Origin of the sequence: Halalkalibacillus halophilus DSM 18494 (genome assembly GCF_000423105.1) — a bacterium.
Lineage (GTDB): Bacteria > Bacillota > Bacilli > Bacillales > Alkalibacillaceae > Halalkalibacillus > Halalkalibacillus halophilus.
Window position 1 is genome coordinate 495,060 of the sequence record NZ_KE383978.1, and the last position, 57,671, is coordinate 552,730.

A 57,671-nucleotide genomic window follows, 5' to 3' on the forward strand; every position below is an offset into this window, starting at 1 on the left:
CAACTGGCACAACAATAAGGCAAGCTGCTATCGTGTTAAAAAAATCTGGAGCAAAATCTGTGTATTCTTTTACCCTTATTCGAAGTTAATTTTATTACTGCTCTTTGTTTTCTATCCTTGTAGCCGATATAATATAAGAATAGAAGGACGAGGAGGAATACAATGGGTGATTTAGCGAATTGTCCAAGTTGTGGCCAATTGTTTGTGAAGAGTACGCAACCGATTTGCCGCGAGTGTTATCAAAAAGAAGAAGAACAATTTGAATCCGTTTACGAATTCGTTCGCCGCAAGAAAAATAGAGCCTCCACAATGGGGGAAGTGTCAGAAGCTACTGGAGTGGATAAACCATTGATTCAAAAGTGGCTACGAGAAAAAAGGTTGCATGCGGCGTCATTTCCGAATTTGACATATGATTGCGAACGTTGTGGCGAGCAGATTTATGAGGGGAAGCTGTGTTCCACATGTGCCACATCGCTTCAAAAAGATCTTAGTGAAGCCCCAGAAAAGGATAGAACTTTTGCTGAAAAACAGGAAGAAGAACGAAAAGCTAAAGTTTATTTTAATGTGGACCAAGAAAATAAATGGAGAAACTAAACTTCTAAATAGAAGTTCCGATATAATAACTAGAATAGGTTCTTTTAAAGGGGTGAAAACCATGAAAATTAATCCTACAAATGGAGCGCATTTAAATCCGTATCAAAAACAAGTGCAGAACCAACAAAACGTGCAGAAGCAAGCGGGAGTTTCCGACAAAATAGAAATTTCAAGTAAAGCAAAAGAAATGCAGCAAGGAAATGGGATTGAACAAGCACGCCAAGAGAAGGTAAGTGCCTTGAAACAACAAGTCCAACATGGTGATTATGACATGGACTTGAAACAGACAGCTGAAAAGATGGTAGACTTTTGGTCTAACCGTCGCGGCTAAGAGGAGGACATTCATTGTCTACCGAAAAAATTATTGCAAGGCTTGATAAGCTTCATCAATTGAACATCAGCTTATTAAACCTGTCCAAAGAGAAGACAGAGCGGTTAAAAGAAAATGATATCGATGCGTTTAATGAGATCTTGATGAAAGAGAGAAAGCATATTCAAGCGATTGAGCAAGTGGAAATCAAGCGAATTGAGGCGACGGAAGCTTGGTTTGAAGATCATGCTCCAAAGGCAGAAGATAAGACTATTTCTCGAGTGATTGAACTGGTTGAGGATAAGGAACAAAACGCCCAATTAGAAAAGCTATATGATAGCTTAATCTATACACTTGCTGATTTGAAATCACAAGAGAAGTTGAATAGAGATTTAATCGAGCAATCATTACAAATGGTGGAATTATCACTTGATCTAATGCAACCAAACCACCAGAAAGATTTAAACTACCAAAAGCCAAAACGAAAAGAACAACAATCATCAAGCACTTCGGTGTTTGATTCGAAAGCGTAAGGCTTTTCAGGGGGAAACATAGATGACGTCTACATTTCATGGATTAGAAGTAGCACGCCGAGCATTGTTTACACAACAATCGGCGTTACATACAACAGGTCATAATATATCAAATGCAAATACGGAAGGGTATTCCAGACAGCGAGTGAATTTTGAACAAACTAGCCCATTTCCATCGCCTGCAAGAAACCGCCCAGAAATGGCTGGACAAATGGGGACTGGAGTTAAGGCTGGTGAAATTCAACGCGTACGTGATTCATTCTTAGATTTTCAGTACCGTGCGGAAAATAATAAAGCGGGATACTGGGATTCGAAAGCAGACGCACTTAGTCGGATGGAAGATATCATGAATGAGCCGAGTGATTCAGGACTTGGCCGCGCAATGGATCAATTCTGGGAATCGGTACAAGACGTAGCAACAAATCCAGAAGATGGTGGGGCGCGTCGTGTCATGCAACAACGAGCGACAGCAGTAACTGAGACGTTTGGCCACTTAAACGAGAAACTAACTGACGTTCAAGGTGAACTGAAAAATCAGATGGAAACGAACGCTGATCAAGTTAATACTTTACTCACTCAAATCCAAGATCTTAACGATCAAATCGGCCGTATCGAACCAAATGGTTATTTACCGAATGATTTATATGATCAACGAGATGTATTAGTAGATGAATTATCTCAATTTGTGAATATTAGTGTGGATTATGAAGCAAGTGGTGGTAATGCAAAAGCCAATGCAGAAGGAAAAATAGTGATTGACCTTGCGAATGATAATGGACAACCTATTGATAATGCCCAACTTGTTAACGCCGATAACGACATACAAGGGCTGGAATTCCAATTTGATGACGCCAATCCTGCGCTTGTTTCAGGAATTAGTGTAGGCGAAATGGATCCAGAAACAGGGGATGTGGCGGCAGCAAATACGATATCAGCCGCCGATTTTAATTCTCCAGGATCATTGCTTGGCACGATGCAATCAAATGGTTACATAAATGGTGACGGAGAAGCGGAAGGCGAATATGTAGGCATGTTAAATGATTTAGATTCTCTAGCCTATGCCTTTACGCAAGAATTTAACGACCAGCACCAAGAAGGATATGATTTAGAAGGGAATGAAGGTGGCAACTTCTTCACAGACATTGGGGAAGAAAACGCAGCAGCTAACATTTCCGTTTCAGAGAATATATTAAATAATGAAAATCTAATTGCATTAGCAAGCAACCCCAATGCACCAGGTAATGGACAAAATGGACTTGCACTAGCTGAGGTAAGAAACCAAGACAATACAATCGGGGACCAATCGATTCAGAAATTTTATGAAGGTGTAATCGGCGGACTTGGAGTGGTCGCGGAAGAAGCGAACCGTATGGCGAAAAACACTTCTGATTTGAGACATTCGGTGAATCAAAACCGAGAGTCAATTAGCGGCGTATCGCTCGATGAAGAGATGTCGAATATGATTAAATTCCAGCACGCGTATAATGCAGCAGCAAGGAATATGACCGTAGTAGATGAAATGTTAGATCGTATCATAAACCAAATGGGGATCGTTGGAAGGTAGGTGATCGGTTATGAGAATTACACAAAACATGATAAGTAATAACGTGATGAATAGTTTGAGAAACAATTATGCTCAAATGGACAAGTACATGGAACAGCTATCAACTGGTAAGAAGATTAACCGTCCATCCGATGACCCGGTTGTTGCGATGCGAGGAGTGAATTACCGCTCGGAGCTATCTAAAGTAAATCAATTTGAACGCAACATGTCTGAACTTCGTAACTGGATGGATTCATCTGATGAAGCATTGAATGAAGCAGGGCAAGCGATGCACCGTGTGCGTGAGTTGGTTACACAAGCAAGTAATGATACATACGAAGAAAATCAACGAGATAATATGGCAAGTGAAATCAGAGAAATTCGTAACCATATTGTGGAACTAGCTAATACAAAAGTTAATAATAAACACATTTTCAACGGGACGAATACTTTGGAAAAACGTTTTGAAACTAGTGAAGATGGTGAATTACAAGTTCAAAATGCGGACGGAAATTGGGTAGCGGCGGATGACCCCACTGCTCCGGAGTTAAATAATGAAGACGTTTTGATTGAAGTTTCTGATGGGGTAAAACTAGCTGCGAATTCTAATGCGGACAATGCCTTCCCAGTTGAGCTAATTCAAGAATTGGATCAGATCGTTGCATCATTAATAGAAGATGACCCTCCCAATAATGGACAAGATTTTAGTCCCTTCATAGATTCTTTGGATGGTTTTCAACAAGAAATGGTAAATGAACGTGCCGACTTAGGTGCTCGCATGAACCGAGCAGAGCTAATCGAAACACGTTTATCTCAACAAGAAGTGACGACTTCTAAGTTGATGTCTGATAATGAAGATGCACATATGGAAGAAGTGATCATGAATTTGCGGATGCAAGAAAATGTACACCGAGCTGCACTAGGAGCAGGTGCGCGTATTATTCAACCATCTCTCATGGATTTCTTAAGATAATGGTCCGATTAAATCTAGCTATCTGTCACAAGCAGATAGCTTTTTCTACATAAAAGAGGTGATTTCCATGCAGTTACCACAAATTAGAATTCAGTCACAAAACGCTCAAATCGGCATGCAAACACAGAACGCACAGTTAGATATTCAGTCTCAACCAGCTGATCTACAAATCTCACAACCACAAGCAGAAGTAAATATTCAAACGACACCTCCAAGATTATCGATTGATCAGTCAAAAGCTTTTGAAGATATGGGGATTTATGGACCATTAAAGGCGTCTAAAATTTCTGCACAAGAAGCCGAGCAGACCTGGTCTCAAGGTGTCGCTCGAACTGCGCGTGAAGGCGATGAAATGATGAGGATCGAAAACGGAGATGGGGCGATTGCACGGATTGCAGAGCGCAATATACCAAATCCTCACCGCGATTTTCAAATGGGTTGGATCCCTTCTTATTTCTCTGTGGATATAAATTATGATCCAGGTGATGTGCAAATCCGAAATCAGAAAAATGATCCCATCATTGAAGCAACAGCAAGAAAACCTGAGACGCATTACCAACCGGGTGGCGTAGATGTCTATATGGAGCAAGAATCTTTATTAGACATAGATTTTATTAATCTACCAAATCATGTGAATCGTGAAATTTAAACTAGGATGTGTTGCATTATGAAAATAAACACCATTTATTTTGGAGAAGTGGAAATAGAAGAAGAACAAATAATTACATTTGAAAGTGGACTTCCAGGCTTTCAAGCAGAAAAACAATTCGTCTTATTAGATTTAGAAAATAACCCTGCTTTTAAAGTGTTGCAGTCGACTCAGACAACGGAACTAGCATTTGTTGTAACCAATCCATTTCTCATTTATTCAGATTATGAGTTTAAGTTGGATGAAGCTACTGTTGAACAATTGAATGTAGAAAAGCCTGAACATATTCTTGCTTGGACAATTGTAACACTAAAAGAACCATTTGAAAGTTCTACATTAAACCTGCAAGCACCAGTTGTTATAAATTTAAATAATAACCATGGTAAACAGATTCTATTAAACAATGAAAAATATCATACAAAACATTCAATTAAAGGAGGGGAGCAACATGTTAGTACTGACTAGAAAAGTTGGTGAATCCATTCAAATTGGTGATGATATTGAACTGAAAGTCGTTGCTGTTGACGGTGATCAAGTAAAGCTTGGAATCGACGCTCCCCGACATATAGACATCCACCGCAGTGAAATCTATCAACAAATCATCTCTGAAAACAAAGAGGCAAGCCTTTTGACAGAAAATACAATAAATCTATTAAAAAATACACCAAAAGACTAAACCATTCGAATCATCAACCGATATGATACATGTAAGGTTATCAGTCAAAAGTCGGCCGGCGAAATGACTGTTACTAAAAATCCTGCCACAAGGACGTGGCAAACAAAATTCAAGGAGGAATTTTATTATGATTATCAACAACAATATCCCTGCGATGAATACATATCGCCAAATGGGACAAAACCAGAACGACATGCAGTCTTCTATGGAGAAACTATCTTCGGGCCTACGTATTAACCGTGCAGGAGACGATGCTGCAGGACTAGCAATCTCTGAAAAAATGCGTGCGCAGATCAATGGTCTTGACCAAGCAAGCCGTAACGCTCAAGACGGAATTTCACTAATTCAAACTGCTGAGGGTGCTTTAGACGAGTCACACTCAATCCTTCAACGTATGCGTGAGTTAGCTGTTCAATCTTCTAACGATACAAACGTAGAAGTTGATCGCCAAGAGTTACAAAAAGAAATGGATCAATTATCTGGCGAACTTTCCCGTATTGCTGATAATACTCAATTTAATACGCAAGACCTTCTAAATGGGGAGTTTGATGCGACGTTCCATATCGGTGCTAATGAAGGTCAGAATATTGATATTTCAATTGAAGACATGGGCGCTCAGGCACTTGGAGTTGCTCTTGAAGCTAATGATAGTAACGAATTAGTTGATTCTGCTGGAAATACAGTTGCAACTTTTGTTACTGAAGAAACTGATGTTGATGGGAATGTGACTAAAGAGGCAGGTTACTATGTAGGTGATGGTACTGGTGATGATCTATTTTTAGCTGCTGATGAAGCTTTAGAAGAGGGAAATAGCACTGGTATTTCAATTTCTTCACAAGAAACTGCCGACTCTGCAATTTCTACAATAAATGATGCAATTGAAACAGTTTCTTCTCAACGTTCAGAACTTGGTGCTGTCCAAAACCGTTTAGAGCATACAATCTCTAACTTAGACAACGCCTCTGAAAACCTTTCAGCTGCAGAATCTCGTATTCGTGATGCTGATATGGCTTCAGAAATGATGGAAATGACACGTGCAAACATTCTATCACAAGCTTCTCAGTCTATGCTTGCTCAAGCAAATCAACAACCACAATCCGTACTACAGTTATTAGGATAATTAATTTATAACCTCAGAGATTTCTGAGGTTATGTAAAATATTCTGCCACAAGGACGTGGCAAACAAAATTCAAGGAGGAATTTTATTATGATTATCAACAACAATATCCCCGCGATGAATACATATCGCCAAATGGGACAAAACCAGAACGACATGCAGTCTTCTATGGAGAAATTATCTTCGGGCCTACGTATTAACCGTGCAGGAGATGATGCTGCAGGACTAGCAATCTCTGAAAAAATGCGTGCACAGATCAATGGTCTTGATCAAGCAAGCCGAAACGCACAAGATGGTATATCACTAATTCAGACTGCTGAAGGTGCTTTAGACGAGTCTCACTCAATCCTTCAACGTATGCGTGAGTTAGCTGTTCAATCTTCTAACGATACAAACGTAGAAGTTGATCGTCAAGAGTTACAAAAAGAAATGGATCAATTATCTGGTGAACTATCCCGTATTGCTGATAATACTGAGTTTAATACACAGAACCTTTTAGATGGAGACTTTGATGCGACGTTCCATATCGGTGCTAATGAAGGTCAAAATATTTCAATTTCAATAGATGATATGAGAGCAGATGCTCTATCTGTAGGTACTGCTTATACAGCAGATACAACTGATGTTGACGATGGAACTCTTGTCGGTGAAGATGGAAGCACGGTTGTGGGCACATGGCAGGCGGCAGACACTTCTGATGCTGATCCGGCCAACCATACTGTGGCAGGTTACTTTGATGGTGGTGAATTAGTTTTAGCTTCTGAAACTACACTTGCAGATGAAACTACGGGATCTATTGGAATAGATGTTTCTTCACAAGAAGCTGCGGATGGAGCAATCACAACAATTAACGATGCAATTGAAACAGTTTCATCTCAACGTTCTGAACTAGGTGCAGTCCAAAATCGCCTAGAGCACACAATTTCTAACCTAGACAACGCTTCTGAAAATCTTTCAGCTGCTGAGTCTCGTATCCGTGATGCTGACATGGCTGCGGAAATGATGGAAATGACTCGTGCGAACATTCTTTCTCAGGCTTCACAATCAATGCTTGCACAAGCAAACCAACAGCCACAATCAGTACTTCAGTTACTAGGTTAATAATTACTTTTATGGGGGTCCGGGTATTCTCGGGCCTCTTTTTCATTTATAATAGTTATTACAATACATACAAGGATGTGTTCATATGAACAAAGAACAAACTGAAGTCATTTCACAATCTGTAGATCTAGCTAACACGACAATAGAGGCTGTCGAACACATAGAAAAATTGCTCTCCGAAGAAAACATCAAAAAAACGTTACCTCTATACGAAGACATTGTACGAGCTTATTTAATGGTAGAGAAGTCGTTAGATTCAGTTAAAAGTAAGGTAGACATTTCTAATGTCAATGAAGCATCCGCAGACCTTGAAAAAGCACTGGAATCAACAGTAGTTGCCTATGAAACAGAGGAGCTCCACACCATTCAATCGACTATTACTCAAACCTTACGTCCAAGCTTAGAAAACTGGCGAGATGAAATTAAAAGTATTTACGATGCACATACAAAACATTAATACCTTGTTTTAGATAATCACTTTTCAGGAATACTACCTGGAAAGTGAGTTTTTTATGAGGAGGTTTTCTATGGATTCTAAGAATGTCATGCCTAAAGAAGGTGGGATCGACCATAGTTTGAAACTGTTAAGTGAAGGTTATCAGTTTATTACGAATCGTCGTTATCGCTTCCAAGAGAATGTTTTCGAGACTCGTTTATTAGGTGGAAAAGCATATTGTTTAACTGGTAGTGAGGCGGCGGAATTATTTTATAATGAATCGAAGTTTAAACGAGAGGGAGCCGCGCCAAAGCCGGTCGAAAAGACGTTATTTGGGGAAGGTGGTGTGCAAGCGCTTGATGATGCTGAGCATAAACATCGCAAAGCCCTATTTATGGAAGTCATGTCTCGTGAGGACCTCAAGACCATAAGGAATTTAATGAATCAATACCTAAAACAAGCTGCTACTGAATGGAGTCAGTATGAAGAAGTAGTTTTATATGATGAGACCAAAAAGGTGATTACTCAAGTTGCTTGTGATTGGGTTGGTATCCCTTTAGATGCTAATGATTTGGATCATAAAACGGAAATGATTAGTGATTTATTTGAGAAACCAGCTGAAATTGGCCTAACGCACTTTAGAGGGTGGAGATCTCGTTCTAAGTTAGAAGAATGGGTGATAGAATATGTAAAAGCTATTCGCAAAGGTGAATTTGAAGTTGATTCTAATAAACCTTTGTATAAATTCACTTGGCACCGAGATTCAAATAATGAGTTATTAGATGAAGATGTAGTAGCTGTTGAAGTGTTAAATCTTATTCGCCCAACGGTAGCGGTGTCTATCTGGACACAATTTGTTATGCTCGGATTACACGAACATCCGGAAGAAGCCGAAAAGCTTAAGTCAAGAGACGAGAGTAACCTAAGGTCTTTTATACAAGAAGTAAGAAGATATTATCCGTTCTTTCCTTTTACTGCTGCGGTAACGAGACAAACATTTACATGGAAAGGATATACGTTTGAAGAAGGGACGCTGACGTTACTTGACCTCTATGGGACGAATCATCACCCAGACGATTGGGAAAATCCAGACCGGTTCAGCCCTACCAGATTTGAAAACTGGAAGGAGAGTCCGTTTAGTTTCATTCCACAAGGTGGTGGCGATTACTACAAAGGTCATCGCTGTGCAGGTGAATGGATCACCATTGAGATACTAAAAGAATTTACTGATTTCATGGTTAGTGAAATAGACTACACACTTCCTGAACAAGATTTATCGTTTAAATTGAATGAGATCCCAACATTACCGGAAAGTCGAGTAAAAATTACTAATGTAAAGATAAAATAAGTGATTAGAGGTCTGAATATAGGCCTCTTTTTTGTATGAACAATCTTTTATTTTTGTTTTACTAAACGAATATGCGAGTTTTCCGATATAATAGATAGAACTGAATAGAAGGAGTTGTTTTAATTGATGAATATAACTAGTGTATTATCAAACTCTCAACTCCTGCAGCGGTCGGAATCATCTGAAGTAACTACATCGAAGCAAGACGAGACGAAACCGAAATTGCAGGCGGTGCAAGACGAGACAGGACAAATAAACCAATCAAATGAACTATCAAAAGAACAAGCGATGAATTTGGTGGAAGAGATAAATGTAGTACTCGAACCAGCCAATACATCGGTGAAATTTGAATTTCATGAAAAACTGGAAAGATATTATATTTCTGTTATCGATCGTGATTCAGAGGAGATTGTCAAAGAGATTCCTCCAGAAAAATTATTAGATGTTCATGCAGCAATGGCTGAATACATGGGTTTTATAGTAGATGAAAAGATTTAAACACGAAGGTGGTGTAGGAATATGATTTCTAACCAAATGAGAATGACTGGTTTTGCTTCCGGAATGGAGATTGACCAGATTGTAAAAGATTTAATGAGAGCAGAGCGTCAACCATTAGAGAAAATGGAACAAGATCAGCGGTTTACGGAATTAAAGCGTGATGCTTACCGTGAAGCAAATACAAAGATGTCAGAACTAGACAATATGTTTTTAGATATGCGTATGTCTACTTCTTATCAATCAAGTTCTGTCGATTCAACGAATCCTGGTGCTGTATCTGCTAGTGCGCCAAGTAATGCGGAAGAATCATATTACTCAGTAGGTGTGGAGCAACTTGCGAACAAAGCTGTAAATGCTAGTGATGGCAGAGCTTTTGATGCGGAGTTTAATGCTGATGAAGCTTCAGCAGAATTAGAAGGACAGACTGTGGAATTTTCCTATTTCAATGAAAATGGCGAGCAACAAGATGTTTCATTTGAAGTGGCCAGTGGGGAATCATTAAATGATGTCTTTGACCGTATTTCGGAGGAATCCAATGGCGCGGTTAGTGGATTTTACGATGCGAACTCCGGACGAGTATTTATTGAACGTACGGAGTCAGGTAGCTTCAATGAAAACGGACCTGAGATTATGTTTGCTGATGACTCCATTTTTGCGAATCAATTCCAACTAAATCAAGATAATGAGGTTGGCGGAGATAATGCCTTATTTACATACAACGGAATTCAAATGGAATCTCGTTCTAATGAGTATGAAATCGACGGTGTGAACTTCCAATTTAATAATACGACTGGTGATTCTCCAGCTGTTGTTTCCGTCCAACATGATGTGGATGATTCTGTTGATAAAATTATGGAATTCGTAGAGAAGTACAATGAAGTAATTGAACATTTAAACGATAAAACGAACGAAGAACGCTTTCGTGATTATCCTCCATTAACTCAGGAGCAACGTAATGCGATGTCTGATAATGAAATTGAGCTTTGGGAAGAACGGTCGCAAAGTGGTCTGCTACGTCGTGATGGGATCATTAATAATGGGTTATCATCAATGCGTAGTTCTTGGTATCAACAAGTAGATAATACTGCTGGTGACTTCCGTTCGGTCATTGATGTAGGAATCACAACTTCTTCTAACTGGCGTGATGGCGGAAAATTAGAAGTGGATGAAGATAAGTTACGAACGGCACTTCAGGACGATTCTGAAGGAGTATTTCGAATATTTTCTAATAATGTGGAAGGCGAATCACGTGGTGTCATTAACCGCGTAGAAGATGCTTTAAGTAACACGATGGATCGAATTACAGATCGTGCAGGTAATGAGCTTCGTACGGAGCATCAATATACGATGGGGCGAGAGTTAATTAGCATGTCTGATCGAATGGAAAACTTTGAACGTCGTATGCAACAAGTAGAAAGTCGTTATTGGGATCAATTTAATCGAATGGAACGTGCGATTCAGGAAATGAATAATCAATCGATGCAAATGCAACAACAGCTCGGTCAAATGGGTTAGATCTATAAGCTTTAAAGGAGTGTTTTAGAAATGGCATATGGACAAGCATATCAAGCGTATCAAGAGAATTCGATTTCTACTGCTTCACCAGAGCAGTTAACATTACAGCTTTATAATGGTTGCATTAAATTCATTAAATTGAGTAAACGTGCAATCGAAAATGAAAGTATAGAAGAGAAAAACATAAATATTCAAAAGGCACAAAACATTATTTCAGAGTTAAGAGCAACACTGAATATGGATTATGATATTTCGCATCAATTAATGCCTTTGTATGAGTATATTAATCATCGTTTAACTCAAGCAAATTTCAAAAGTGATGTAAGTATGTTAAATGAAGCTCAACAAATGGTCGAACAATTTCGTGATACATGGAAAGAAGTCATGAAGGCAAATCGAGTGCAGTCGCAAAAAGCTGGAGTGCAGTAGCATGTCTGAAGTTAAGGCGCTATTTACGCTGACGAAACAAATGCGTAATCGTTTCTCTAATACGGAAAATGAGGAGCGAGAAACGTTAATTGCTGACTTTGAAGATTTTGTTAGTAAACGAGAGAAATTATTAAAGCAAATCGAAGGTCCACTTTCAGATGATGAAAAAGAACTCACTGAAGAGGTTATAGCGATTGATGCTCAATTACAAAAACAAGTCGATCAATATTTAAATGGATTCCAACAAGACTTTCAATCATTTAAAAAGAAACAAACATCAAATAAAAAGTATATTAATCCATACCAAAATTTACATGGACGAGATGGTAGCTTTATTGATAAACGAAATTAAACGTAGCTTTTGGCTGCGTTTTTTATTTTGTGGTTAAAATAGTATACTCTGTGCAAACTAAACTTTCATGCACTTGCATAGGCTTATATAGAACCTTAAAAAAGATGGATTATTCTCCATACTAGGAAAATACTTCATCCCTTGGGCCACTTGTTTCGAGCTGCGAATGATTTCGACAAAATATTCTAACTTTTTTATTGGTTTAGGCAGGAATAGAGAAGGGTAATGTTGAATATAGGTTGCATAAGCTGAAAGGAGGAATTGCATATGATTTACAACATTAGAGGAGAAAACATCGAGGTCACTGATCCAATTCGTGAATATGTAGAGAAGAAAATAGGGAAGTTGGAGCGTTATTTTGATACTCCCCCTTCTTCCGAGGTACATGTCAACTTAAGTGTCCACAATGCGGAACAAAAAATTGAAGTGACCATTCCTATGACCAACTTATTACTCCGCGCTGAAGAGAGTCACAGCGATCTATATGCAGCGACAGATTTGGTTCTTAATAAATTAGAGCGACAAATCCGCAAGCATAAAACAAAAGTTAACCGCAAATTCCGTCAACAAGGAGCTCCAAAGTATGTTTTTGCTGAAATGGAAAAGGAAGCTGCTAACGGAAAACAGTTAGAAGATGAAGGTATCGACATTGTTAAGAAAAAACGTTTCGATTTGAAGCCAATGGATGAAGAAGAAGCAGTTCTACAAATGGATATGCTAGGTCACGAGTTCTATGTATTTGAGAATTCAGAATCTGGTGACACCAATGTCGTTTATAAACGTAAAGATGGAAAATATGGACTTATTGAACCAAATGCATAAATGAACGAAACCTCCGCTACATGTAGTGGAGGTTTTTTATGTAAAAATAAAAAATTTTATAGTAGTTTATTACGATTTAAAATATCTAATTTGATTGATTGGAACAAAAAAAGTAAAGTACATAGAGTAACAGAAAAGTCATTGTTTTTAAGGGGGATTCCCATGGTTTAAAAGCTATGCTATAACTAATATAACCAAGTCATGAAGGGGGAATACGAGATGATTGAATCAAAAGAAATATGCCTCAGTTGTAATCGTTTAGAAACGGAAATCAAACGACAAAGCGAAGTGATTTCTCAGTTAATGCGAATTGTTGCTTCTACAAATGAGCGGGTTACCTTAGTGGAACAACAACTTTCTCATCGAACCCACGACTTTTCCTTATCCTATCCCATGACTTCCTCAAGTCGAGTTAATGATTAACTCCCTTGATGATCTTGGCTTTTGGCCAGTTGCTTTTCCATAGAGAGGCGACTGGTTCTTTTTTTAACATGTTCGACAATCTTTGTACTTTTCGTATAGTTGTCATCCTTTAATTGGTAGTGTTATGATTATAAATGGACGATTGTAATGATAAAGATATGAGGTGCAAATTCATGAGTAAGTTGTTAACAAAAATTTTCGGAGACGGAAATGAAAAACAATTAAAGAAACTACGCAAAATTGCAGACCAAATAGAAGAAAAAGAGTCTGAGATCCAGTTGCTTTCTGATTATGATCTTCAGGCGAAAACAGAACAATTTAAAAAACGTTATCAAGATGGCGAAAAACTTGATGACATGTTAGTAGAAGCATATGCAGTCGTACGTGAATCAGCGAAGCGTGTGTTGGGCATGCGTCCGTTCTACGTACAGCTGATAGGTGCAATCGCTTTACATAATGGCGATATTGCAGAGATGAAAACAGGTGAAGGTAAAACGTTAGCTTCAACGATGCCTGCTTATTTAAATGCATTATCTGGTAAAGGTGTACACATTATTACGGTAAACGATTATCTTGCAAAACGTGACTCCGATGAGATGGGTGAATTGTATGATTGGCTTGGTTTAACGGTTGGCCTTAATACAAACGACCTTACGAAAGAAGAGAAGCGAGAAGCATATGCGTGTGATATTACTTATGGTACCAATAACGAGTTTGGTTTTGATTATTTACGCGATAATATGGTGCTTTATAAAGAGAAAATGGTTCAACGTCCATTACCTTTTGCGATTGTCGATGAGGTCGACTCGATTCTTATTGATGAAGCGCGTACACCATTAATTATCTCCGGGTCTCAAAAAAGATCACAGTCTAATTATGTACAAGCGAATGGCTTCGTAGAAGGTCTTCAACTAGAAGAAGATTATACGTACGATGAAAAAACTCGTAATGTCCAGCTTACAGAACAGGGTATTACAAAAGCAGAGAACTATTTTAATATTGAAAACTTATACGACTTAGGTAATGTTTCGTTAACGCACCATGTGAATCAGGCTTTAAAAGCACATGTTGTGATGCAACGTGATATGGATTACGTAGTGGAAGAAGATGGTGTCGTTATTGTAGACCAATTTACTGGTCGTTTGATGAAAGGCCGTCGCTATAGTGATGGGCTTCATCAGGCAATTGAGGCAAAAGAAGGATTACAGATTCAAAAAGAAAGCATGACATTAGCTACTATTACATTCCAGAACTTCTTCCGTATGTACGATAAGTTATCTGGTATGACTGGTACAGCGAAAACAGAAGAAGAAGAATTCCGTAATATCTATAATATGAATGTTGTTTCCATTCCTACGAACCAAGATGTCATTCGAGAAGACCGTGCGGATTTAATTTATAAGTCTGTAGAGGGTAAATTCAAATCTATGGTTCAAGATATAAAAGATAGAAATGAAAAAGGGCAGCCTATTTTAGTCGGTACCGTTGCCGTAGAAACGTCAGAAATTATTTCACAGTTACTTAAGAAAGCTGGCGTCAAGCACAATGTACTAAACGCAAAGAATCACTTCAGTGAAGCAGAGATCATTCTGAACGCTGGTCAAAAAGGTGCTGTTACGATTGCGACGAATATGGCAGGTCGTGGTACAGATATCAAACTTGGCGATGGTGTCAAAGAAGTTGGCGGTCTTGCAGTAATTGGTACAGAGCGTCACGAGTCTCGTCGTATTGATAATCAGTTACGTGGTCGTGCTGGTCGTCAAGGTGACCCTGGTGTGTCGCAATTTTACCTTTCCATGGAAGATGAGTTAATGCGCCGCTTCGGTTCAGACAATATGCGTAATATGATGGATCGTTTTGGTCTTGATGATGATCAACCAATTGAAAGTAAAATGGTTTCACGTGCCGTAGAATCTGCACAGAAACGAGTAGAAGGAAACAACTTTGATGCTCGTAAACAAATTCTTTCTTACGATGATGTACTTCGTCAGCAGCGTGATATTATATATGCTCAGCGTTATCAAGTACTTGATTCCGATCACTTACGAGAAATCATCGAGGGCATGATTCAATCAACTGTTCAAAGGCAAGTAGAAGCGTATACACAGGAAGAGGAAGAAGAGAAGTGGGATCTAGAACCTCTCGTCCAATTCCTGCATGCCAATATTTTAGAACAAGATGAAATTTCTCATGGTGATTTAGAAGGTAAAGAACCAGATGAAATGGTCGATTATATTATGGCTATTGTGAAGCGTAAGTACGACGAACGGGAACAAGAGCTTACAGAAGAACAAATGCGTGAGTTCGAAAAAGTAATCTTATTACGTACCGTTGACTCTAAGTGGATGGATCATATTGACCAAATGGATCAGCTACGCCAAGGAATTCATTTAAGAGCTTACGGTCAAACAGATCCACTGCAAGAGTATCAAATGGAAGGTTTCACGATGTTTGAAGAAATGATTGCGAACGTCGAGCAAGAAGTTGCGAAGTACGCAATGAAAGCTCAAATTCGAGAAAACCTTCAGCGTGTCGAAGTAGCAACTGGTACGAAAGCTGTTGCTGGTGGTCAGTCGCAAAAAGAAGAGAAGAAAAAGAATCAACCATATGTAAAGAAAAAAGAAGTAGGAAGAAATGAACCTTGTCCGTGTGGTAGTGGGAAGAAATACAAGAATTGCCACGGGAGTGCTGAATAAAAAAATCACAAGAGCTCCTGGCTGATCGACTTCAGTCGGGAGTTTTATTTTCACGTTTACACCATTTTGTCTCACAAAACTTTCATTAATAAATAAGATTATCCGTTTTTAATTGTTTGAACAGTGGTACAATATGGGTAAAGATAATTATAGCTGAGGTGAGTATATTGGATTTATCAGATATCAGAAACGAGCTCGATCAGTTACAGGAGCGACTCAATAGCTTTAGGGGGTCTCTTTGACATCACTGGTTATAAACGCCGGATTGGTGAGCTTGAAGTAGAAATGACAGAGCCAGAATTTTGGAACAATCCAGAAGCTGCTCAAAAGGTAATCAACGAGGCTAATGGGTTAAAACAGCTAGTCAATCACTTTGAGAATAATGAAGAAGAATTAGGTAACTTAGAGGTTTCCTATGAATTAGTAAAAGAAGAAAATGATTCAGAGTTACTCGAAGATTTGAAGGAACAATTATTAACAGTAAAAAAAGCGATTAATGATTTTGAATTAAATATTTTACTTAGTGAACCCTATGATAAGAACAATGCAATTATTGAAATTCACCCTGGTGCAGGTGGTACAGAATCCCAAGATTGGGCGGAAATGCTGCTTAGAATGTATCAACGTTATGCAGATAAAAAAGGTTTCAAAGTAGAAACGCTTGATTATTTACCTGGTGATGATGCTGGAGTGAAGAGTGTCACCTTACTGATTCAAGGTTATAACGCTTATGGGTATTTAAAAGCTGAGAAGGGAGTACATCGATTAGTAAGAATTTCTCCATTTGATTCTTCTGGCAGAAGACACACTTCTTTTGCTTCCTTAGACGTTATGCCCGAATTTACAGATGATGTAGAAATCGATGTAAAAACAGAAGACTTAAAAATTGATACGTATCGTGCCAGTGGAGCAGGTGGACAGCATGTTAATACAACTGATTCAGCTGTTAGAATCACACATACCCCAACGAATACAATTGTTACCTGTCAATCTGAGCGATCGCAGATTAAAAACCGCGAGCAAGCAATGAAAATGTTGAAATCGAAGTTGTATCAGAGGGAAATTGAAAGAAAACAGCAAGAGTTAGACGAGATCCGTGGTGAACAAAGTGAAATTGGTTGGGGTAGTCAAATTCGGTCTTACGTTTTCCATCCATATAACATGGTAAAAGATCATCGTACTAATGTAGAAAACGGGAACACACAGGCTGTCATGGATGGAAGCTTAGATTTATTCATTAATGCCTATTTACGATCCAAAGTGGATGGATAAATTTTGGACGTTTAGGAAAAAACATAAATATAAAATATGTCAGGAGGCAAGTATATGAATAAAAAATTATTACTAGCTATTATTGGATTAATCCTTATCGTTGCATTAGCTGCATGTGGTGGGGATGATGAAGGTTCTGGTGATGGTGATTCAGGCGAGACTGCGCAAGGTGAAGAGCTGTTTCAACAAAACTGTGCACAATGTCATGGTGGTGACCTTGAAGGCGCTGCTGGACCATCGTTAGAAAATGTAGGTGCAACATATGAGCAAGATGGGATCGTACAAATCATTCAAGAAGGAACCGGCGCAATGGCTCCAATTGATGATGTAAATGAGGAAGAAGCAAATGAAATAGCAGAATGGGTACTTACTCAGGAATAAAGTATATTCTTCAAAGCTCAGCAGAATTGCTGAGCTTTTTTGTTGAAAAAAAGGTCTACCATAGAATACGGTTCTATGGAATTTTTTGGGCTCAAAAGATTTCTGGATATAAAATAACTTTTGTGGATAAGCCATGGCTTTTCTGGATAACGAACTACCTACTCTTTTGTTTGGGAAAATTTAGGTGGCAACATGCATATTCGACTAAAGTCGACATCTTAAAGGAAGGTAAATCTATATTTTAGTTACATAGTTGTAGGGATATAGGTAAGAGGGGTTGCAATTTGAAAAGAAAATGTAATATAAATTTGGAAGAAATATATGTTGAAGGATGTTATAATATGCTTATCGCAATTTATCAAAAAACTTTTAAAGCAGACAAAATACTAGTAGATATGATAATATATTAAAATAAATAGAAAATTCTAAAAATAAAACGAACATTTGGGGGAACGGGTGTAGCATATGATCGAGATGAAAAATGTACATAAAGTTTACAAGAACGGTGTGACCGCTCTGAACGGAGTCGATACATTTATAGATGCAGGAGAGTTCGTTTATGTGGTCGGGCCAAGTGGGGCTGGTAAGACATCATTTATAAAAATGATGTACCGCGAAGAATCACCAACTAAGGGAAATGTATACATAAATAGCGTGGATGTAGCGAGTATTAAAGAAAGAAAAGTACCTCTATTAAGAAGAAGTGTAGGTGTGATCTTTCAGGACTTTAAACTGTTATCAAAGTTAACGGTTTATGAAAATGTAGCTTTTGCTTTAGAGGTTATAGAAGAGAACCCTAAAAAAATCCGCAAACGTGTAATGGAAGTGTTAGATCGCGTTGGATTAAAGCATAAAGCTAGGTTTATACCAGATCAGTTATCAGGTGGAGAACAGCAAAGGGTTGCAATAGCTAGAGCCATTGCAAACAATCCTAAAATTGTTATTGCTGATGAGCCTACAGGTAACTTAGATCCTGAAACTTCTTGGGAGATTATGCGATTATTTGAAGAAATTAGTGCGTCAGGAACAACCCTTGTAATGGCAACGCATAGCCAAGATATCGTTAATAAAATGCGTAAGCGAGTAATCGCTATGGAAAATGGAAAAATTGTGAGAGATGAGCATCGAGGGGAATATGGCTATGAAGTTTAGTACATTTAGAAGGCATATACGAGAAGGTACAAAAAACATCGTTAGGAATAGCTGGATGACAGTAGCTTCAGTAGGTGCAGTTACTACTACTCTAGTATTAGTTGCAGCTTTTCTAATTCTAATCTTAAACTTAAATCAAGTGGTAGATAATATTGAAAATGATGTTGAAGTAAGAGTTTATATTGACTTACAAGCTGAAGAAGAAGAAATAGAAGAGCTTGGAGATCAAATAGCAGGACTGAATAATGTAGAAAGTTTTTATTTCCAATCAAAAGAAGAAGAACTAGAAATGTTAATTGAAGACTTAGGTGAAGACGGCGAGGCCTGGGAGTTATTTGAACAGGACAACCCTTTAAATAATGTTTATGTAGTAAACACGGAGCGAGCTGAAGATTTATCAGGAGTTGCTTCGCGAATTGAGACTTTTGAGAATATTGAGGATGTAAGTTATCGCAGTGATGTGGTCGATCGTCTATTAGATTTCAACCAGTACGCCAGAATCATCGGTGGGGTGTTTGTAGCAGCTTTACTATTTACAGCTATATTCTTAATCTCAAACACTATTAAGATGACGATCACTGCACGTAGTACAGAGATTTCGATTATGAAGTTAGTTGGTGCGAAAAACAACTTCATACGTTGGCCATTCTTTGTAGAAGGAACATTAACGGGTGTATTAGGAACGATTATCCCAATCGGATTAGTATTAGGTGGGTATCATTATCTGTACACCAACTTGAACGACCGAATCGACTTCCCATTCATTGAATTATTACCTTGGGATCCATTTGCGTGGCAACTATCACTTATGCTTCTAGGAATTGGCGCATTTATCGGCATTTGGGGAAGTGTTATGAGTGTACGTAAATTCTTAAAAGTGTAATGGTAACGTTTGTAAGACGGATAGATATAGAATAAGGAGGACAATTAGATATGTTGAAAAAGTTCATACCTGTTTTCCTATTTTTCATTGTAGCGGTTGGAGCTTTTACTCTATCAGGAAATGATAGGGTAGAGGCAAACCAATCAATTGATGAAATTGATGGAGAAATGCAGGAAGTAGAGAAAGAAAAAGAAAGTATTAATTCTGACCTAGGTGAATTAGAAAACAGATTAAATCGTATTAAGTCCCAGCAAAATGATACAAAGGAAGAAATCGACGGTTTAAACTACGAGATTGAAGAAAATGAAATTGAAGTAGAACAAAAGCAACTAGAAATTTCTAAAACGGAAAATGAAATTAGACAACTAGAAACGGAAATTAAACAGTTAGAAGCAGAGATTGTCGAACTAGAAGAAGAAATTAAAGAACTAGAGAATGAGATTGAAAGACTAGAAAATCGCATAGTCGAACTAGAAGAAGAAATAGTAATTACAGAAGATAGAATTGAACAACGTGAAGACTTACTTAGAGAACGTTTAAGAACCCTTCAAAAAAATGGTGGGTCCGTTAAATACTTAGAAGTTATAGTTGGTTCAAAGGATTTCGGTGATTTCATTACAAGAGCTTCAGCGGTTAGCAAAGTTATGGATCAAGACCAAAACATAATTCATGAGCATTTTGCAGATATGCAGTACTTAGAAGAGACGAAAGTGGAAGTCGAAGAAACAAAAGTAGAAGTTGAAGAATCAAAAGTAGCTGTAGAAAATAATAAAGATCAAGTTGCACAAAACAAAACACAAGTAGAATCTAATAAGGTAGAAACAGAAGACAAACGTTCTACTTTAGTTACTCAAAAAGAAGATTTAGAAACAGCGATTGCTAGTTTAGAAGGAACTCGTGAAGAGGAAGAAGTTGCCTTAGCAAGTTTAGAAGGCGATGAAGAAGAAGTTCATGAAATCCAACTTTCACTTGAAGAGGAAGAAGAATTATTAAGTCAACGTGAAGGTGTATTAGAACAAGCGAAACAACAAGCAATCGAAGAAGAGCGTAAGCGTCAAGAAGAATTAGAAAGACAAAGACAAGCTGAGCTTGAAGAACAGCGTCAGCGAGAGCAAGAAGAAAGAGAAAGAAGAGAACGTGAAGAACGAGAAGCGAATAATTCATCAAATAGTGGTTCTTCCAATAGCGGAAACGCTGGTAATTCATCAAATGGAGGATCATCTAATAGCGGAAACTCTGGTAGTTCCTCAAACGGAGGATCATCCAATAGCGGTGGGTCGGAACAAGCATCACCAGCTCCAGCGCCTGCACCACCTAAATTCTTGACACCATCATCTGGTTACATATCTTCACACTTTAATCCAAATCGTATGGATCCTGTGTATGGGGTAGTTAGACCACATAATGGTACAGATATTGCGGCACCTAGAGGAACAAGTGTTAAATCTTCAGCTTCAGGTGTAGTCTATCGAGTCACTTCAAACTGTTCAGAAGGTAATAAATCTTGTGGCGGTGGCTTCGGTAATGTTGTATTCGTAACGCATTTTGTTGATGGCCGTCAGTATGACACGGTATATGCTCACTTACAATCTGTAAATGTAGCACAAGGCCAGTCTGTTTCTCAAGGACAACAAATAGGTACGATTGGTTCGACGGGTGCTTCCAGTGGGCCGCACTTGCACTTTGAACTTCACCCTGGTGGTTATCGTAACCCTGTAAATCCAATGGGTTACATTAGCGCACCTTAAGAGGTATCTGTTTTAGTTTACGATAGGTATAGAATATAGTACGATTAGAGCATTACACATCCATGTGTAATGCTCTTTCACAATAATCGGAATAGAATTAAAAACATAGTGAATAAAGGTTTGGGAGAGACTTTGTTTACATAAGTTAAACAGGAGGAAGCGAACACAAATAAAGAAGGTTTGCTGAGGTGAAGTGGAATGAATTTAAATAAAAATATTTTTATAGCATTGGTGGTAGCTGCATTTATTGTTGGCGGTGTTCTAACTGCTGCAGTGATGAGTTGGGCTTCTGAAGACGAAGTCCAAAATGAACAAGTTGAAGAGGAACAACAGGAAGAAGAAGTTGAGGAAGAAGACGAAGAATCATCGGAAACAGAGGAAGAATCAAATGACTCTGACTCCAATGATGACCAAGACCAATCAGCGCAGTACGAACGTATTGAACGCGCGTTACAGCTGATTGAAGAAAATTATATTTCTGAAGTTTCGGAGGATGAATTACTAGAAGGTGCCATCGAAGGAATGGTCAGCTCATTAGATGATCCATTCAGTGAATACATGGACCCGGAAACAACAGAGCAATTCAATTCTCAGTTAGAATCTTCTTTTGAAGGTATTGGTGCAGAAGTCACGCAAAGAGATGGTCATGTAACAATTATTGCACCACTAAAAGACTCACCTGCAGAGGATTCGGGTGTTCGACCGAATGACCGAATATTAGAAGTAGATGGCGAATCATTGGATGGGTATACCGTCAATGAAGCTGTTGCTCTAATTCGCGGGGAAAAGGGTACCGATGTGACTTTATTAATCGATCGACCAGGTGAAGAGGATCCGTTTGAAGTAGTTATTACTCGTGATACAATTCCTCTAACAACCGTATATGCGGAAGTGGAAATGCAAGGAGATCGCCCTGTTGGTGTGATGGAAATTCGCTCCTTTGGTGAAGGGACTTCTCAAGAATTTGAAGAGGAACTAACACGTTTAGAGGAAGAAGAGAACATTGAAGGCTTAGTCATTGATGTTAGAGGTAATCCAGGTGGGTTATTCACATCTGTAGAGGAGATTTTATCAAACTTTATGGATGGAGATGAGCCTTATGTGCAAACAGCTCGCCATGACATTGAACCAGAGCCATATTATGTTGATGGGGACGGACCAAAAGACTATCCAGTTTCCGTACTAATAAATGAAGGTAGCGCGAGTGCATCAGAGATCTTAGCTGCTGCATTAAAAGAGGTTCGTGGCTATGATATTGTTGGTCAAACAACATTTGGAAAAGGAACAGTTCAACAAACTTTGCCATTAGGTGATGGAATGTTGAAAGTGACTATACTAAATTGGTTGTCTCCAGAAGGTAATCAAATTGATGAGGTCGGTGTTGATCCAACAATTGAAGTACGACAACCAGAATATTATTATTTAACGTTAATTCAATCGGATGAAGAACTTGCCTTCGATATGAATAATAGCGAAGTAGAGAAGCTACAGTTGATGTTAGATGGCTTAGGATATGATACAAATCGTTCAGATGGCTATTTCGATGAAACGACGGAAGCGGCAGTTGAAAGCTTTCAACAAGATGAAGGCTTAGATGTTACAGGAACAGTGAACGAGGAAACAGAAAATCGTCTAGAAGAATTAATCTTGGAATTTATCCAAGACCCAGAAAATGACGAACAACTTCAAGCTGCATTGGATGCTCTATTTGAATAAACAATGATTAAATAGATGACTCGAAGGAGGGTCATCTATTTTTTCCACTCCTTTTGACAGAATATGCAGAAATCGCAGTAGACTATTCAGAAAATAATTTCTTACCTAGATAATATCGGAGGTTAAAAGTATGTGGATCGATTGGCTAATTGAATTAGGATTTGGTGTTTTATGGATGTTTACGCAACCACTACTTTATTTAGCAGTCGCCTTGTCGTTTTGGACGAGTTATAAGCGGGTGAAAGCAGATCGGAGAGAATTTGGACATCGTGTCTATCCATACCATGCTGAATGGCACGGGACATGGAAATGGGGTATGTTGTTCGGACTCCTTCTATCCATAGGTTTAATTATAGTTGGGGTAATGTTCACGCTTGAGTTTTTATTGCTATGGTCACTTGTAACGATTATACTGGCATTTTTCAACCGTTTGTCATTACTATCCCCTGCCTATAGCTTAGGTTTAACCATTGCAATTATATGGATGACAGACTGGTTTAATTGGGTTGTCATCAATCAAGCAATTACAGATTCTCTGCTAGAGGTTTCTTTGTTAGCTGCTAGTTACCTATTAGTAGGATTATTGGTAGCTGAAATTACTTTAGTATATACAACTAAACGTAATCAAACCTTTCCTGCTTTGCATAAAGGGGACCGTGGGAAATTCATTGGCCTGCATTATGCGAAGCGTTTAATGTTTATTCCTATCTTTATTCCTATTTCAGGTGGTGCGGCAACGTTAGAGGCTTATTTTGCCTGGTGGCCAATCTTTTCTCCTGAAGGAAGCAGTTTTAGCTTTATCTTGTTTCCATATCTGATCGGCTTTTCGCAGTATTTCAAAGGAATTTATGCAGACCTGGGTACGAAAAAGCTTGGTCATTCCTTGCTTGTTTTCTTTGTTTTAACAGCTGGATTAGGGGTCGGGTTATATTTTGAACCTGTTTTAGTTATTGGTTTCATCGGGTTCGTTGTTATTGGACGTTTCGTGGTGTACTTTCTTACACGTTCCGCCGACAAAGAGAAAAGACCGATTTTTGCTCCGCAAGCAAAAGGAATTATTATTGTCGGTGTCACGCCAGGCTCACCAGCAGATGACATGGGGTTAATTGTCGGTGAACAAGTGGAGAAAGTCCATGGGATTCCGGTAAGTAATGAACACGAATTTTATGATGTGATGACGGAAAACCGAACATACTGTAAGTTGTCGATTCGAGATTTAAGTGGAGAAATCCGGTTTGTACAGCGGGCATTATATGAAAATGAACATCATGAGTTGGGGATTATTTTCGTGAAAGAAACTCCTCGGTTTACGTTGCAGTCTGAAAAACAAAATATAAGTGAACAATAAATTGGGAGAAGCGGATGCTTCTTTCAATTTTTTTATAAGTCATGTGCTTGAAAATTGGTTTGACTCTTTTTTAGAAGTTGGACTAGTTTGACAGGAAAAGCTGGCCCTTATCCTTTGCATTCTGCTTAAATAGAAAATATTCTTTATAAGTAGGTGTTTTTTAAAATTTTATAGTAAAAAAACACAGAATAGAATATTTGTTCGTGTTTTTATGTTAAAATAAATTTAGAATATATATTTGGGGATGATGAATTGGATCAAGGACATAAATTTCAATTACATTCAGAGTATGAACCACAAGGAGACCAGCCAAAAGCAATTAAAGAGCTGGTGAATGGGATAAAGAATAATCAAACACATCAAACGTTACTTGGGGCAACGGGTACAGGTAAAACGTTTACTGTATCTAATGTAGTAGAGGAAATTAACCGCCCTACATTGATCATAGCTCATAATAAAACGCTCGCAGGACAACTTTATAGTGAGTTTAAAGAGTTTTTTCCAAACAATGCAGTAGAGTACTTCGTTAGTTACTATGATTATTATCAACCAGAGGCCTACGTTCCTTCTTCTGATACATTTATTGAAAAGGATGCCAGTATTAATGATGAGATTGATAAATTACGACACTCCGCGACTTCTTCTTTATTTGAGCGGGATGATGTATTAATCGTAGCAAGTGTGTCTTGTATTTATGGTTTAGGTTCGCCTGAAGAGTACGGGGAGTTGGTCTTATCTCTTCGTACAGGAATGGAAAAAGATCGTGATCAGCTATTGCGTAATTTGGTTGATATCCAGTATGCGAGAAACGATATTGATTTTCAGCGTGGTACTTTCCGTGTTCGTGGGGATTCTGTTGAAATTATCCCTGCTTCACGTGAAGGTCATTGTTTACGCATCGAGTTTTTTGGTGATGAAATTGATCGGATCCGTGAAGTGGATGCATTGACTGGAGAAATCTTGGGTGATCGTGAACACGTAGCAATTTTCCCTGCATCTCACTTCGTAACACGTGAGCAAAAGATGAAAAAAGCAATAAAAAATATCGAAAAAGAACTTCAAGAGCAGCTTGAGAAGTTTCGCTCTGAAGATAAATTGCTAGAGGCACAACGTTTAGAACAACGTACAAATTATGACTTGGAAATGATGAATGAGATGGGCTTTTGTTCAGGTATTGAAAATTACTCCAGACACTTAACTTTGCGTGAACCTGGATCGACACCTTATACGTTATTAGACTATTTTCCTGACGATTCCTTGATTGTCATCGATGAGTCTCATGTTACATTACCTCAAATTCGTGGTATGTATAATGGAGACCAAGCTCGTAAACAAACATTAGTTGACCATGGATTTCGTTTGCCATCAGCGCTAGACAACCGTCCATTAAAATTCGATGAGTTTGAAAAGCATATCGATAATATTTTGTTTGTTTCGGCCACTCCAGGTCCTTATGAGCTAGAACACACACCGAAAATGACAGAACAAATCATTCGTCCGACTGGTTTGTTGGATCCGGAAATCGAAGTTCGCCCAATCAAAGGGCAGATTGATGATTTAATTGGCGAGATCAATAAGCGTATTGATTTGGATGAACGTGTATTAGTAACGACACTTACAATTAAGATGTCAGAGGATTTAACGAATTATTTACAAGAGATGGGCATTAAAGTCGCCTATTTACACTCGGAAATTAAAACTTTAGAGAGAATTGAGATTATTCGCGACTTACGTTTAGGGAAGTATGATGTTTTAGTCGGTATTAACTTATTGCGTGAAGGTTTAGATCTTCCAGAGGTTTCCTTAGTTGCGATTTTAGATGCGGATAAAGAAGGTTTCCTACGTTCGGAACGTTCATTGATTCAAACAACTGGACGAGCTGCTCGTAATGAAAAGGGCCGCGTCATTATGTATGCAGATAAGATTACGAATTCAATGGAAGTAGCTATTGATGAAACGTATCGTCGCCGAGAGAAGCAAATGGCTTACAATGAAAAGCATGGTATAACCCCTACAACAATCAAGAAAGAAATTCGAGATGTTATTCGAGCGACGTATGATAGTGAGGATGACGAGCAAGATCCGAAGAAACGATACGAGAAGTTGACTCGTGAACAAAAAGCAGAATTAATTGATCAATTAGAAACTGAAATGAAGCAAGCTGCAAAAGATCTTGATTTCGAGAAAGCAATGGAATTAAGAGATGCAATGCTTGAGCTAAAGGCAGAAAGGTGAAGGTAGTTCATGAAATCAATTACAATACAAGGCGCACGTGCGCATAATTTAAAGGATATCGATGTTTCGATTCCTAAAAATAAATTAGTAGTAATGACTGGATTATCTGGTTCCGGTAAATCTTCTTTAGCGTTTGATACGATCTATGCAGAAGGGCAAAGACGTTATGTGGAATCCTTGTCTGCATATGCAAGGCAATTTTTAGGTCAAATGGATAAACCAGATGTCGATGCAATTGAAGGTTTATCACCTGCCATTTCAATCGATCAAAAAACAACAAGTAAAAACCCTCGATCAACAGTAGGAACCGTGACGGAGATTTATGATTATTTAAGACTGTTATTTGCTCGTGTTGGTCGTCCCATTTGTCCAATTCATGGTGAGGAGATTGCTTCTCAAACGGTGGAACAGATGGTGGATTTAATTTTGGACTTAGAAGAACGTACCAAGCTTCAAGTTCTAGCACCCGTCGTTTCGGGCCGTAAAGGAGAACACCTGAAAGTTTTAGAAGACTTGAAAAAAGAAGGTTATGTTCGTCTGCGTGTGAATGGCGAAATGCGTGAGATCTCTGAAGATATTGAACTTCATAAAAATAAAAAACACTCCATTGAAGTAGTGGTGGACCGGATTGTAGTAAAAGAGGGAGTAGAGGGGCGTTTAAGCGACTCTCTAGAAACTGCCTTGAAATTAAGTGGTGGCCAAGTGATGGTTGATGTCATTGATGGCGAAGAGATGTTGTTTAACGAAAATCACGCTTGTCCGAAGTGTGGATTTACGATCTCTGAACTAGAGCCTCGTTTGTTTTCCTTTAACAGTCCATTTGGAGCGTGTAAAACTTGTGATGGACTTGGTTCAAAGTTAAAAGTCGATGAAGATCTAGTTATTCCTGATTGGGATCTTTCTTTGAATGAACATGCGATTGTCCCTTGGCAACCGATTTCATCTCAATATTACCCACAGTTATTACAAAGTGTATGTAAACATTACGATATTGATATGGACCAACCTGTAAAAGATATACCAAAAGATAAAATGAAGAAAATTTTGCATGGTAGTGGCAAAGAAAAGATTTTATTTAAATATGTGAATGAGCGTGAACAGAAGAAGCGAGAGAATTATATTTACTTTGAAGGTGTATTAAATAATATTTCTCGTCGCTATCATGAAACTGCGTCAAGCTTTATTCGAGAGCAAATGGAAAAGTATATGGCACATTCCCAGTGTGTGGATTGTGAAGGGTATCGTTTAACGGAAGAAGCACTTGCAGTGAAAGTAAATGATGTGCATATTGGAAAAGTAACGGAGCTTTCTGTTTCATATGCACGTGATTGGATTAAAGAAGTAACTTTAAATGAAAAAGAAGCGAAAATTGCCAAGATGATTATTAAAGAAATCGATGATCGACTTACTTTTCTTGTGAATGTCGGCTTGGATTATTTAACATTATCTCGTGCAGCAGGTACTTTATCAGGTGGAGAGGCGCAACGTATACGTTTAGCAACTCAAATTGGCTCTGCTTTGACGGGTGTTTTATATGTGCTAGATGAGCCTTCGATCGGATTACACCAGCGGGATAATGACCGTTTAATTCAGACGTTGAAACGAATGAGGGACTTAGATAATACATTAATAGTAGTGGAGCATGATGAGGACACCATGCTTGCTGCTGATTGGTTAGTTGACATCGGTCCAGGAGCAGGTGCCCAAGGTGGAGAAATTGTTGCTAGTGGTACACCTGAAGAGGTAATGCAAGAGCAGAAATCTTTAACAGGACAGTATCTTAAAGGGGATAAATTTATCCCACTTCCTACTAAAAGGCGTAAAGTGGATAAAAAGCGTCAACTGAAGATTAAACAAGCAGAAGAGCATAATCTTAAAGATGTAGAAGTTTCGATTCCGCTTGGATTAATGTCTGTCGTAACAGGAGTTTCAGGTTCTGGAAAAAGTACATTAATCAATGAAATTTTATATAAGTCCTTATCTCAGAAATTACACAGAGGGAAAACGAAACCTGGAAAGCACAAGTCAATTGAAGGGATCAACCACTTAGATAAAGTTATTGAGATTGACCAATCTCCTATTGGTAGAACCCCCCGGTCGAATCCAGCGACTTATACAAGTGTATTTGATGATATTCGAGATGTATTTGCCCAGACAAGTGAAGCAAAAATGCGTGGTTATAAAAAGGGACGCTTTAGTTTTAATGTGAAGGGCGGCCGTTGTGAAGCTTGTAGAGGGGACGGAATTATTAAGATCGAGATGCACTTTTTACCAGATGTATACGTACCATGTGAAGTTTGTCATGGAAAACGGTATAATCGAGAGACGCTAGAAGTGAAGTATAAAGGTAAAAATATTGCTGAGGTTCTGGAACTTCGAATTGAAGATGCCCTTGATTTCTTTGAAAACCATCCGAAAATCAGCCGTAAATTACAAACGATGCAAGATGTTGGTCTAGGCTATATCCGGTTAGGTCAACCGGCTACTACTTTATCGGGTGGCGAAGCACAAAGAGTAAAGTTAGCAAGTGAGCTGCACAGAAGATCCAATGGTAAATCACTATATATTTTAGATGAACCTACTACAGGTCTTCATGTAGATGACATTGCGAGGTTGTTAAAAGTCTTACAACGTTTGGTTGAAAATGGCGATACGGTATTAATTATCGAGCATAATTTGGACGTGATTAAAACGGCAGATTATTTAATTGATTTAGGACCTGAGGGTGGAGAAGGTGGCGGAGAAATTATTGCTACTGGTACACCCGAACGTGTGGCAGAAACGAGTGGTTCTTACACCGGTCAATATTTACAACCTGTACTAGAACGAGATCGAATGCGAATGGAAGCGATGACTGTGAAAACTACTTCATAGGTGAGGAGGCAAAGGATGAAAACAATTGAACCAGGGATTGTCCAAGAATATATTGACCGCTATGCTGACAAGTTTGTTTACATTCATTTAGAAACGACAAACGGTGCGTATGCGAAACATTTTGATAAAAATGCTCATAATGTGGGGGCATATATTAGAAACGCACAAATCAAATATGAACGTGGAAAAATTGTAACCACCGATGAAGCATATCGTGTAGGTTTGAAAACTAGTGGGTGGATCTATGCTGAAGGCTTAACCGATTATGAGATTACAGAAGAAGGGCAACTTCTTTTAGCTGGCCACGATCCAGAGGGTAGATTAATGGTAGCCTTAGAAATTAGCGAAAAACCTTTTGATATGTAGGGGGAATAAAAGATGGATTTTAAAGATCATAAGCATGTAGTTATCATATACCCACACCCAGATGATGAAAGTTTTGGGGCTTCTGGGACGACCGTTCGTTTTCGGGAAGCTGGAGTTCCTGTGACTTATTTATGCGGGACGTTAGGAGAAATGGGAAGAAATATGGGTAGCCCGTTTTTTGCTACTCGTGAATCCTTACCAGAGATCAGAAAGCAGGAATTATTAGATGCTTGTGCTGTTTTGGATATGAACGTGGAAATGTTAGGTTATCGTGATAAAACAATAGAGTTTGAATCACGTAAATTAGTAGCAGAAAGATTGAAAGATTATATAGAAGATCTTGGTGCAACGCTAGTTATAACATTTTATCCTCCATTTGCGGTCCACCCAGACCATAACGCAATGGGAGCTGCCGCATTTGAAGCTGTTAAAATGATAGATTCAGATATTCGACCAGAATTATGGGCGACAGCTATTACGAATGATCGCCAAGAGACACTCGGAGAACCAGATGTGATTATTGATACGGAAGAAGTTTTTGAAAAGAAATTAGAAGCGATTAAAGCTCACCGATCTCAAGCAGAAGGAATGCTCAGTAAAATGCGTGAGAGCTCTGATTTCGTTGGAGAATATGATAGTGCCTTGCAACGCCTTCAATATGAAAGCTTCTATCGAATTGATGTAGACCGAGTACATTACTAATAAATATTTTATAGGATCCCTCCGCCTTGAGTCGGAGGGATTATTTTTATTTATCCGACGGGTGATGGAATACAGAGGTTTGAAAATAGAATATAATAGGAATTAGTGTTAGAGAGTTTAATTAACTGGAGGGATCAAGCGATGAGTGAAGAAAGAATGAAAATATTAAGCTTGCTAGAAGAAGGTCATATTACTGCTGAGGAAGCAGATAAATTACTACACGCTTTAGATCAACAACATACGAAAAGTGATTCATCAACAGAATCAACGAATAAGAACTATGAAACAGAACAAGATTCACAAGATAGTTCGACAAGTTTTACAAAGGAGCTAAAGAATTTCACAGAAGGTGTCTTTCATTTTATTGATGATACTTTTCAACGTGTAAAGGAAGGTCCATTTGAATTTAATTTTTCACATATGCACGTGAAACGAACTTTTACCTATGACGGTAGGAATGTGGAAAATTTGAATATAGACGTCGCGAACAGTATGATTACATTTCTTCCGACAACAGAACAAGAGATTAAGGTTCAATGCAAAGGGAAAGTCTATAAAGAATCGGATCAGCAACGAGCAGAAGAGGTTTTTGATGAATCTGTACGCGTCAGTGTGAATGAAAACACGCTTCAAATCGAGCAGGACAGAAAGCAGGTTTCCGTACAATTAACGATTTATTTACCAAAGAAAGTATATGAGAATGCATATATTAAAACAATTAACGGATCCATTCAGACGAACGATCTACACATGAACCAGGCACGCGTTGCGACTGTAAATGGAAGTGTTACAATTTCTGGTTATGAAGGTGACGCACTTTATGTGGATACGAAACACGGGTCGGTTCGTTTGGAGGATGCTGTAATCGGGAAAAGTAAGGTAGATACTTCTACAGGGTCTATTTTCTTTGATGGAAGTGTAGAGCAGTTGAACATGAATGTGACAACAGGAAGTATTCGCACATATATTAGAAATGCGGATGCAAGACATGCCGACTTACATGCAACAACTGGGTCGATCCAACTGTATGTTCCTAACCAAACACCGATCAATGGAACAGCGAATACGACCGTAAGTAATGTGAAGGTCGACCTACCCTTTGCAACGGTCACTCAACTGGATGATCAGTTTATGAAAAAGTTGGTTCAATTCCACTACAAAGAAGAGGGGAAAGAAACTTTTGATGTTGATTTATCAACAAAAACAGGAAGTATTCGAATTTATACTATTTAATAAAGTAAAGGAGAAAGATTATGCTTAAGAATTGGATTGTATCGATAGTAGTTAATGCGATCGCTCTTTATGCGGTAGCGGTATTATTAAATGCCATTGAAATTGATGGCTTTGCGATGGCATTATTAGCAGGTTTAATTTTATCAATATTAAATGTCATTGTTCGACCGATATTAGTAGTACTCACCTTGCCGATTACGATGATTACGCTCGGGTTATTTTTATTCGTAGTCAATGCGATTACGTTATTACTAACAGCTTGGATGATGGGAAGCTCCTTCGTAATTGACGGCTTCGGCTGGGCAATTTTAGCTGCGATTATTATAACTATACTAAATACGTTACTAGAAAGTTTATTTAAAAATGTAGTAAGCTAATAGATTAGATTAGGAAACGATTTCTGCTGTGCAGAGATCGTTTTTTCATTTGATGGAAGGTGGTTTCAGGAGAAGCTGGAGGGCGCGGTTGCCGGCGAACGGAAGTAGGAATCGGGTGGGGGGCAGTTGGATGCCGGCATAAGAACTCCCTAATCAGGTGTGAAAAGTTACATGCCGGCATCCAACCCAATTTGCCGGCAAAGATAGTCGGATGCCGGCAAACGAGCCTCATTTTCAAATCCACCAACTTATAAAATGTTAATAAAGTTGTAAAATAGAATTGATTTTCCTAGTTCGTATCAGATGTTGGTTATGGTAAAGTTATGGTATAGTTGTTGCTGTATATAATGTTTTACATAGGAGGGGAGCGGATGGTTAAAGTCCGTACGCAAGATTTAATAAAGCGTTTTGATTTGGAATTAGTTGCCGGCGTCGATGGAGTTCATCATGAAATTGTGACGAGTGATATCTCACGACCAGGTATGGAGATGGCTGGTTATTTTACGCATTATCCAAAAGAGCGACTACAATTGATGGGTCGCACGGAACTTTCATTTCTGTATGATTTAACAGAAGAAGAAGTGAAGGACCGGATGACGAATTTATGTACAGATGTAACACCTGGTATTGTGATTACTAGAGGGATGGAAGTACCTCCTTCTTTAATCGAAGCTGCTAATGAAGCAGGCGTACCTGTTATGCGCTCCCCGTACAAGACAACCCGCGTCATCAGTAGATTAACTACTTTCTTAGAATCAAAATTCGCACCGACCACAGCCGTTCATGGTGTGTTAGTGGACGTGTATGGGATTGGTGTACTGATTACAGGCGCAAGTGGTATCGGTAAAAGTGAAACGGCGCTTGAACTTGTAAAGCGTGGTCACCGACTTGTAGCGGATGATAATGTGGAAATTAAACAAGAAGATTATGATACGTTAATTGGGAATCCTCCAAATTTAATTGAGTATTTACTTGAAATTCGTGGGCTAGGAATCATCAATGTCATGACGTTATTTGGAGCGGGAGCAGTAAGAAACTTTAAGCGGATTTCCTTAGTTGCTCATTTAGAAACTTGGGAGGCGGATAAACAATACGATCGTTTAGGTTTAGATGAGGACACGATGAAAATAATGGATGTGAACTTACCGAAAGCTATCATTCCCGTACGTCCAGGGCGTAACTTATCCGTTATCATTGAGGTTGCCGCAATGAATTTCCGATTGAAAAAAATGGGGATTAATACAGCGGAGGAATTTTCAGAGCGATTAAATAAGGTAATGGATGTCAATCAAGATGATGTCGATTAGGAGGAAAGTGTATGTATTGTGAGTATGAAGCGTATGATCGGGTGTTCCTTCAATTAGGTCCACTACCGGTTTATTGGTATGGATTTTTAATTATGCTTGGCGCATTGATTGCCTTAGTAGTTGCTACGCGTGAGGGAAAACGACTAGGATTACATAAGGATTTTTATATAGATTTACTAGTATTTGCAATTCCAGCAGCCATTGTAGGTGCGAGGCTCTATTATGTTCTATTTGAATTGGACAGGTATGATTCGTTAATTGACATCATCGACATTCGAGAAGGTGGACTGGCCATACATGGGGCGTTAATAGCTTCTGTAACTGTTGCTTATTTTTATGGAAAGATCAAAGGTGTATCCTTCTGGAAAATTGCTGATATAGCTGCTCCGAGTTTACTTATTGGTCAAATGCTTGGGCGCTGGGGTAACTTCATGAACCAAGAAGCATATGGAGGACCGATTTCAGAATCAGCTTATAACAATTTTCTTCAATTTGTACCGAATTGGATTATGCAAAATATGTGTGTGGATGGTGTGCTTCACCACCCGACCTTCTTATATGAATCACTATGGAATTTAATAGGAATCGCCGTTTTATTGTACTTACGTTATAAAGTGAATCCAAGGCGAGGAGTTCTATTTTTAAGTTATGTCATTTGGTATTCCTTTGGACGATTCTTTATCGAAGGGTTACGAACGGATAGCCTTTATATTGTAGGTGATTTACGAGTAGCTCAATTGATTTCGGTATTGCTAATTGCTGGTGCGATCTTCTTAATATGGTATCGTAAAAAGCAAGGATTAGCAGAAGAATTATATGATGGAACATCGCTTAAGAAGCCAAATAATAAGAAAAAGTCATCTAATAAAAATAAGAAAAAGAAATAAAGGAGTTTGACCATTGGGAGCAACGTTTAAAAAAGGACTTCAAAGCGGTCTTTCAGTTACTTGGGCGTTAGGAAAAATTATTTTTCCAATTACCGTCCTTGTGATGTTGCTCCGGTACACACCACTTTTTCCAATTGTAATTGGTTGGTTAGAGCCGGTAATGCGCTTGTTTGGACTACCTGGGGAAGCAGCTGTTCCAATTGTTTTAGGTAACTTACTTAATTTATACGCAGGTATTGGGGCAATAGTCAGCTTTGATTTTACAGTAAAAGAAGTGTTTATTCTCGCAATAATGCTTTCTTTTTCACACAATATTATAATAGAATCAGCGGTCGCTTCGAAAGTTGGCGTAAACTTCTGGATTATTGCAGGAGTACGTATGTCACTTGCAGCTATATCGGCGATTGTGATTAATTTAGTATGGCAAGGCGGAAGTGAACAAGCTCAATATGGGCTGATTTCTAATGAAACTGATCCATCTGGATGGGCAGAAATTGTACTGACTGCTTTTCAAACGGCATTTATGAGTATTGTTCAGCTAGCTGCAATTGTCATTCCTTTGATGATTGTCATGCAGTGGATGCGAGATCAAAAATGGTTAGACTGGTTGTCGGATAAATTAGCGCCAATGACAAAGATTATTGGTGTAGAGAAGAATGCATCGATGACACTTGTAGCTGGGTTAACGATCGGGTTAGCATATGGGGCAGGTCTAATGATTCAAGCTATGCAAGAAGATGGTGTGTCGAAAAAAGACATGTATCTCGTTTTAATCTTTCTAGTTACTTGTCACGCAGTAGTGGAAGACACTTTAATATTCATTCCGCTTGGCATTCCGGTATGGCCACTTCTCGCCATTCGCTTGGTAACAGCAATACTCTTAACGATGCTTGTAGCTTATGTTTGGAAACAAGTGGAGAAAAATAAACAAGTAGAACAAAAGGATGTGCATTCATGACTATAAAAGCAATTTTATTTGATTTGGACGGAACATTGATCGATTCCAATCAATTAATCATCGAGTCTTTCCGACACACATTAGAGCAATTTACAGAAAAAAACTATACAGACGAAGAACTTCAAACGTTTATCGGTCCACCGCTACAAGACAGCCTTGAAAAAATTCGCCCGGATCAAGTGGATGAAATGATGCAAACGTACAGAAAGCACAACTTAGAAAATCATGATCATTTTGTCAAAGCTTTTGACGGGGTATTTGAAACGATTCAAGATCTGCATCAAAAAGGAATCCCGATGGCCATTGTCACGACGAAACGGAGAAATACAGCAATAAGAGGCTTGGAGTTAACGAATTTGAATCAGTTCTTCGATGTGGTGATTGGTCTAGATGATGTGACCCATGCCAAACCAGATCCTGAACCAATCGAGAAAGGCTTAGAAGCTCTTGGAGTGTCCAAAGAAGGGACAATTATGATCGGGGATAATTCACATGATATAGATGCTGGTAAAAATGCAGGAACATTAACAGCAGGTGTAGAATGGTCTGCAAAAGGTGCCGACTTTATGAAATCATTGCAACCAGATTATCTACTAAAACATATTACTGATTTGATTGATTTAGTAGAGGAGTGATCGTATGCGCCAAACGAAGCGCTATTACGTAAAGGATTCCAACTCACTGTGGCAAATTTATAAAACAGTTCCGTTTTTAAAGGTGATGAAAAACTTTATCTTTATTCAAATCGGGAGATATATGCCCTTTTTAGGTATAAAGAATAGAATTTATATGACATTTTTACGGATGGATGTTGGAAAAGAAGCGGCATTCGCCTTAATGGTCATGCCGGATGTGATGTTTCCAGAAAAAATCACTGTTGGTAATAATGCGATCATTGGGTACAACACAACAATTCTTGCACATGAATACTTAAAAGATGAGTACCGAATTGGTGAAGTCATAATTGAAGACGATGTGATGATTGGTGCAAATACGACAATTTTACCTGGTGTAACAATTGGCAAAGGAGCGATTGTTTCAGCAGCAACACTTGTACATGCGGATGTTCCAGCAGGTGCTTTTGTTGGCGGAAACCCGATGCAAGTCATCTATACGAGAGAAGAAATGAATACACGAACATAAATCAGATGAATGACAGCTAAGAAACCTACAAGATAAGCACTTGTAGGTTTTTCATATTATTAGTCACATGTTTAAAGTTAGAAACGGGTATAGAACATGTAAGAAGAGTACAAATTTAATGGATACGTATGGGGGAATGATGATGGCTGGAAAAACATATATGATGTCTTTAGATCAAGGAACAACGAGTTCTCGCGCTATTCTTTTTAATAAAGAGGGGGAAATTGTCGCAACGGCACAGCAAGAATTTGAGCAATACTTCCAGAAGCCTGGTTGGGTAGAGCATGATGCGAATGAAATATGGACTTCTATGCAATCTTGCATGACAAATGTTCTTAGAAGAGCTGATGTAGAGGCTTCTCAAATCGCTGGGATCGGGATCACAAATCAACGCGAGACAACGGTGGTCTGGAATAAACACACCGGCAGGCCTGTTTATAAAGCTGTCGTTTGGCAATCACGGCAAACAGAAGATATTTGTAATAATTTAAAGCAAGCGGAATATGAGCCTGTTTTCAGAGAAAAAACTGGCCTATTACTTGATCCATACTTCTCTGGCACAAAAGTGAAGTGGATTTTAGATACAGTAGAAGGTGCGAGGAAGCAAGCTGAAGATGGCGAATTACTCTTTGGCACTATTGATACATGGCTTATTTATAAACTGACAGGTGGAAAGGTCCATGTTACCGATTACTCAAATGCTTCAAGAACACTAATGTACAATATTCACGAATTAAAATGGGATGAAGAGCTTCTTGAAATCCTTGATGTTCCAAAACAAATGTTACCGGAAGTTAAGGATTCTTCGGCTGTTTATGGCCATACTGTAGATTATCATTTTCAAGGGGAAAAGGTACCGATTGCAGGTGCATGCGGTGATCAACAGGCTGCGCTATTCGGACAAGCTTGTTTTGATAAAGGCATGGCGAAAAACACATATGGTACAGGGTGCTTTATGTTGATGAATACTGGAGATGAAGCGGTTAGCTCTAAACATGGATTACTTACTACACTTGCTTGGGGGGTTGATGGTAAAGTGGACTACGCCCTCGAAGGAAGTATATTCGTAGCTGGATCGGCAATACAATGGCTACGAGATGGTCTAAAATTGATTAATCAATCACCAGATAGCGAATGGTATGCGAACCAAGTGTCCTCAACAGATGGTGTCTATGTTGTTCCAGCATTTGTTGGACTAGGAACTCCATACTGGGATAGTAAGGCAAGGGGAGCGATCTTCGGTTTAACAAGAGGATCTGGAAGAGAGCATATAGTTCGGGCTACGTTGGAGTCTCTTGCTTACCAAACAAAAGATGTAGTTCATGCGATGGTCGAAGATGCTGAATTAGAAATGAAGAAATTGCGAGTAGATGGGGGAGCTGTAAAAAACGACTTCCTCATGCAGTTTCAAAGTGACATGCTTGATGTCGAAGTGGAAAGACCGACAGTTAATGAAACGACCGCACTCGGTGCAGCTTATCTAGCTGGACTTGCTGTAGGCTATTGGGATAGTAAAGAAGAAATAGCCAAACAATGGAAAGTTGAAACTTCGTTTGACCCTAACATGGAAGGGAACGAACGCGAGAAATTATATAAAGGTTGGAAACAAGCGGTAAAAGCGACACAAGTTTTCACCTCATAAGTAGTGACGGAAAGGAAGAAGGGGTTAATGATGCAAACATTTTCAAACAAACAGAGAGAACAAGAGAAAGATAAATTATCTCAAACTTATGATTTAATCGTTATTGGTGGAGGGATTACCGGAGCTGGAATAGCACTTGATGCAGCTACTCGGGGCTATCAAACGTTACTGTTAGATATGCAAGATTTCGCAGCTGGGACGTCAAGTAGATCTACAAAACTTGTTCACGGTGGATTAAGATATTTAAAAAACTTTGAAGTGAGAATGGTTGCTGAAGTTGGAAAAGAACGAGCGATTGTATACGAAAATGGGCCTCATATTACAAGGCCGGAATGGATGATGCTTCCATTTTATGATTCAGGGACTTTTGGGCCAATCTCTACAAGTATCGGACTGCGCGTTTATGATTTTTTAGCAGGTGTCAAAAAGCAAGAACGTCGCTACATGCTTTCCAAAGAAAAAACTATCGAACAGGAGCCACTCCTTAAAGAAGAAGGCTTAAAAGGAAGCGGCTATTACGTGGAGTATAAAACAGATGATGCTAGATTAACAATTGAAGTGTTAAAGAAAGCAGTAGAAAAAGGGGCGGACGCATTTAACTATATGAAGGTCAGTCAATTTTTATATAATAATGGAAAGGTGATGGGGGTCAAAGCGGAAGATCAAATTACTGGAGAAAGTTATGATGTCTATAGCCAAACAGTAATTAATGCTGCGGGTCCGTGGGTCGATGAGTTAAGGGACAAGGATCGTTCTAAAAAAGGAAAGGAACTCTACCATACCAAAGGGGTCCATCTCGTATTTGATGGTAAGAAATTTCCACTACGACAGGCAGTCTATTTTGACTCTCCAGATAAACGGATGATTTTCGCGATTCCAAGAGATGGAAAAACGTATGTTGGAACGACGGATACCCATTACATTGATGATTTAAAAAGCCCGACGATTACGAAAGAAGACCGTCAGTATATCATAGATGCTATTGCTTTTATGTTCCCTAAAGTAGAAATAACAGAGGAAGATATAGAATCCACTTGGTCTGGTGTTAGACCACTTATTTATGAAGAAGGAAAGGATCCTTCAGAAATTTCACGTAAAGATGAGATTTTAATTTCCGATTCAGGGCTGATGTCTATGGCTGGTGGAAAGTTAACGGGGTACCGAAAAATGGCACAACAAGTAGTCGACCTTGTTGCGAAAGAATTAAAAACTATAGGATATCCTGTTGTAAAGTCTGACACGAAATACTTGGCTTTAGCTGGTGGAGAGGTTGGAGGTTCTTCTGGTTTTGCAAAATTCACTCAAGATATGCTTCAAATTAGTGAAGAACTTCCTGTTTCCAAAAAACAGTTACTACGTTGGATCAATCGTTATGGGTTAAATACGAAACAAATTCTTGCTTATATTCGAGAGAAAGGGGAAGAAGAGTCAATTTCCAATGAACTGTATGGTGAATTGATGTATGCGTTAGAATATGAATCGGTTTATCGTCCAGTTGACTTCTTTATTAGAAGAACAGGCGCCCTCTTCTTCGACCTCCCATGGGTAGAGGACAATATAGAAGATGTTCTTACATTCATGCAAAAATATTTCAAGTGGTCGAATGAGGAGGTAAGTCATTTTCGCCAAGAGTTACTAGAAACAATCAAAGAGGCTAAAGAAGGATCTAATCTCGGCTAACAAAATTACAAAATATTCCCATGCATGTTCGAAAACTGCTCGTACTGTGTTATAATATTGTATCAAGACCAGCGTTTACTTAGGAGGCGCATATGCATACAACAATGAGTCAAACAAACCAACTAACACAGTTGAATAATGTTGCAGATTTCAGACATGATGGGGATTTTTATTTTACATATGGTGTGAAGGCGTTTAAACGGAAAAAATTCCAACGTGCAGAACAATGGTTCCATAAGGCAATAGAATTTGCACCGGCTAATGTCTTGTTTAAGTGTCAGTTATCCGTTCTGTATACCGAGATTAAACAATACCATCAAGCAAATGACCTTCTTCAACAGGTTTTGGAAATAGGAGATGAGACATATGCGGATTGTTATTATTTATTAGCAAATAACTATGCACATCTCGGGTTGTTTTACGAAGCGAAAAAGTACTCTGATCTTTATTTAGAACAAGAGCCAGAAGGTGACTTTGCGGAAGAAACCCAAAACTTATTGATGATGGTCAATCAGGTTTTGTTAGATGATTTTGATGAAGATGAGTTGGAATTTGATGAAGAAGATGAATTTTTGATTTATCAAGAAACAGCTTTTTATCATTTGGAACGAGAAGAGTGGGACGAGGCGTTAGAAGTATTGAATGAATTAATGTCGCTGTTTCCTGAATACTTTCCGGCAAAACATGAATATGCTTATGCTCTCTTCCAGTCAGGTAACAAAGAAGAAGCTATAGCACTTGAAGAAGAGTGGTTTGAACAAGATCGACTATCACTACATAGCAGACTTAACTTAGCATTATTTTATAAGCAAGCTCGAACAGATGAAACACCTGATCATATGAAAAATAGTCTAATGAATATCTATCCTACATCTGTAGAAAAACGATTAAAAGTTGCAGTAACTTTAGCACAAATTGGAGCATATGAAGAAGCGTTAATAAGATTTCAACAACTAAGGAAAAGCGCTCTTACAGATTATTTAAGCTATTATGTATGGTATGGAGTAGCTCTTAAACAGACAGGGATTGAAGTGGAAGCAAGCCGTTTATGGGAAGAGGGGATGAGACGTCATCCTAAATTAAAAATGATCATTCAAAAATATGATTTTTAATTTTATAAGCAGAACAGTTGTCGTGCGCATCTTCTTTTAATATGATATAAAAGGATTAAACATTAAGATAAGTAAATGATATGGTTTTAAAAGGAGATGAATAGGTATGAGTGAAGAACGAATTTACGATGTGATTATTGCTGGTGCGGGACCAGCTGGCATGACTGCAGCTGTTTATACCTCTCGTGCAGATTTAGATACACTAATGCTTGAAAGAGGTATGCCAGGCGGCCAAATGGCAAACACAGAAGACGTAGAAAACTTCCCAGGGTTTGATCATATTTTAGGCCCGGACCTATCGACAAAAATGTTTGAGCACTCTCAAAAATTCGGTGCGGAATACGCTTATGGCGATATAAAAGAAATAATTGATGGAAAAGAATATAAAACGGTAATAGCTGGAAACAAAGAATACAAGGCTAGAGCGGTAATTATTACTACAGGTGCACAGTATAAAAAGATAGGGGTACCTGGTGAAGAAGAATATGGCGGACGCGGTGTATCTTATTGTGCCGTATGTGATGGTGCATTTTTCAAAGAGAAAGAATTATTCGTGATTGGCGGAGGAGACTCTGCGATTGAAGAAGGTGTGTTTTTAACACGCTTTGCCAATAAAGTTACGGTCGTGCACCGTCGCGATGAGTTACGTGCTCAAAAAATTCTTCAGCAACGTGCATTCGATAATGAGAAAATTAACTTCTACTGGAATACAGAGTTGAAAGAGATCAAAGAAAAAGACGGTAAAGTTGGTAGTGCTGTATTATTTAATAATGATACAGGTGAAGAACGAGAAGAAGAGATTGAAGGCGTGTTTATTTATATTGGTATGCTACCTCTTAATGATTCCTTTAAAAACCTAGGAATTACGAATGAAGAAGGGTATGTACCAACGGATGAAAACATGGCAACAAACCTTCCTGGAATCTTTGCTGCTGGTGATATTCGTGAAAAAGAATTGCGTCAAATCGTAACAGCTACAGGGGATGGAAGTATAGCTGCACAGTCGGCACAACACTATATTGAGAACCTGTTAGAAGAATTAGAAACAGCGAAATAAATTCGTAATTTTCTCTTAATTTAGCTGTAACACGAATGCAATACTTTTGGGGTACAATATAAACATAATTGACCCCCTTTATTCTATATATAGCTTAGGCTAGCACAGGTAGATAACTTCTACCTGTGTTTTTCTGTTTTTAGACGTCTATTGTTAGTCAGAACAAGAATAGGAATGTATAATGAGAGTAGAGTATTACATATACGTACAAAAAGAATAGGGTGGGGATTACGTGAAACAAAATGTGGAGTTAGTAATTATTACTGGAATGTCTGGTGCTGGTAAAACAGTTGCTGTTCAAAGCTTTGAGGACCTTGGTTACTTTTGTGTAGATAATTTACCTCCTGCATTACTACCGAAATTCTTAGAACTCATGAAGGAAAACAAAGAAGAAAATAAAAGAATTGCAGTCGTCATGGACTTACGCGGTCGTGACTTCTTTGATGCATTGTATGAAACGTTAGATAAATTCACGAGTGACTCAGATGTTAGCGAAAGTATTTTGTTTTTAGATGCAGATACAGAAGCACTTGTAAAAAGGTATAAAGAGAGTAGAAGATCTCACCCACTGGCACCAAATGGATTGCCACTTGAAGGAATCAAACAGGAACGCGAAATTCTTGATGAATTAAGAGGTCGTGCGCAAACAATAATAGATACGACAGAACTTCAAGCGCGTGCATTACGAGAGCAGATTATTTATCAATATAAAGAAAAGAAACAACACATATTCTCCGTTCAAATCGTTTCATTTGGATTTAAACACGGACTTCCAATTGATGCTGACTTAGTTTTTGATGTGCGCTTTTTACCTAACCCTCATTATGTGGAATCCATGCGAGATTTAACTGGGATGAATCAAGAGGTTTCTTCTTATGTATTTAAATGGAAAGAGACACGTAAATTTTTACGTAAGTTAACGGATTTACTTGATTTCATGCTTCCTCAATATGAACGAGAAGGTAAAAGCCAATTAGTCATTGCAATTGGTTGTACAGGAGGCCAACACCGATCTGTAGCTTTATCTGAAAAATTAAGAGATATTATTCAAAAAGATTATACGACACATGCGTATCACCGAGATATTGAAAAGCGAAAGGAACTAAAAGTATGACAAATGTTCGTGGACCAAAAGTAGTTGTCATTGGAGGCGGCACAGGATTACCTGTCTTACTACGTGGTTTGAGACAATTTCCTGTAAATTTATCAGCAATTGTAACAGTTTCTGATGATGGAGGAAGTACTGGCAGGTTGCGACAAGACTATTCTATTCCAGCCCCAGGCGATATCCGAAAAGTGATTGCATCTATGTCTGATGTAGAACCAACTTTATTGAAATTATTTGAGCACCGCTTTGAAAATGGTGATGGATTATCTGGTCATGCGCTTGGTAATTTGATATTAGCTGGAATGACATCGGTAACTGGGGATTTTTATAAAGGAATTAAAGAAATCTCCAAAGTTTTTAATGTAAAAGGGAGAATCTACCCTATTGCCAATGAAAACATGTATTTAAAAGCAGAATTTGAGGATGGAACGATTGTACGAGGGGAATCAAAAATCCCTCTAGTAAATAAACAAATCAAACGTGTTTATTATGACCCACCGATTGTACAGCCTTTGCCAGAAGCAGTAGAGGCCATCAAACGAGCTGAGTTAATTGTCGTAGCTCCGGGAAGTTTATACACTAGCATCTTACCAAATTTAATTTCCCGGGAAATAAAAGAAGCATTAAGTCATACAAAAGCTAAAAAGCTCTACATATGTAACATCATGACTCAATACGGTGAAACAAATGGTTATGCTGTATCTGATCATGTCCGAGCATTACATGACCATGTAGAATCATCTTTTGTCGACTCTGTAGTTGTACATAGTGAACGGATTGAACGTACCATTAAGCAAGAGTATAAAAAGGAGCGTGCAGAACCTGTTCACTGTGATGACCATATTCTTAAAGCTTTAGGTGTTGATGTACTCGAGGGAGACATTGCAAGCTTACAAGAAGATGGAACACTGAAACACGAAGAGCATAAAATTGCGAAGTTATTGTATGAATTAGTAAATAAAAGTTAAATTAAAAGAGAGCAAGAAAATAAAGGGGAATGGCTATGTCATTTGCATCGGAAACCAAAAAGGAATTAACAAATATACAAGCGGATGATTGTTGTCAAAAATCCGAATTAGCAGCTTTAATACGGATGAATGGATCACTGTCTTTTTCTAATCGCCAATATGTATTAGATGTACAAACGGAGAATGCAGCGATTGCACGGAGAATGTACACGTTGATCAAGCATGCCTATGATATGCCTGTAGAGTTATTGGTAAGAAAGAAAATGCGTTTAAAAAAGAATAATATTTACATTGTACGGATGTTTGATGGTGTGAAAAGTATGCTTACGGATCTAGGAATTTTGGAAGAGCCGTTTAACTTTGTAAGAAATATATCTCAAAAATATTTAAAGAAAAACTGCTGTAAGAAAGCTTATTTACGAGGTGCTTTTCTAGCAGGTGGTTCCGTAAATAATCCGGAGACATCTTCTTATCATCTAGAGATATTTAATTTTTATGAAGAGCATAATAGTGCGTTAGTTGATTTAATGAATGATTTCGGATTACACGCGAAAACGCATGAAAGAAAAAATGGCTACATCGTTTATTTAAAAGAAGCAGAGCGCATTACAGAATTTCTAATTATTATTGGTGCACATCAAGCATTATTGAAGTTTGAGGATGTACGAATTATGCGCGACATGCGTAATTCCGTTAATCGAATAGTGAATTGTGAAACGGCAAATTTAAATAAAACAATCGGGGCAGCATTTCGCCAAGTAGAAAACATACGCTATATTAAAGAAACAGTTGGATTGGAGTCACTGCCTGATAAGCTTAGGGAAGCTGCAGAACTTCGGTACAATCACCAAGATGTCTCTTTGAAAGAGTTAGTGGAATTAGCTGATTCCAGCTCTATAAGTAAGTCAGGACTAAATCATCGCTTTCGTAAAATCGATGAATATGCAGAAAAATTGCGAAATGGAGATTTACTCGAGAAGTAGGTTGTGATTTTCCTTTAAAATGAAGTGTGCTATAATGATACACATTATAAACCGCTTTCAAAAGAAATAAAGAAATCTAGCATATAAGTAGTAGAGAGGAGAAGCAATTGTGAGTGAAAAAGAAGTCACAGTAAAACTAGAGACCGGCTTACAAGCAAGGCCCGCAGCAAAATTTGTTCAAGAAGCTAATCGTTATTCCGCCGATGTATTTATTCAAAAAGACACAAAACGTGTAAACGCCAAGAGCATCATGGGCGTGATGAGTTTAGCAATTGGTGCAAATGAAACAATTGTCATCTCCGCAGAAGGACCCGATGACGATCAAGCAGTCGAAGCATTGTCGAGTTTCGTCCTACAACCTGAGTAAATAGAGAAGCCAAACCAAAGCAGGAATTTTCCTGTTGAGGTTTGGCTTTTTTGGCTCTAATATATATGTTGGGGTTTGGATAAAATTCTGACAAGTTTGGGTGGAGGCATTTGAGGCATCGCTTACCGGCGGACGCTTTCCGCGGGCACGGCCTCAGCTAACTTTGGCAAGAAAAGCATTTGCCAAAGTGGATCTTCGGCTCGCGCTGTTCCCGCGAAGAACACGACGTGCAAGTGTCAACGTTGGTCACAGGACGTGACCGCTTTTAGTTGACCAGGTGTCGCCGCCTCACGCGATGCCTCGAATGCCAGAAACGCTCAGTGGAAACCCTCTTCTAACTACTTCAGAAGTGAGCTCAAGTTCGATCTACAGAACTAAATCGTCCGAAGAAGCAATCTTTTTAACAAGTAAGCAAAGGTAGAGGGAAGGTCCACAATCGTAGGAACCATCAGATGGTGTTTGCCGTAAATATTCTGCATTAACAACTCTTCATGTTCTTCTATAGTGTCATTCCCTAGAAAAATTCCGATAACATCAACTTGTTGTTTTCTAGATTCATTTACTGCTTCGTGGGTGTCGATAATGCCATTTTCACTGTAGTTAAAGGCAGAAGGTTCTCCATCAGAGAAGACAAGTAGGAATTTTTGTTGCTCGCTCCGTTGAAGCAGTTCCTCTGTCATGACTCGGATGGCATACCCATCTCGGTTATCTTCTTCCGCTTCCAATTGAAGAATCTCTGGACCTGCTTTAGGATCGAGACAATTTTCAAATGGAATCACTCGATGAAAGTAATTGGGTTGCTTCTGATCATTAACTTCAAAGCCGTCTTCCCAAAAGCCTACAACTTGGTGATTAATATTTAGCCCTTTCAAAACTTCATGAAATAAAATAGCTGTATATTGAACATCATCCATTTTATTAAACATAGAGGCACTACAATCTATTAACAAAGTAAATACAGCATCGAAGTCATCATTCTCTTGGTGTTTATAAAAAATTCTACGATTATTTTCAATTATTAGTGGAAGTAGTTGTTTTTGATCCAATCTTCCTGAACTTAGTCGTTCTCTCGCTAAGTTATATTTCTGTTCGAGCGACTTCTCGATTGTTTTGGTCAATTTCCTACGTTCTGTATCAATCTCAGTTAATACATCGTTATATTTATTCCAGTCTGTATCCGAAACATGCTTTGCCCCTTTATCAATTTGTTGGGCTTGCAAATGTTCTTTGCCATATTTAGCTGGGTCTTCCGCTTGTTTTGTTTTCTCTTCTTCTAATGCTTCTAGATTAGTATATTCACTTTGGTCTGTTTGAGCGGAATGGCCTTGCACACTAGCCATGGCTTGGTCGCCTTCTTCCGTTTCTCTAGCCCCATCGCCTAATATGGATGTTTTCGTACCTTGTTCCAATTCAAACTGAAGAAAGCTTTGGTCTCGATCATTATTTTCATTTTCTCGGTGCCATGTGGAGAAGGTTTCTTGAATGACTTCCTCCTCATCAGGAACTTCTTCCTCATCGTCATTTTGAAGCGGATCCACACGTTCCAATTGTTCTTCAGCAATATCGAATTCTGGACTTTCCTGCCATTTGATTGGGTAGATGAAATAATGATTAACAGCATCTCTTTCTAGTTGAAGTGTTGTTTGAATTTGTATGGCTAAGTTCGAAATATCAGAAGTAGATTTTGCTTCAAATACCTGATTGAGTAACGGTTTTATTTTCTCTAACAACGCCACTTGACTCTGTTTTATAGACGGAAAACGTTCAAATGGAGAAGAAGAGTTGAGTGTTAAATAAATCATATTAAATAACACGTCGGTATCGAAATTTTTGGATGCGTTGGTTTGTAGTTGGGATTGATAATATCTTCTGTAAGAATTCTTACGGGTTTCAAACCAACTAATTACACCCGGACGTTGCTTCCTTATTAATTCTTCTAACCTTATATCTTCCAATAAACTAAAAAGTTGCTCACTAAACTTTGGCGTATTCCACGCTTCTGCTTTTTCCTGATATGATTTTAAACTATCTATAGAAGTGTGCTTATATGAACCAGATGCCCTCAAAAGTATGTCCGTTTTATAGCCAATCGATTTGATTTCCTCTCTTTGATTATCCCAAAAGTGACTGGCTGTAATTAAAGATTTATGCAACTGAATATGCGTACCAAAATGATACGTAAATTCTATATTATTGTTTCCTGTAAAAACATGAACAAGATCTGTTAGTTCAGATAATCGCTCTGCATCAATAATGGAGTCATTGAATTTCATACTCTCACCCTATTCAAATAATGTTTCTGCTAAATTAGCGACAACTACCTGCTCGCGTTCATCTTCAAGTTTAGATGTGATTGCTCGTTTAATCGCCCGTTTTGGTGGAATAAAACTGCTTAAATCACATGCGTCAAGCAAGGCTCTAATACTTGCTCCATCTTCTGCAATTTTACCTTGGTCCGCAGCTTTTACTAAATCACTTGATAACTTAACAAAAGCATCAATTTGTTTAGTATCCTGTAGACTGGACTGATCTTTGATTAGACTTTTTAGTTCTTCACCTTGTAAATAATCGATATCAAAAATCACAAATCTATTTTTCAAAGCCTCATTTAAACGGGTCGTCCCGATATAACCCTCATTAATCGCTGCAATTACTCCAAATCCATTAGCACCATGAATCGTTTCGTTGGTTAAAGGATTTGTAACGGTTCTTCTGTAATCGAGTGCTCCATTAATAAGAGGGAGCGTTTCTGGTTTAGCCATATTAATTTCATCGATATATAAAAAATGCCCATGTTCCATTGATTGGACGAGTGGTCCAGGTACAAATGCAATGGTCTGTTTGTCATTTTCATATTCTACTGTTTTAAATCCAAGGAAACTTTCTGCATCTAAGTCAACGGAACAATTGACACTGAATAACGGTTGGTTAAATAAAGAAGATAACGTTTCTGCAAGTTTTGTTTTTCCAGAACCAGTTGGCCCTTTAAGTAACACGTTCTTTCCTTGAGAGAGAGCAACTAATATATCAGAAAATAATTCAAGATCATGAGGAACATAATTGCTAGATCGAATCATATTATCAAAATTTGTAGTGTTTGTATTTTTATTTTGTTCAACGAGCGTTTGAATTTGTTTAGGTAGCTGCTCCAATAATTTCATTAATAACGTACCTCCATCATATTAAAATGCCCCTCTTATGACGTTAAAATCATAAGAAGGGCAGTAGCATTTAAAATTAAGAAATTACTTCTTCGTCATTACTTCATCAATTAAGCCATACTCTTTTGCTTTTTCAGCTGACATGAAGTTATCACGATCTGTGTCACGCTCTACGACTTCAATTGGCTGACCAGTACGTTCTGATAGGATCTGGTTTAATTTCTCACGCATTTCAATGATACGCTGCGCATGAATTTGAATATCAGAAGCCTGACCTTGTGTACCACCTAGAGGTTGGTGAATCATAACTTCACTGTTAGGTAACGCGTAACGCTTACCAGGTTCACCAGCTGCTAGTAAGAATGCTCCCATAGAAGCAGCCATTCCAACACAAATAGTAGATACATTTGGCTTGATAAATTGCATGGTATCATAAATAGCCATACCAGAAGTGATCGAGCCACCTGGTGAGTTGATATAAATTGAAATATCTTTATCTGGGTCTTCCGCTGCTAAGAATAACATCTGTGCAATAACAGAGTTCGCGATGTTATCATCAACAGGTCCACCTAACATAATAATGCGGTCTTTAAGTAGACGAGAGTAAATATCGTATGCACGTTCTCCACGGTTTGTTTGTTCAATAACTGTAGGTATTAAATTCATTAAGAGCCACTCCTTTTTACAATGTATTCACTTATTACTATACTCTTTTGGTCAATAAAGGTCAAACAATAAAATTCTAATTTTACCCTAACAACAATTTACCCATCTTCCTTAGGGCATAAACAATTAGACGCTTGAAATGTTTCCCTGCTACAAGTATAATTATCAATGCGTTTGAATCACTTGCCCTCGTGGTGCAACGGATAGCACGCAAGATTCCGGTTCTTGAAATAGGGGTTCGATTCCCTTCGAGGGCGTTCTTAACTAACATGAAAACTTTCTCTAGTCCTTTTTAGAAAGGGTTTGGGAAGGTTTTTTCTTTTGCGAAAATTTCATACCTAACCAACAGACCAGTCAAAACAGTACTTTCTAGAATATGAATATCAAGTAAGACAAAGTCGAGGATTGAATTTCAAGTAAAATATATAGAATGAAAAAATCAATTTGGTTGAATTGATCATGGAGGAAAGGGATGGCTGAATTATATCCAGAAAGGCGGTACGTATATACTTTCTATTTATCCATGAGAATTTAATAATATCCAGAATAGTAGAGTGGTTTTCCATAAATCTCTTGGATATATCCATAAAAGAGATCGTTTATCCACGAAGCTTAATAGATATCCAGAAATCTAACTATAATGCTCCCAGCCTAAAAATTCCTCGCAAAATATTAAGATTAAGCAAATAAAAAGGAGAGGGATTACATGAGTTATAGTTTTGAACAGTTACCGCAGCTTCAAGATATAAGGGCTACAATTCCGAGAGAACAGAACTATAATAATCGGAAAACTGAAATCAGTGATTTGACGAGAGTTTGGCACCATAGTTTAACAGGTAAAGATTTACCTGGGTCGAATGCTATTGGGTTTGCAAACTATCATATATCTTTATGGGGGACAAGTGTTGGGTATGCGCTTGTTATTGAACCTCAAAACGTGGTTGACACACCTAATGGTAAGAGAGCTGCGATTAAGTTTTGTAATGACATTGATTTAATGACATTTCACGTGGGTTCATCCAATGATCGCGCTGTTGGGATCTGTGTTGCAGGTGATTATCGTGTAGATGATCTAGATGATCCTACAAATGCCTCCATTGCTGAATTACATGCAGCCTTGATAGAAGATAATATTGGTGACGACGATAAGTCACATCACGAAATGCCAGGATATGAATGGAAACAATGTTGTGTGTTTGATTACAATGAAGCATTTAAATTTTTAGACAACCCACCCAAATCAGAGTTGCCTGATGAGTATGTTGTGCAACAAGGAGATACTTTATGGGGGCTTGCACATGGGGAAGAGCGTTTTACAGTGGAAGACCTCATGCGCTGGAATTCAATCAATGATCCTAGAAAGTTGCAAATAGGGCAAAGGCTCAATCTAACAGGACCAAGTAATGACGAAGGCACAGACCCTTCTGGATCAATGGTGCTTTGGAGGGGGGAAATTCAAAACGTGAGTTGGATTAATGTTCGGAAAGGGCCGGGGATGAGTTATCCAACAGTGACTCAATTTCGAGTAGGTACAGAAATTACGGTTTATAAAGAACAAAATGGATGGGTATATATCGGAAACGGAAACTGGGTTAGTAATGTGGAAGGTAGGTACGTTAAAAAAGTAACCAATAATCCTTCTAATATTATTGGGAAACGCGCAGAAGCAATCGTGGAAGCTGTTAATTTCTATGATAGCCCGCGTTGGAATAATCCAAGTGGCCATTTTGTTAAAGGAGAAGGGTGGACTATTGTCGCACACATCACTACGGATGGTTCTCCTCAACTAAAAGTTAAAAATTCAAAAGGACACATTTACTATATCACTGCTCGTAGAGATTTGATTACCATTAAATAGTGTAGAGATGTTGACTAGAAAAAGTACACCTCCTTAATAAATCTAAAAACACCTCCGAATAAGCACTCATTCGGAGGTGTTTAACTATGTGTTCTTAATTACTTAAGCCCACCACATCTCCCCAACAGACTCCTTCACCATCACTGGCTTCAAAGTATCAACTGCTTTAGTGAAACCTTCGTCAATGGACATCAATCCGTCTTCATGTTCGATACTAACGACATAATCATAATCATAAAGTCGTAATGCGCTTACCATGTCAGCCCAATCTTTGCTTCCGTGTCCGAAACCAACCGTTCGAAAATACCACGCGCGGTCTTTTAAGTCGGAATAAGGGGTCATGTCGGTTAACCCATTTCGATTTACATTCGGTTGATCAATGACCGTATCTTTTGCATGAAAATGATGAATAGCATTTTCCCTTCCTAGAATTTTAATTGATTCTACTGGGTCGATTCCTTGCCACCACATATGACTCGGATCTAAATTCGCTCCAATGGCAGACCCGCATGCTTTCCGTAAGTATAATAGGTTTGCAGGTGTATGGACGGAGAATCCGCCATGTAATTCTAATCCGATTTTTATATTATGTTTCTCAGCAAACGCAGCTTTTTCTTTCCAATAGGGAATGATTTTTTCTTCCCACTGCCATTTCAAAATTTCTTGAAATTCGCCTGGCCATGGGGATACTGGCCAGTTTGGGTGTTTTGCATCTTCATGGTCGCCTGGGCACCCTGAGAAAGTATTTACGACAGGAATATTCAGTTCACTTGCCAGTTGAACGGTCTTATTAAAAAGTTGATCAGCTTCTTCGGCTATTTTTTTCTGTGGGTGAAGCGGATTGGAATGGCAACTTAAGGCGCTAATAATTAACCCTCTAGTAGAAAATTCATTTAAGAATGCTTGCTGTTTCTCTTGATCTCCCAATAATTCATCAACCTTACAATGTGCATCACCAGGAAATCCTCCAGTTCCTAATTCTACTGCTTCGATTCCTTTGGATGCTACATAGTCTAGCATCTCGCTTAATCCTTTGTCTGAAAAAAGTACAGAAAACACACCTAATTTCATTGTAATCCCTCCATTATTATGTAATCCATTACATACAGTATATCAAAAGATTTTGAAAAATATAGTTACATTATACGTTATCTTACCACTATAAAAAAACAGTTGACAAATAATTCGCAAATATCTTACAATTATATTTGTAAACGATTTCATGAAAATTGAATAAAGATTGAAAGAGGGAAGCATCATGGCAAACATTCAAGAAGTTGCGCGAAAAGCAGGTGTTTCCAGTGCGACGGTTTCAAGAGTTTTGAATAATACAACCGCAGTTTCTTCTACTACCCGTATTAAAGTAGAGAAGGCAATTGAAGAATTAAAGTATGCACCAAGTATGTTGGGCAGAAATCTTAGAAATTCGGAAAGCCGTTTATTATTAGTATTAATTCATACCTTCTCGAACCCGTACTACACCGAAATTATTAATGGTATTGAAGATTATTCTATTGCTAATGGATATAATATTTTACTTTGTGAAACAGATTCTAATGCTTCTAGAGAAACAACATTCTTAAATATGGTAAAAAATAAATTGGCTGATGGAATGATTTCGATGAACCCTACAGTTGATTTAGAAAAGTTAACCGGACTTGCTGAGAAACATCCAATCATCCTATGTAGTGATTATTATGAAACGATGGAGATCCCATATGTTGCAATTGATAATGAGGCGGCAGCATATAAAGCTGTCAAACATTTGATTAAATTAGGTCACGAAAAGATTGCTTTTATTAATTTCGATGAAAGAATTCTTTATGCAAGACAACGAAGAAAAGGGTATGAAAGAGCATTAAATGAATTCAATATACCTATTCAGGATCAATGGATTTATAACTCTCAAGGTTTGGAGTTTCATAATGGTGTTCAAGCAATGCGAAAGTTTCTTCAATTAGAGGAAAAACCAACGGCCGTCTTCGCAGTATCTGACACGTTAGCAATCGGCGCTTTGAAAGAAACAAATGAGAGAGGGCTAAACGTACCTGATGATATGGCAGTTGTTGGCTTTGATAACATAAGTTTTTCCAATATGACTAACCCAACGCTAACTACTGTTTCCCAGCCGATGTACAACATGGGGTATAAGGCAGCAGAGATGTTGATTGATAGTATCAAAGGTCAGCCTGTAGAAAGTGTGATCATGGATTACGAATTAGTAATGAGAGAATCGACGATCAATTAAATTTTATTGGGGGGGATGCGAATTGCAAATAACCGTAGGAATTATTGGATGCGGGTCCATTACTAAATTCAGGCACGCACCAGAATATTGGGAGAATCCTCATGTAAAAGAGATTGTGTTTTTTGACCGTAATCGTCATAGGGCAGAGGAACTTGCTGAAAAGTATCAAGGGAGAGTTGCAGATACGGTAGATGATTTATTAAATGATCCGTCCATCGACGCCATAAGTGATTGTTCCTCCAATGAGGTACACCATATTCATTCGTCACAGGCGCTCAGAAGCGGGAAGCATGTCTTGTGTGAGAAACCATTAGCGATCAGTGTGGAACATGCTAATAAAATACTTGCTGCACAGCGTGAGTCTGGGAAGAAGCTGATGGTGGATCATAACCAACGATTGACAAAGGTTCATCAAAAGGCGAAGGAAATTATCGAAAGTAAGGAATATGGTGATGTCCTGACGTTTAAAACCACATTCGGTCACCAAGGGCCAGAAAAATGGGGTGCAACGAAATCTAATGCGACATGGTTTTTTAAAAAAGAACGTTCCCATTCAGGTGTGGCAGGAGACTTAGGAATTCATAAAATCGATCTGATTCATTACTTATTAGATGATGAGATCGCCAGTGTACATGGTTTCCATGGCGCACTTCATAAAGTCGATGAACACGGTGAACCAATTGAAGTAAATGACAATGTGGTTTGTGCATTAAAAACGAAAAAAGGAAGATTGGGCACGGCTTCATTTTCTTGGACTTATTATGGGTTAGAGGATAATTCGACAACCATTTATTGTGAAAAAGGTGTCATTAAAATTTATCATGATCCACAAAATCAAATTATTGTAGAAACAAAAGATGGAGCTACTATTAAGTATGAACTAGAATCTATTCAAACCAATGATAATCAAACAAATACAGGTGTGATTGATGCATTTGTTGATGCAATTATCCATGATAAAAAACCTATTGTAACAGGAGAAGATGCAATAAGTTCCTTACGAGTCATCGAAAAATTATTAGGTAGGTAAGTTTCATGAATAGTTGAAACCAGGCATAACATGAATAATAACGAACTACTTCCATTAACTTTATATGTGATGTAATGCATTACATTTTAATGAAATACTACATTTTGTAAATGAAAGGGGGGATTATATGTTTGATCAACTTGCGATTAACTCCAATACATACCATGGATATTCATTAGAGGACGCCGTAAAAGGTGCAAGCGAGGCTGGATTTACAAAGATAGAAATTGCTGCTGTTAGAGATCATACCTCTCATGTATCTCCACGTATGTCAGCGGAAGAACTAAGTAAAGTAAAAACAATGTTAACAAACTACGACATGACATGTATTGGAATAAGCGGCCATACGAATGTAATGACGGAAGAAGGGATTGACCATTTACTAGAAAATATAGACTTAACGGTTGATTTTGATTGTAAGTATATTGTTACTGGTACTGGTGATTCTCATGGAGATACGGATGTAATTGATGATCTATCTGTACTGGCTAAGAGGTTGGAGCCTGTACTAGAGAAATGCGAAAAGCTAGATAAAATACTAGTGATTGAAACACATGGAAATAACTTTGGAACAGGTAAATCACTAATGAAATTAGCTCAAACGCTAAATGATCGAGTGAAGATTAATTACGATCCAGGAAATGTGATTATGTACGGGAATGAGTTGCCATATGAAGATTTAGAAGCTTCGGTTGAGTATGTTGAATTTGTTCATTTAAAGGATAAACTCGGTGCGTATAATGAATGGAACTTCCCAGCGATTGGGGAGGGGGAGATGGACTTCCCTAAGTTATTCCAAACACTTGAGCAAGCAAATTATAAAGGTCCTATTAGTGTAGAAATAGAATTTACTCCTTCTGGACCGAAAGACCTTAAAGAAGTAAATCAAGCAGTTAAAAAATCATTCGATTACCTTTCCGTGCTACTCATCTAATTAGAATGTTCGAAAGGAGACCTTTATGAAGAATGTTGGTCTTGTTGGCTTAGGGTTTATAGGAAAAGCACATTTTAATGCTTATCAACATATTCCGAATGCTGAGGTTACTGCTATATGTACTAGAAGTGAAGTGACAGACCCGGAGATTGTTAACAACTTCCATGGGTTGCTGATTCAGAACTTTGATGAATTACTTAAGAATGAATCAATCGATATAATCGATATTTGTTTACCAACGTACTTACATGAAGAATACATTGTCAAAGCAGCAGAAGCTGGAAAACATATTATTTGTGAAAAACCATTAACATTAACGGAAGAATCTACAGAGAGAATCATCTCGGTTGCAAATGAGAACGATGTTGAATTATTTGTAGGACATCTATTACGGTTTTGGCCAGAATACGAATTAATTAAATCGTATAAGGAAACGGATCAGCTGAATGGCCTTGATATCGTTCATGCTAAGAGACTTGGTCAATTTCCTGCTTGGAGCGACTGGTTTAAGTACCCTGAAAAAAGTGGCGGAGCCCTGTTTGACCTTCATATACATGATATCGATTTTGCTTATTATTTATTAGGAGAAGTGGAATCTGTTTATGCAGTTGGGAGCCAAAATGAACAAGGGGCTTGGACGCAAATCATGACCACACTCGTTTTTAAAAACAAAACGAAAGCATTTATAGAAGCATCTAATCAAATGCCTGATGGATATCCATTTACGATGAATTTCAGAGCGCAAGCGAAAGATGCTACGTTAGAATTTGCGGTTAGCGCAGGGGAAAACATTGAAGGGATTGATGAAAATAATAGCAGTTTAAATTTCTATAAAGATCAGTCAAATCAAAGCTTGAATGTTCCATTATCCGATCCTTTTCAAAAAGAACTTGCTTACTTTGTGAGTTGTTTAGAAGAAAACTCAGAAAATAAAATAATCCCGGTAAGTGATGTTCGCTATGTCATGAAGCTACTACAGTCGATTAAGTCATCTTTAGAAACAGGGCAAGTTATAGAAATCTCGTAATTACTATGAAAGCGCTTTATTAAAGGTTTGTATTTAATAATGTGAATAAAACTATTTACATTATTTAAATAGATTTATTTTGAATGGAATGTAGCAAGGGGGATAAGTTATCGGCTGGAAAGTTATTTAGGTCGATCGCCTCGGGGTACCCGAGAGCACAGTAAGATTACTTAGGAGGGTTAAGATGAGAAAGGGATTAACGTTACTTTCATTATTTTTGTTGGCAATGGTTTTGATTCTTAGTGCATGTGGAGAAGACGATACAAGTGGTGAGAATGGGGAAGGCGATAGCAATGGTAACGGCGATAGTGGAGATAAGCACAAGATCGGAATTCTAGCTCCAGAAGTAACACACGGTTGGGTAGCTGCTGTAGCTTATCATGCGGAAGAGCGTGCACAAGAATTATCAGATGAAATTGAATACCAAGTTCAAACAAGTAGCGATGCAGAAGAAATGACTTCTCAGTTAGACGATCTAAGAACGTGGGGAGCAGATGCCATCGTTGCGTTTCCACAGTGGGAAGGTATGGAAGTACCAATTCAGTCCGCAATTGATGATGGGATTGAAGTAGTTAACTTCGATATCGAAATAGATGCAGATGGTGTATACCGAGTAGCGGGTGATAATGAAGATATGGGTGTGCAAGGTGCTCATTATATCGTTGATAAAATCGGAACAGAGGGTGACGTAGTAGTGTTAGAGGTACCTTCTGCAGGTTCGGTTTCAGAATTAAGAACGCAAGGCTTTATGGATACGGTAGAAGAAATTGCTCCGGATTTAAACATTATGACTTACTCAACAGAATTCACAAGAGAAGCTGGTCTTAGTGATTTTGCTGATATCTTAACATCAAATGACAACATCGATGCTGTCTACTCTTTAGATGATGAAACTTCTGTCGGGGTGTTACAAGCGATTAGCGAAGCTGGTAGAGAAGACATCCAAGTAGTTACTGGTGGAGGCGGAATGCAAGAGTATTTCGAAATGATGCCGGAAAATGAGGACATTTGGATCCAGTCTGCTCTATATAGCCCTGCTATGGTAGAGGACGCTGTTGACGTAGCACTTGACGTATTAAACGGGGAAGAAGTGGAAGAAGATACGATTATTCCTACTACTGTTGTAGACAGAGAAAATTATGAAGAATTCCTTGATGAAGATTCCCCGTACTAAGTACAAAATCTTTTTTAAAATTTGATGTGAGAGGGGTTATAGCAAAAGCTGTAGCCTC

56 protein-coding genes and 1 tRNA gene (1 of these 57 only partly in view) are annotated in these 57,671 nt (G+C 38.3%); 53 read left to right on the forward strand and 4 right to left on the reverse strand.

Annotated features, from left to right (window positions below; all coding sequences use genetic code 11):
* The 46 genes from G532_RS0114090 to G532_RS0114325 form a co-directional block, all read left to right on the forward strand.
* Positions 1 to 89, forward strand: partial view of a ComF family protein gene (locus G532_RS0114090; protein WP_027965372.1) — the final stretch only. 601 nt of this gene lie to the left of the window's left edge; the window shows 89 of its 690 coding nt (coding positions 602–690); its start codon lies beyond the left edge, outside the window; its stop codon occupies positions 87 to 89.
* Between the two features lie 73 nt (positions 90 to 162).
* A complete protein-coding gene (locus tag G532_RS0114095; protein WP_027965373.1) occupies positions 163 to 594 on the forward strand; it encodes a TIGR03826 family flagellar region protein in 432 nt (143 codons plus the stop codon).
* 61 nt (positions 595 to 655) lie between these two features.
* The gene (gene flgM, locus G532_RS0114100; RefSeq protein ID WP_027965374.1) at positions 656 to 925 is read left to right on the forward strand and encodes a flagellar biosynthesis anti-sigma factor FlgM; all 270 of its coding nucleotides are present in this window, start codon (positions 656 to 658) and stop codon (positions 923 to 925) included.
* 14 nt (positions 926 to 939) lie between these two features.
* On the forward strand, positions 940 to 1,437 hold the full coding sequence (locus G532_RS0114105) for a flagellar protein FlgN (RefSeq protein WP_027965375.1): 498 nt from the start codon (positions 940 to 942) through the stop codon (positions 1,435 to 1,437).
* Between the two features lie 22 nt (positions 1,438 to 1,459).
* A complete protein-coding gene (gene flgK / locus G532_RS0114110) occupies positions 1,460 to 3,001 on the forward strand; it encodes a flagellar hook-associated protein FlgK (RefSeq protein ID WP_027965376.1) in 1,542 nt (513 codons plus the stop codon).
* Positions 3,002 to 3,011: 10 nt separating this feature from the next.
* Complete coding sequence (flgL, locus tag G532_RS0114115; RefSeq protein ID WP_027965377.1) at positions 3,012 to 3,953, forward strand: flagellar hook-associated protein FlgL; 942 nt, start codon at positions 3,012 to 3,014, stop codon at positions 3,951 to 3,953.
* Between the two features lie 67 nt (positions 3,954 to 4,020).
* On the forward strand, positions 4,021 to 4,602 hold the full coding sequence (locus tag G532_RS0114120; protein WP_035513074.1) for a DUF6470 family protein: 582 nt from the start codon (positions 4,021 to 4,023) through the stop codon (positions 4,600 to 4,602).
* Between the two features lie 18 nt (positions 4,603 to 4,620).
* Positions 4,621 to 5,067 carry a flagellar assembly protein FliW gene (gene fliW, locus G532_RS0114125; RefSeq protein WP_051189196.1) on the forward strand — a complete coding sequence of 149 codons (447 nt, stop codon included), beginning with the start codon at positions 4,621 to 4,623 and terminating at the stop codon, positions 5,065 to 5,067.
* On the forward strand, positions 5,051 to 5,278 hold the full coding sequence (gene csrA, locus G532_RS0114130) for a carbon storage regulator CsrA (RefSeq protein ID WP_027965380.1): 228 nt from the start codon (positions 5,051 to 5,053) through the stop codon (positions 5,276 to 5,278). Before fliW ends, csrA begins: the two co-directional genes overlap by 17 nt.
* Before the next feature lie 127 nt (positions 5,279 to 5,405).
* Complete coding sequence (locus G532_RS0114135) at positions 5,406 to 6,398, forward strand: flagellin N-terminal helical domain-containing protein (protein ID WP_027965381.1); 993 nt, start codon at positions 5,406 to 5,408, stop codon at positions 6,396 to 6,398.
* 88 nt (positions 6,399 to 6,486) lie between these two features.
* Positions 6,487 to 7,497 (forward strand): flagellin N-terminal helical domain-containing protein, encoded by a 1,011-nt coding sequence (locus tag G532_RS0114140; protein ID WP_027965382.1) that lies wholly within the window; start codon positions 6,487 to 6,489, stop codon positions 7,495 to 7,497.
* Positions 7,498 to 7,582: 85 nt separating this feature from the next.
* The gene (locus tag G532_RS0114145; RefSeq protein WP_027965383.1) at positions 7,583 to 7,954 is read left to right on the forward strand and encodes a DUF8042 domain-containing protein; all 372 of its coding nucleotides are present in this window, start codon (positions 7,583 to 7,585) and stop codon (positions 7,952 to 7,954) included.
* Between the two features lie 70 nt (positions 7,955 to 8,024).
* A complete protein-coding gene (gene cypC / locus G532_RS0114150; RefSeq protein WP_027965384.1) occupies positions 8,025 to 9,281 on the forward strand; it encodes a CYP152 family fatty-acid peroxygenase CypC in 1,257 nt (418 codons plus the stop codon).
* 126 nt (positions 9,282 to 9,407) lie between these two features.
* Positions 9,408 to 9,779 (forward strand): flagellar protein FlaG, encoded by a 372-nt coding sequence (gene flaG, locus G532_RS0114155; RefSeq protein ID WP_027965385.1) that lies wholly within the window; start codon positions 9,408 to 9,410, stop codon positions 9,777 to 9,779.
* A 21-nt stretch (positions 9,780 to 9,800) separates the two neighbouring features.
* Complete coding sequence (fliD, locus tag G532_RS0114160; protein ID WP_051189197.1) at positions 9,801 to 11,294, forward strand: flagellar filament capping protein FliD; 1,494 nt, start codon at positions 9,801 to 9,803, stop codon at positions 11,292 to 11,294.
* Positions 11,295 to 11,324: 30 nt separating this feature from the next.
* On the forward strand, positions 11,325 to 11,723 hold the full coding sequence (fliS, locus tag G532_RS0114165) for a flagellar export chaperone FliS (RefSeq protein ID WP_027965387.1): 399 nt from the start codon (positions 11,325 to 11,327) through the stop codon (positions 11,721 to 11,723).
* A gap of 1 nt (position 11,724) precedes the next feature.
* Positions 11,725 to 12,075 (forward strand): flagellar protein FliT, encoded by a 351-nt coding sequence (gene fliT / locus G532_RS0114170; protein WP_027965388.1) that lies wholly within the window; start codon positions 11,725 to 11,727, stop codon positions 12,073 to 12,075.
* Positions 12,076 to 12,342: 267 nt separating this feature from the next.
* Complete coding sequence (gene hpf, locus G532_RS0114175) at positions 12,343 to 12,897, forward strand: ribosome hibernation-promoting factor, HPF/YfiA family (RefSeq protein WP_027965389.1); 555 nt, start codon at positions 12,343 to 12,345, stop codon at positions 12,895 to 12,897.
* Between the two features lie 219 nt (positions 12,898 to 13,116).
* The gene (locus G532_RS0114180) at positions 13,117 to 13,320 is read left to right on the forward strand and encodes a hypothetical protein (protein ID WP_027965390.1); all 204 of its coding nucleotides are present in this window, start codon (positions 13,117 to 13,119) and stop codon (positions 13,318 to 13,320) included.
* 173 nt (positions 13,321 to 13,493) lie between these two features.
* Positions 13,494 to 16,016 carry a preprotein translocase subunit SecA gene (gene secA / locus G532_RS0114185; protein ID WP_027965391.1) on the forward strand — a complete coding sequence of 841 codons (2,523 nt, stop codon included), beginning with the start codon at positions 13,494 to 13,496 and terminating at the stop codon, positions 16,014 to 16,016.
* Positions 16,017 to 16,183: 167 nt separating this feature from the next.
* Positions 16,184 to 17,288, forward strand: a protein-coding gene (gene prfB / locus G532_RS0114190) for a peptide chain release factor 2 (protein WP_156882604.1) whose coding sequence is annotated in 2 segments (ribosomal slippage) — positions 16,184 to 16,255 and positions 16,257 to 17,288 — 1,104 coding nt in all. Because the reading frame shifts where the segments join, the coding sequence is not laid out codon by codon here.
* Between the two features lie 54 nt (positions 17,289 to 17,342).
* Positions 17,343 to 17,669, forward strand: coding sequence for a c-type cytochrome (locus G532_RS0114195; protein ID WP_027965393.1), 327 nt, complete (start codon positions 17,343 to 17,345; stop codon positions 17,667 to 17,669).
* A gap of 465 nt (positions 17,670 to 18,134) precedes the next feature.
* Positions 18,135 to 18,821 carry a cell division ATP-binding protein FtsE gene (gene ftsE / locus G532_RS0114210; protein WP_027965395.1) on the forward strand — a complete coding sequence of 229 codons (687 nt, stop codon included), beginning with the start codon at positions 18,135 to 18,137 and terminating at the stop codon, positions 18,819 to 18,821.
* Positions 18,811 to 19,704 carry a permease-like cell division protein FtsX gene (gene ftsX / locus G532_RS0114215; RefSeq protein ID WP_027965396.1) on the forward strand — a complete coding sequence of 298 codons (894 nt, stop codon included), beginning with the start codon at positions 18,811 to 18,813 and terminating at the stop codon, positions 19,702 to 19,704. Before ftsE ends, ftsX begins: the two co-directional genes overlap by 11 nt.
* A gap of 50 nt (positions 19,705 to 19,754) precedes the next feature.
* Positions 19,755 to 21,452, forward strand: coding sequence for a murein hydrolase activator EnvC family protein (locus G532_RS15500; RefSeq protein ID WP_035513078.1), 1,698 nt, complete (start codon positions 19,755 to 19,757; stop codon positions 21,450 to 21,452).
* A gap of 198 nt (positions 21,453 to 21,650) precedes the next feature.
* Positions 21,651 to 23,168, forward strand: coding sequence for a S41 family peptidase (locus tag G532_RS0114225; RefSeq protein ID WP_027965397.1), 1,518 nt, complete (start codon positions 21,651 to 21,653; stop codon positions 23,166 to 23,168).
* 130 nt (positions 23,169 to 23,298) lie between these two features.
* Positions 23,299 to 24,516: a PDZ domain-containing protein gene (locus tag G532_RS0114230; protein ID WP_027965398.1), complete on the forward strand. Its 1,218-nt coding sequence runs from the start codon at positions 23,299 to 23,301 to the stop codon at positions 24,514 to 24,516.
* 252 nt (positions 24,517 to 24,768) lie between these two features.
* Positions 24,769 to 26,751, forward strand: coding sequence for an excinuclease ABC subunit UvrB (gene uvrB, locus G532_RS0114235; RefSeq protein ID WP_027965399.1), 1,983 nt, complete (start codon positions 24,769 to 24,771; stop codon positions 26,749 to 26,751).
* A 9-nt stretch (positions 26,752 to 26,760) separates the two neighbouring features.
* Complete coding sequence (uvrA, locus tag G532_RS0114240) at positions 26,761 to 29,625, forward strand: excinuclease ABC subunit UvrA (protein WP_027965400.1); 2,865 nt, start codon at positions 26,761 to 26,763, stop codon at positions 29,623 to 29,625.
* A 15-nt stretch (positions 29,626 to 29,640) separates the two neighbouring features.
* On the forward strand, positions 29,641 to 29,991 hold the full coding sequence (locus tag G532_RS0114245) for a YojF family protein (protein WP_027965401.1): 351 nt from the start codon (positions 29,641 to 29,643) through the stop codon (positions 29,989 to 29,991).
* A gap of 12 nt (positions 29,992 to 30,003) precedes the next feature.
* Entirely contained in the window at positions 30,004 to 30,693 is a 690-nt protein-coding gene (gene bshB2 / locus G532_RS0114250; protein WP_027965402.1) for a bacillithiol biosynthesis deacetylase BshB2, read from the forward strand.
* A 141-nt stretch (positions 30,694 to 30,834) separates the two neighbouring features.
* The gene (locus tag G532_RS0114255) at positions 30,835 to 31,926 is read left to right on the forward strand and encodes a DUF4097 family beta strand repeat-containing protein (protein ID WP_027965403.1); all 1,092 of its coding nucleotides are present in this window, start codon (positions 30,835 to 30,837) and stop codon (positions 31,924 to 31,926) included.
* Between the two features lie 20 nt (positions 31,927 to 31,946).
* Complete coding sequence (locus G532_RS0114260) at positions 31,947 to 32,303, forward strand: phage holin family protein (RefSeq protein WP_027965404.1); 357 nt, start codon at positions 31,947 to 31,949, stop codon at positions 32,301 to 32,303.
* 371 nt (positions 32,304 to 32,674) lie between these two features.
* Complete coding sequence (hprK, locus tag G532_RS0114265) at positions 32,675 to 33,610, forward strand: HPr(Ser) kinase/phosphatase (protein WP_027965405.1); 936 nt, start codon at positions 32,675 to 32,677, stop codon at positions 33,608 to 33,610.
* An 11-nt stretch (positions 33,611 to 33,621) separates the two neighbouring features.
* Positions 33,622 to 34,497 (forward strand): prolipoprotein diacylglyceryl transferase, encoded by an 876-nt coding sequence (gene lgt / locus G532_RS0114270; RefSeq protein ID WP_027965406.1) that lies wholly within the window; start codon positions 33,622 to 33,624, stop codon positions 34,495 to 34,497.
* Between the two features lie 13 nt (positions 34,498 to 34,510).
* A complete protein-coding gene (locus G532_RS0114275) occupies positions 34,511 to 35,455 on the forward strand; it encodes a nucleoside recognition domain-containing protein (protein ID WP_027965407.1) in 945 nt (314 codons plus the stop codon).
* Entirely contained in the window at positions 35,452 to 36,090 is a 639-nt protein-coding gene (gene ppaX, locus G532_RS0114280) for a pyrophosphatase PpaX (protein WP_027965408.1), read from the forward strand. The genes G532_RS0114275 and ppaX overlap by 4 nt, the downstream gene beginning before the upstream one ends.
* Before the next feature lie 4 nt (positions 36,091 to 36,094).
* On the forward strand, positions 36,095 to 36,598 hold the full coding sequence (locus tag G532_RS0114285; RefSeq protein ID WP_027965409.1) for an acyltransferase: 504 nt from the start codon (positions 36,095 to 36,097) through the stop codon (positions 36,596 to 36,598).
* A 142-nt stretch (positions 36,599 to 36,740) separates the two neighbouring features.
* Positions 36,741 to 38,240, forward strand: a complete 1,500-nt coding sequence (gene glpK / locus G532_RS0114290) for a glycerol kinase GlpK (protein ID WP_035513081.1) — start codon at positions 36,741 to 36,743, stop codon at positions 38,238 to 38,240.
* A 30-nt stretch (positions 38,241 to 38,270) separates the two neighbouring features.
* Entirely contained in the window at positions 38,271 to 39,920 is a 1,650-nt protein-coding gene (locus G532_RS0114295) for a glycerol-3-phosphate dehydrogenase/oxidase (protein ID WP_027965411.1), read from the forward strand.
* A 92-nt stretch (positions 39,921 to 40,012) separates the two neighbouring features.
* A complete protein-coding gene (locus G532_RS0114300) occupies positions 40,013 to 41,032 on the forward strand; it encodes a tetratricopeptide repeat protein (RefSeq protein ID WP_027965412.1) in 1,020 nt (339 codons plus the stop codon).
* A 106-nt stretch (positions 41,033 to 41,138) separates the two neighbouring features.
* A complete protein-coding gene (gene trxB / locus G532_RS0114305) occupies positions 41,139 to 42,089 on the forward strand; it encodes a thioredoxin-disulfide reductase (RefSeq protein WP_027965413.1) in 951 nt (316 codons plus the stop codon).
* A 232-nt stretch (positions 42,090 to 42,321) separates the two neighbouring features.
* The gene (gene rapZ / locus G532_RS0114310) at positions 42,322 to 43,203 is read left to right on the forward strand and encodes an RNase adapter RapZ (RefSeq protein ID WP_027965414.1); all 882 of its coding nucleotides are present in this window, start codon (positions 42,322 to 42,324) and stop codon (positions 43,201 to 43,203) included.
* A complete protein-coding gene (locus tag G532_RS0114315; protein ID WP_027965415.1) occupies positions 43,200 to 44,165 on the forward strand; it encodes a gluconeogenesis factor YvcK family protein in 966 nt (321 codons plus the stop codon). The genes rapZ and G532_RS0114315 overlap by 4 nt, the downstream gene beginning before the upstream one ends.
* A gap of 35 nt (positions 44,166 to 44,200) precedes the next feature.
* Positions 44,201 to 45,148 (forward strand): DNA-binding protein WhiA, encoded by a 948-nt coding sequence (gene whiA / locus G532_RS0114320; RefSeq protein WP_027965416.1) that lies wholly within the window; start codon positions 44,201 to 44,203, stop codon positions 45,146 to 45,148.
* 109 nt (positions 45,149 to 45,257) lie between these two features.
* On the forward strand, positions 45,258 to 45,515 hold the full coding sequence (locus G532_RS0114325; protein ID WP_027965417.1) for an HPr family phosphocarrier protein: 258 nt from the start codon (positions 45,258 to 45,260) through the stop codon (positions 45,513 to 45,515).
* Positions 45,516 to 45,889: 374 nt separating this feature from the next.
* Here G532_RS0114325 and G532_RS0114330 read toward each other — a convergent pair whose 3' ends face one another.
* The 3 genes from G532_RS0114330 to clpP all read right to left on the reverse strand — a co-directional run bounded on the left by G532_RS0114330 (position 45,890) and on the right by clpP (position 49,342).
* On the reverse strand, positions 45,890 to 47,788 hold the full coding sequence (locus G532_RS0114330; RefSeq protein WP_027965418.1) for a vWA domain-containing protein: 1,899 nt from the start codon (positions 47,786 to 47,788) through the stop codon (positions 45,890 to 45,892).
* 9 nt (positions 47,789 to 47,797) lie between these two features.
* Entirely contained in the window at positions 47,798 to 48,676 is an 879-nt protein-coding gene (locus G532_RS0114335; protein WP_027965419.1) for an ATP-binding protein, read from the reverse strand.
* 84 nt (positions 48,677 to 48,760) lie between these two features.
* The gene (clpP, locus tag G532_RS0114340; protein ID WP_027965420.1) at positions 48,761 to 49,342 is read right to left on the reverse strand and encodes an ATP-dependent Clp endopeptidase proteolytic subunit ClpP; all 582 of its coding nucleotides are present in this window, start codon (positions 49,340 to 49,342) and stop codon (positions 48,761 to 48,763) included.
* A gap of 185 nt (positions 49,343 to 49,527) precedes the next feature.
* Between clpP and G532_RS0114345 the strand changes: the two genes are divergently transcribed.
* A tRNA-Arg gene (locus G532_RS0114345) sits at positions 49,528 to 49,599 on the forward strand.
* Between the two features lie 449 nt (positions 49,600 to 50,048).
* Positions 50,049 to 51,200 carry a LysM peptidoglycan-binding domain-containing protein gene (locus tag G532_RS15715; protein WP_051189198.1) on the forward strand — a complete coding sequence of 384 codons (1,152 nt, stop codon included), beginning with the start codon at positions 50,049 to 50,051 and terminating at the stop codon, positions 51,198 to 51,200.
* Positions 51,201 to 51,302: 102 nt separating this feature from the next.
* Here the strand turns inward: G532_RS15715 and G532_RS0114355 are convergent, their stop codons facing one another.
* Positions 51,303 to 52,271 carry a sugar phosphate isomerase/epimerase family protein gene (locus tag G532_RS0114355; protein ID WP_027965421.1) on the reverse strand — a complete coding sequence of 323 codons (969 nt, stop codon included), beginning with the start codon at positions 52,269 to 52,271 and terminating at the stop codon, positions 51,303 to 51,305.
* Between the two features lie 187 nt (positions 52,272 to 52,458).
* Here G532_RS0114355 and G532_RS0114360 point away from each other — a divergent pair, with 187 nt between their 5' ends.
* The 5 genes from G532_RS0114360 to G532_RS0114380 all read left to right on the forward strand — a co-directional run bounded on the left by G532_RS0114360 (position 52,459) and on the right by G532_RS0114380 (position 57,613).
* Complete coding sequence (locus G532_RS0114360) at positions 52,459 to 53,448, forward strand: LacI family DNA-binding transcriptional regulator (protein WP_027965422.1); 990 nt, start codon at positions 52,459 to 52,461, stop codon at positions 53,446 to 53,448.
* Between the two features lie 22 nt (positions 53,449 to 53,470).
* Positions 53,471 to 54,478 carry a Gfo/Idh/MocA family protein gene (locus tag G532_RS0114365; RefSeq protein ID WP_027965423.1) on the forward strand — a complete coding sequence of 336 codons (1,008 nt, stop codon included), beginning with the start codon at positions 53,471 to 53,473 and terminating at the stop codon, positions 54,476 to 54,478.
* Positions 54,479 to 54,605: 127 nt separating this feature from the next.
* A complete protein-coding gene (locus G532_RS0114370) occupies positions 54,606 to 55,412 on the forward strand; it encodes a sugar phosphate isomerase/epimerase family protein (protein ID WP_027965424.1) in 807 nt (268 codons plus the stop codon).
* Between the two features lie 25 nt (positions 55,413 to 55,437).
* Positions 55,438 to 56,439, forward strand: coding sequence for a Gfo/Idh/MocA family protein (locus tag G532_RS15720; protein ID WP_051189199.1), 1,002 nt, complete (start codon positions 55,438 to 55,440; stop codon positions 56,437 to 56,439).
* A gap of 184 nt (positions 56,440 to 56,623) precedes the next feature.
* Positions 56,624 to 57,613 carry an ABC transporter substrate-binding protein gene (locus G532_RS0114380; protein ID WP_027965425.1) on the forward strand — a complete coding sequence of 330 codons (990 nt, stop codon included), beginning with the start codon at positions 56,624 to 56,626 and terminating at the stop codon, positions 57,611 to 57,613.
* Positions 57,614 to 57,671 lie beyond the last annotated feature (58 nt).

Bases quoted from the DNA above. Each gene is read 5' to 3' on its own strand.
- ftsE (WP_027965395.1), top strand. From the start codon at position 18,135: ATGATCGAGATGAAAAATGTACATAAAGTTTACAAGAACGGTGTGACC.
- fliT (WP_027965388.1), top strand. From the start codon at position 11,725: ATGTCTGAAGTTAAGGCGCTATTTACGCTGACGAAACAAATGCGTAAT.
- G532_RS0114295 (WP_027965411.1), top strand. From the start codon at position 38,271: ATGCAAACATTTTCAAACAAACAGAGAGAACAAGAGAAAGATAAATTA.
- fliW (WP_051189196.1), top strand. From the start codon at position 4,621: ATGAAAATAAACACCATTTATTTTGGAGAAGTGGAAATAGAAGAAGAA.
- csrA (WP_027965380.1), top strand. From the start codon at position 5,051: ATGTTAGTACTGACTAGAAAAGTTGGTGAATCCATTCAAATTGGTGAT.
- clpP (WP_027965420.1), bottom strand. From the start codon at position 49,342: ATGAATTTAATACCTACAGTTATTGAACAAACAAACCGTGGAGAACGT.
- trxB (WP_027965413.1), top strand. From the start codon at position 41,139: ATGAGTGAAGAACGAATTTACGATGTGATTATTGCTGGTGCGGGACCA.
- G532_RS0114135 (WP_027965381.1), top strand. From the start codon at position 5,406: ATGATTATCAACAACAATATCCCTGCGATGAATACATATCGCCAAATG.
- G532_RS0114285 (WP_027965409.1), top strand. From the start codon at position 36,095: ATGCGCCAAACGAAGCGCTATTACGTAAAGGATTCCAACTCACTGTGG.
- G532_RS15500 (WP_035513078.1), top strand. From the start codon at position 19,755: ATGTTGAAAAAGTTCATACCTGTTTTCCTATTTTTCATTGTAGCGGTT.
- flaG (WP_027965385.1), top strand. From the start codon at position 9,408: ATGAATATAACTAGTGTATTATCAAACTCTCAACTCCTGCAGCGGTCG.
- G532_RS0114195 (WP_027965393.1), top strand. From the start codon at position 17,343: ATGAATAAAAAATTATTACTAGCTATTATTGGATTAATCCTTATCGTT.
- G532_RS0114260 (WP_027965404.1), top strand. From the start codon at position 31,947: ATGCTTAAGAATTGGATTGTATCGATAGTAGTTAATGCGATCGCTCTT.
- flgM (WP_027965374.1), top strand. From the start codon at position 656: ATGAAAATTAATCCTACAAATGGAGCGCATTTAAATCCGTATCAAAAA.
- G532_RS0114360 (WP_027965422.1), top strand. From the start codon at position 52,459: ATGGCAAACATTCAAGAAGTTGCGCGAAAAGCAGGTGTTTCCAGTGCG.
- fliS (WP_027965387.1), top strand. From the start codon at position 11,325: ATGGCATATGGACAAGCATATCAAGCGTATCAAGAGAATTCGATTTCT.
- lgt (WP_027965406.1), top strand. From the start codon at position 33,622: ATGTATTGTGAGTATGAAGCGTATGATCGGGTGTTCCTTCAATTAGGT.
- ftsX (WP_027965396.1), top strand. From the start codon at position 18,811: ATGAAGTTTAGTACATTTAGAAGGCATATACGAGAAGGTACAAAAAAC.
- G532_RS0114370 (WP_027965424.1), top strand. From the start codon at position 54,606: ATGTTTGATCAACTTGCGATTAACTCCAATACATACCATGGATATTCA.
- fliD (WP_051189197.1), top strand. From the start codon at position 9,801: ATGATTTCTAACCAAATGAGAATGACTGGTTTTGCTTCCGGAATGGAG.
- G532_RS0114145 (WP_027965383.1), top strand. From the start codon at position 7,583: ATGAACAAAGAACAAACTGAAGTCATTTCACAATCTGTAGATCTAGCT.
- flgK (WP_027965376.1), top strand. From the start codon at position 1,460: ATGACGTCTACATTTCATGGATTAGAAGTAGCACGCCGAGCATTGTTT.
- bshB2 (WP_027965402.1), top strand. From the start codon at position 30,004: ATGGATTTTAAAGATCATAAGCATGTAGTTATCATATACCCACACCCA.
- flgL (WP_027965377.1), top strand. From the start codon at position 3,012: ATGAGAATTACACAAAACATGATAAGTAATAACGTGATGAATAGTTTG.
- G532_RS15715 (WP_051189198.1), top strand. From the start codon at position 50,049: ATGAGTTATAGTTTTGAACAGTTACCGCAGCTTCAAGATATAAGGGCT.
- G532_RS0114315 (WP_027965415.1), top strand. From the start codon at position 43,200: ATGACAAATGTTCGTGGACCAAAAGTAGTTGTCATTGGAGGCGGCACA.
- whiA (WP_027965416.1), top strand. From the start codon at position 44,201: ATGTCATTTGCATCGGAAACCAAAAAGGAATTAACAAATATACAAGCG.
- G532_RS0114095 (WP_027965373.1), top strand. From the start codon at position 163: ATGGGTGATTTAGCGAATTGTCCAAGTTGTGGCCAATTGTTTGTGAAG.
- G532_RS0114255 (WP_027965403.1), top strand. From the start codon at position 30,835: ATGAGTGAAGAAAGAATGAAAATATTAAGCTTGCTAGAAGAAGGTCAT.
- G532_RS0114140 (WP_027965382.1), top strand. From the start codon at position 6,487: ATGATTATCAACAACAATATCCCCGCGATGAATACATATCGCCAAATG.
- ppaX (WP_027965408.1), top strand. From the start codon at position 35,452: ATGACTATAAAAGCAATTTTATTTGATTTGGACGGAACATTGATCGAT.
- cypC (WP_027965384.1), top strand. From the start codon at position 8,025: ATGGATTCTAAGAATGTCATGCCTAAAGAAGGTGGGATCGACCATAGT.
- G532_RS0114225 (WP_027965397.1), top strand. From the start codon at position 21,651: ATGAATTTAAATAAAAATATTTTTATAGCATTGGTGGTAGCTGCATTT.
- G532_RS0114330 (WP_027965418.1), bottom strand. From the start codon at position 47,788: ATGAAATTCAATGACTCCATTATTGATGCAGAGCGATTATCTGAACTA.
- glpK (WP_035513081.1), top strand. From the start codon at position 36,741: ATGGCTGGAAAAACATATATGATGTCTTTAGATCAAGGAACAACGAGT.
- G532_RS0114335 (WP_027965419.1), bottom strand. From the start codon at position 48,676: ATGAAATTATTGGAGCAGCTACCTAAACAAATTCAAACGCTCGTTGAA.
- G532_RS0114380 (WP_027965425.1), top strand. From the start codon at position 56,624: ATGAGAAAGGGATTAACGTTACTTTCATTATTTTTGTTGGCAATGGTT.
- G532_RS0114355 (WP_027965421.1), bottom strand. From the start codon at position 52,271: ATGAAATTAGGTGTGTTTTCTGTACTTTTTTCAGACAAAGGATTAAGC.
- G532_RS0114300 (WP_027965412.1), top strand. From the start codon at position 40,013: ATGCATACAACAATGAGTCAAACAAACCAACTAACACAGTTGAATAAT.
- G532_RS0114245 (WP_027965401.1), top strand. From the start codon at position 29,641: ATGAAAACAATTGAACCAGGGATTGTCCAAGAATATATTGACCGCTAT.
- G532_RS15720 (WP_051189199.1), top strand. From the start codon at position 55,438: ATGAAGAATGTTGGTCTTGTTGGCTTAGGGTTTATAGGAAAAGCACAT.
- hpf (WP_027965389.1), top strand. From the start codon at position 12,343: ATGATTTACAACATTAGAGGAGAAAACATCGAGGTCACTGATCCAATT.
- G532_RS0114120 (WP_035513074.1), top strand. From the start codon at position 4,021: ATGCAGTTACCACAAATTAGAATTCAGTCACAAAACGCTCAAATCGGC.
- G532_RS0114230 (WP_027965398.1), top strand. From the start codon at position 23,299: ATGTGGATCGATTGGCTAATTGAATTAGGATTTGGTGTTTTATGGATG.
- secA (WP_027965391.1), top strand. From the start codon at position 13,494: ATGAGTAAGTTGTTAACAAAAATTTTCGGAGACGGAAATGAAAAACAA.
- G532_RS0114180 (WP_027965390.1), top strand. From the start codon at position 13,117: ATGATTGAATCAAAAGAAATATGCCTCAGTTGTAATCGTTTAGAAACG.
- uvrA (WP_027965400.1), top strand. From the start codon at position 26,761: ATGAAATCAATTACAATACAAGGCGCACGTGCGCATAATTTAAAGGAT.
- hprK (WP_027965405.1), top strand. From the start codon at position 32,675: ATGGTTAAAGTCCGTACGCAAGATTTAATAAAGCGTTTTGATTTGGAA.